The sequence below is a fragment of the Pseudactinotalea sp. Z1732 genome, from assembly GCF_049724975.1.
Taxonomy (GTDB): Bacteria; Actinomycetota; Actinomycetes; order Actinomycetales; family Beutenbergiaceae; genus CALKWS01.
In genome coordinates this window covers 1-54705 of record NZ_JBMPQC010000015.1, presented here as the reverse complement: position 1 = coordinate 54705, position 54705 = coordinate 1, and the positions used below count along the sequence as shown (strand labels likewise).

61 protein-coding genes (1 of these 61 only partly in view) are annotated in these 54705 nt (G+C 68.6%); 34 read left to right on the top strand and 27 right to left on the bottom strand.

The features are described from left to right. A protein-coding gene (locus ACPL7H_RS17690; protein ID WP_424798088.1) for a hypothetical protein crosses the window boundary here: on the bottom strand, positions 1–131 show its 5' end (the start). Its footprint begins 499 nt before the window's first position; the window shows 131 of its 630 coding nt (coding positions 1–131); its start codon is at positions 129–131; the stop codon falls past the left edge of the window. 213 nt (positions 132–344) lie between these two features. Here ACPL7H_RS17690 and ACPL7H_RS17685 point away from each other — a divergent pair, with 213 nt between their 5' ends. Genes ACPL7H_RS17685 through ACPL7H_RS17640 form a run of 10 tightly spaced genes read left to right on the top strand, consistent with a single transcriptional unit; the run spans position 345 to position 7093 of the window. Next, positions 345–1124: a hypothetical protein gene (locus ACPL7H_RS17685; protein WP_424798087.1), complete on the top strand. Its 780-nt coding sequence runs from the start codon at positions 345–347 to the stop codon at positions 1122–1124. 29 nt (positions 1125–1153) lie between these two features. Then, positions 1154–2296 (top strand): SRPBCC family protein, encoded by a 1143-nt coding sequence (locus ACPL7H_RS17680; protein ID WP_424798086.1) that lies wholly within the window; start codon positions 1154–1156, stop codon positions 2294–2296. Continuing rightward, on the top strand, positions 2293–2679 hold the full coding sequence (gene gvpJ / locus ACPL7H_RS17675) for a gas vesicle protein GvpJ (protein WP_424789199.1): 387 nt from the start codon (positions 2293–2295) through the stop codon (positions 2677–2679). The genes ACPL7H_RS17680 and gvpJ overlap by 4 nt, the downstream gene beginning before the upstream one ends. Next, complete coding sequence (locus ACPL7H_RS17670; protein ID WP_424798085.1) at positions 2676–3431, top strand: GvpL/GvpF family gas vesicle protein; 756 nt, start codon at positions 2676–2678, stop codon at positions 3429–3431. Before gvpJ ends, ACPL7H_RS17670 begins: the two co-directional genes overlap by 4 nt. Continuing rightward, positions 3428–3676, top strand: a complete 249-nt coding sequence (locus ACPL7H_RS17665) for a gas vesicle protein GvpG (protein ID WP_424791690.1) — start codon at positions 3428–3430, stop codon at positions 3674–3676. The genes ACPL7H_RS17670 and ACPL7H_RS17665 overlap by 4 nt, the downstream gene beginning before the upstream one ends. Before the next feature lies 1 nt (position 3677). After that, positions 3678–4604, top strand: a complete 927-nt coding sequence (gene gvpO / locus ACPL7H_RS17660; protein ID WP_424798084.1) for a gas vesicle protein GvpO — start codon at positions 3678–3680, stop codon at positions 4602–4604. Between the two features lie 27 nt (positions 4605–4631). Then, positions 4632–5027, top strand: coding sequence for a gas vesicle protein (locus ACPL7H_RS17655; RefSeq protein WP_424798083.1), 396 nt, complete (start codon positions 4632–4634; stop codon positions 5025–5027). 58 nt (positions 5028–5085) lie between these two features. Continuing rightward, complete coding sequence (locus tag ACPL7H_RS17650) at positions 5086–6000, top strand: gas vesicle protein (RefSeq protein WP_424798082.1); 915 nt, start codon at positions 5086–5088, stop codon at positions 5998–6000. Beyond that, positions 5997–6320, top strand: a complete 324-nt coding sequence (locus ACPL7H_RS17645) for a gas vesicle protein K (protein ID WP_424789205.1) — start codon at positions 5997–5999, stop codon at positions 6318–6320. Before ACPL7H_RS17650 ends, ACPL7H_RS17645 begins: the two co-directional genes overlap by 4 nt. Next, positions 6317–7093: a GvpL/GvpF family gas vesicle protein gene (locus ACPL7H_RS17640; protein ID WP_424798081.1), complete on the top strand. Its 777-nt coding sequence runs from the start codon at positions 6317–6319 to the stop codon at positions 7091–7093. The genes ACPL7H_RS17645 and ACPL7H_RS17640 overlap by 4 nt, the downstream gene beginning before the upstream one ends. Here the strand turns inward: ACPL7H_RS17640 and ACPL7H_RS17635 are convergent. Beyond that, positions 7040–7432, bottom strand: a complete 393-nt coding sequence (locus ACPL7H_RS17635) for an STAS domain-containing protein (protein ID WP_424789207.1) — start codon at positions 7430–7432, stop codon at positions 7040–7042. The two genes, ACPL7H_RS17640 and ACPL7H_RS17635, sit on opposite strands and share 54 nt — an antisense overlap. A gap of 357 nt (positions 7433–7789) precedes the next feature. Continuing rightward, on the bottom strand, positions 7790–8059 hold the full coding sequence (locus ACPL7H_RS17630; protein ID WP_424789208.1) for a GlsB/YeaQ/YmgE family stress response membrane protein: 270 nt from the start codon (positions 8057–8059) through the stop codon (positions 7790–7792). A 142-nt stretch (positions 8060–8201) separates the two neighbouring features. Here ACPL7H_RS17630 and ACPL7H_RS17625 point away from each other — a divergent pair, with 142 nt between their 5' ends. The 4 genes from ACPL7H_RS17625 to ACPL7H_RS17610 all read left to right on the top strand — a co-directional run bounded on the left by ACPL7H_RS17625 (position 8202) and on the right by ACPL7H_RS17610 (position 14091). Further along, positions 8202–9146 carry an ATP-grasp domain-containing protein gene (locus tag ACPL7H_RS17625; protein ID WP_424798080.1) on the top strand — a complete coding sequence of 315 codons (945 nt, stop codon included), beginning with the start codon at positions 8202–8204 and terminating at the stop codon, positions 9144–9146. Between the two features lie 4 nt (positions 9147–9150). Further along, on the top strand, positions 9151–11649 hold the full coding sequence (locus tag ACPL7H_RS17620) for a glycoside hydrolase family 95 protein (protein ID WP_424798079.1): 2499 nt from the start codon (positions 9151–9153) through the stop codon (positions 11647–11649). A gap of 51 nt (positions 11650–11700) precedes the next feature. Continuing rightward, positions 11701–13710, top strand: a complete 2010-nt coding sequence (locus ACPL7H_RS17615; RefSeq protein WP_424798078.1) for a beta-galactosidase — start codon at positions 11701–11703, stop codon at positions 13708–13710. A 195-nt stretch (positions 13711–13905) separates the two neighbouring features. After that, positions 13906–14091 carry a hypothetical protein gene (locus ACPL7H_RS17610; RefSeq protein WP_424789212.1) on the top strand — a complete coding sequence of 62 codons (186 nt, stop codon included), beginning with the start codon at positions 13906–13908 and terminating at the stop codon, positions 14089–14091. A gap of 178 nt (positions 14092–14269) precedes the next feature. Here ACPL7H_RS17610 and ACPL7H_RS17605 read toward each other — a convergent pair whose 3' ends face one another. The 9 genes from ACPL7H_RS17605 to ACPL7H_RS17565 all read right to left on the bottom strand — a co-directional run bounded on the left by ACPL7H_RS17605 (position 14270) and on the right by ACPL7H_RS17565 (position 22390). Beyond that, positions 14270–15226: an ABC transporter substrate-binding protein gene (locus ACPL7H_RS17605; RefSeq protein WP_424798077.1), complete on the bottom strand. Its 957-nt coding sequence runs from the start codon at positions 15224–15226 to the stop codon at positions 14270–14272. 40 nt (positions 15227–15266) lie between these two features. Further along, positions 15267–15989 carry an ABC transporter permease gene (locus tag ACPL7H_RS17600; RefSeq protein ID WP_424798076.1) on the bottom strand — a complete coding sequence of 241 codons (723 nt, stop codon included), beginning with the start codon at positions 15987–15989 and terminating at the stop codon, positions 15267–15269. Next, positions 15986–16642: an ABC transporter permease gene (locus ACPL7H_RS17595; protein ID WP_424789215.1), complete on the bottom strand. Its 657-nt coding sequence runs from the start codon at positions 16640–16642 to the stop codon at positions 15986–15988. The genes ACPL7H_RS17600 and ACPL7H_RS17595 overlap by 4 nt, the downstream gene beginning before the upstream one ends. Further along, positions 16639–17460, bottom strand: a complete 822-nt coding sequence (locus ACPL7H_RS17590; RefSeq protein ID WP_424798075.1) for an ABC transporter ATP-binding protein — start codon at positions 17458–17460, stop codon at positions 16639–16641. Before ACPL7H_RS17590 ends, ACPL7H_RS17595 begins: the two co-directional genes overlap by 4 nt. Before the next feature lie 376 nt (positions 17461–17836). After that, positions 17837–18718 (bottom strand): sulfite exporter TauE/SafE family protein, encoded by an 882-nt coding sequence (locus tag ACPL7H_RS17585; protein WP_424798074.1) that lies wholly within the window; start codon positions 18716–18718, stop codon positions 17837–17839. Positions 18719–18733: 15 nt separating this feature from the next. After that, positions 18734–20155: a rhodanese-like domain-containing protein gene (locus tag ACPL7H_RS17580; protein WP_424798073.1), complete on the bottom strand. Its 1422-nt coding sequence runs from the start codon at positions 20153–20155 to the stop codon at positions 18734–18736. 293 nt (positions 20156–20448) lie between these two features. Continuing rightward, positions 20449–21426 carry a M56 family metallopeptidase gene (locus ACPL7H_RS17575; protein WP_424789219.1) on the bottom strand — a complete coding sequence of 326 codons (978 nt, stop codon included), beginning with the start codon at positions 21424–21426 and terminating at the stop codon, positions 20449–20451. Then, on the bottom strand, positions 21423–21815 hold the full coding sequence (locus ACPL7H_RS17570; RefSeq protein ID WP_424789220.1) for a BlaI/MecI/CopY family transcriptional regulator: 393 nt from the start codon (positions 21813–21815) through the stop codon (positions 21423–21425). Before ACPL7H_RS17570 ends, ACPL7H_RS17575 begins: the two co-directional genes overlap by 4 nt. Continuing rightward, a complete protein-coding gene (locus ACPL7H_RS17565) occupies positions 21812–22390 on the bottom strand; it encodes a hypothetical protein (RefSeq protein ID WP_424798072.1) in 579 nt (192 codons plus the stop codon). The genes ACPL7H_RS17570 and ACPL7H_RS17565 overlap by 4 nt, the downstream gene beginning before the upstream one ends. 77 nt (positions 22391–22467) lie before the next feature. Here ACPL7H_RS17565 and ACPL7H_RS17560 point away from each other — a divergent pair, with 77 nt between their 5' ends. The 8 genes from ACPL7H_RS17560 to ACPL7H_RS17525 all read left to right on the top strand — a co-directional run bounded on the left by ACPL7H_RS17560 (position 22468) and on the right by ACPL7H_RS17525 (position 29966). Continuing rightward, positions 22468–23307, top strand: a complete 840-nt coding sequence (locus ACPL7H_RS17560) for a DsbA family protein (protein WP_424798071.1) — start codon at positions 22468–22470, stop codon at positions 23305–23307. 4 nt (positions 23308–23311) lie between these two features. Continuing rightward, positions 23312–24190 carry a cytochrome c biogenesis CcdA family protein gene (locus tag ACPL7H_RS17555; protein WP_424798070.1) on the top strand — a complete coding sequence of 293 codons (879 nt, stop codon included), beginning with the start codon at positions 23312–23314 and terminating at the stop codon, positions 24188–24190. Continuing rightward, positions 24187–25521 (top strand): hypothetical protein, encoded by a 1335-nt coding sequence (locus ACPL7H_RS17550; protein WP_424798069.1) that lies wholly within the window; start codon positions 24187–24189, stop codon positions 25519–25521. Before ACPL7H_RS17555 ends, ACPL7H_RS17550 begins: the two co-directional genes overlap by 4 nt. Before the next feature lie 93 nt (positions 25522–25614). Continuing rightward, positions 25615–26838 carry an MFS transporter gene (locus ACPL7H_RS17545; protein ID WP_424798068.1) on the top strand — a complete coding sequence of 408 codons (1224 nt, stop codon included), beginning with the start codon at positions 25615–25617 and terminating at the stop codon, positions 26836–26838. A gap of 97 nt (positions 26839–26935) precedes the next feature. Continuing rightward, positions 26936–27334, top strand: coding sequence for a GntR family transcriptional regulator (locus ACPL7H_RS17540; protein ID WP_424798067.1), 399 nt, complete (start codon positions 26936–26938; stop codon positions 27332–27334). Next, positions 27291–28046 (top strand): ABC transporter ATP-binding protein, encoded by a 756-nt coding sequence (locus ACPL7H_RS17535; RefSeq protein WP_424798066.1) that lies wholly within the window; start codon positions 27291–27293, stop codon positions 28044–28046. Before ACPL7H_RS17540 ends, ACPL7H_RS17535 begins: the two co-directional genes overlap by 44 nt. Further along, entirely contained in the window at positions 28043–28861 is an 819-nt protein-coding gene (locus ACPL7H_RS17530; protein ID WP_424798065.1) for a hypothetical protein, read from the top strand. The genes ACPL7H_RS17535 and ACPL7H_RS17530 overlap by 4 nt, the downstream gene beginning before the upstream one ends. A 175-nt stretch (positions 28862–29036) precedes the next feature. After that, on the top strand, positions 29037–29966 hold the full coding sequence (locus ACPL7H_RS17525; protein WP_424798064.1) for a VOC family protein: 930 nt from the start codon (positions 29037–29039) through the stop codon (positions 29964–29966). 13 nt (positions 29967–29979) lie between these two features. Here the strand turns inward: ACPL7H_RS17525 and ACPL7H_RS17520 are convergent, their stop codons facing one another. Continuing rightward, positions 29980–31863 (bottom strand): heavy metal translocating P-type ATPase, encoded by a 1884-nt coding sequence (locus ACPL7H_RS17520; protein WP_424798063.1) that lies wholly within the window; start codon positions 31861–31863, stop codon positions 29980–29982. Between the two features lie 67 nt (positions 31864–31930). Continuing rightward, positions 31931–32578 (bottom strand): TetR/AcrR family transcriptional regulator, encoded by a 648-nt coding sequence (locus ACPL7H_RS17515; RefSeq protein ID WP_424789231.1) that lies wholly within the window; start codon positions 32576–32578, stop codon positions 31931–31933. Positions 32579–32703: 125 nt separating this feature from the next. On the opposite strand from ACPL7H_RS17515, the gene ACPL7H_RS17510 reads away from it, so the two are divergent. Both ACPL7H_RS17510 and ACPL7H_RS17505 read left to right on the top strand, forming a co-directional pair. Continuing rightward, a complete protein-coding gene (locus ACPL7H_RS17510; RefSeq protein ID WP_424798062.1) occupies positions 32704–34338 on the top strand; it encodes an MDR family MFS transporter in 1635 nt (544 codons plus the stop codon). Between the two features lie 291 nt (positions 34339–34629). Next, positions 34630–37437: an aconitate hydratase gene (locus ACPL7H_RS17505; protein WP_424798061.1), complete on the top strand. Its 2808-nt coding sequence runs from the start codon at positions 34630–34632 to the stop codon at positions 37435–37437. Positions 37438–37512: 75 nt separating this feature from the next. Here ACPL7H_RS17505 and ACPL7H_RS17500 read toward each other — a convergent pair whose 3' ends face one another. After that, a complete protein-coding gene (locus ACPL7H_RS17500; protein WP_424798060.1) occupies positions 37513–38904 on the bottom strand; it encodes an MFS transporter in 1392 nt (463 codons plus the stop codon). A 94-nt stretch (positions 38905–38998) separates the two neighbouring features. On the opposite strand from ACPL7H_RS17500, the gene ACPL7H_RS17495 reads away from it, so the two are divergent. Next, positions 38999–39655 carry a uridine kinase family protein gene (locus ACPL7H_RS17495; RefSeq protein ID WP_424789235.1) on the top strand — a complete coding sequence of 219 codons (657 nt, stop codon included), beginning with the start codon at positions 38999–39001 and terminating at the stop codon, positions 39653–39655. Positions 39656–39671: 16 nt separating this feature from the next. On the opposite strand, the gene ACPL7H_RS17490 is transcribed toward ACPL7H_RS17495, so the two are convergent. Both ACPL7H_RS17490 and ACPL7H_RS17485 read right to left on the bottom strand, forming a co-directional pair. Beyond that, positions 39672–40382 (bottom strand): DUF899 domain-containing protein, encoded by a 711-nt coding sequence (locus ACPL7H_RS17490; protein ID WP_424798059.1) that lies wholly within the window; start codon positions 40380–40382, stop codon positions 39672–39674. Continuing rightward, positions 40379–40855 carry an SRPBCC domain-containing protein gene (locus ACPL7H_RS17485; RefSeq protein WP_424798058.1) on the bottom strand — a complete coding sequence of 159 codons (477 nt, stop codon included), beginning with the start codon at positions 40853–40855 and terminating at the stop codon, positions 40379–40381. Before ACPL7H_RS17485 ends, ACPL7H_RS17490 begins: the two co-directional genes overlap by 4 nt. Before the next feature lie 16 nt (positions 40856–40871). On the opposite strand from ACPL7H_RS17485, the gene ACPL7H_RS17480 reads away from it, so the two are divergent. Beyond that, positions 40872–41225 (top strand): ArsR/SmtB family transcription factor, encoded by a 354-nt coding sequence (locus ACPL7H_RS17480; RefSeq protein WP_424798057.1) that lies wholly within the window; start codon positions 40872–40874, stop codon positions 41223–41225. 75 nt (positions 41226–41300) lie between these two features. On the opposite strand, the gene ACPL7H_RS17475 is transcribed toward ACPL7H_RS17480, so the two are convergent. Together ACPL7H_RS17475 and ACPL7H_RS17470 are read right to left on the bottom strand one after the other, a co-directional pair. Then, positions 41301–42986, bottom strand: coding sequence for a sodium:solute symporter family protein (locus ACPL7H_RS17475; RefSeq protein ID WP_424798056.1), 1686 nt, complete (start codon positions 42984–42986; stop codon positions 41301–41303). Beyond that, a complete protein-coding gene (locus tag ACPL7H_RS17470) occupies positions 42983–43312 on the bottom strand; it encodes a DUF4212 domain-containing protein (RefSeq protein ID WP_424789240.1) in 330 nt (109 codons plus the stop codon). Before ACPL7H_RS17470 ends, ACPL7H_RS17475 begins: the two co-directional genes overlap by 4 nt. 260 nt (positions 43313–43572) lie before the next feature. Between ACPL7H_RS17470 and ACPL7H_RS17465 the strand changes: the two genes are divergently transcribed. From ACPL7H_RS17465 to ACPL7H_RS17445, 5 genes are read left to right on the top strand one after another with little or no spacing between them, the layout of a single operon-like run. Further along, positions 43573–44076 carry a hypothetical protein gene (locus ACPL7H_RS17465; RefSeq protein WP_424789241.1) on the top strand — a complete coding sequence of 168 codons (504 nt, stop codon included), beginning with the start codon at positions 43573–43575 and terminating at the stop codon, positions 44074–44076. Beyond that, positions 44073–44396 carry a hypothetical protein gene (locus ACPL7H_RS17460; RefSeq protein ID WP_424798055.1) on the top strand — a complete coding sequence of 108 codons (324 nt, stop codon included), beginning with the start codon at positions 44073–44075 and terminating at the stop codon, positions 44394–44396. Before ACPL7H_RS17465 ends, ACPL7H_RS17460 begins: the two co-directional genes overlap by 4 nt. Next, complete coding sequence (locus tag ACPL7H_RS17455; RefSeq protein WP_424798054.1) at positions 44393–46054, top strand: solute symporter family protein; 1662 nt, start codon at positions 44393–44395, stop codon at positions 46052–46054. The genes ACPL7H_RS17460 and ACPL7H_RS17455 overlap by 4 nt, the downstream gene beginning before the upstream one ends. Beyond that, on the top strand, positions 46054–47391 hold the full coding sequence (locus ACPL7H_RS17450; RefSeq protein ID WP_424798053.1) for a histidine kinase: 1338 nt from the start codon (positions 46054–46056) through the stop codon (positions 47389–47391). The genes ACPL7H_RS17455 and ACPL7H_RS17450 overlap by 1 nt, the downstream gene beginning before the upstream one ends. Before the next feature lie 56 nt (positions 47392–47447). Then, a complete protein-coding gene (locus tag ACPL7H_RS17445; protein WP_424798052.1) occupies positions 47448–48269 on the top strand; it encodes a LytR/AlgR family response regulator transcription factor in 822 nt (273 codons plus the stop codon). Here the strand turns inward: ACPL7H_RS17445 and ACPL7H_RS17440 are convergent. Then, positions 48266–48751 carry a MerR family transcriptional regulator gene (locus ACPL7H_RS17440; protein WP_424798051.1) on the bottom strand — a complete coding sequence of 162 codons (486 nt, stop codon included), beginning with the start codon at positions 48749–48751 and terminating at the stop codon, positions 48266–48268. The two genes, ACPL7H_RS17445 and ACPL7H_RS17440, sit on opposite strands and share 4 nt — an antisense overlap. A gap of 130 nt (positions 48752–48881) precedes the next feature. On the opposite strand from ACPL7H_RS17440, the gene ACPL7H_RS17435 reads away from it, so the two are divergent. The 3 genes from ACPL7H_RS17435 to ACPL7H_RS17425 all read left to right on the top strand — a co-directional run bounded on the left by ACPL7H_RS17435 (position 48882) and on the right by ACPL7H_RS17425 (position 51273). Further along, positions 48882–49832 carry an aldo/keto reductase gene (locus tag ACPL7H_RS17435; RefSeq protein WP_424798050.1) on the top strand — a complete coding sequence of 317 codons (951 nt, stop codon included), beginning with the start codon at positions 48882–48884 and terminating at the stop codon, positions 49830–49832. Next, complete coding sequence (locus ACPL7H_RS17430) at positions 49819–50697, top strand: SDR family NAD(P)-dependent oxidoreductase (RefSeq protein WP_424798049.1); 879 nt, start codon at positions 49819–49821, stop codon at positions 50695–50697. Before ACPL7H_RS17435 ends, ACPL7H_RS17430 begins: the two co-directional genes overlap by 14 nt. A gap of 360 nt (positions 50698–51057) precedes the next feature. Beyond that, a complete protein-coding gene (locus tag ACPL7H_RS17425) occupies positions 51058–51273 on the top strand; it encodes a hypothetical protein (RefSeq protein ID WP_424798048.1) in 216 nt (71 codons plus the stop codon). Between the two features lie 382 nt (positions 51274–51655). Here the strand turns inward: ACPL7H_RS17425 and ACPL7H_RS17420 are convergent, their stop codons facing one another. The 7 genes from ACPL7H_RS17420 to ACPL7H_RS17390 all read right to left on the bottom strand — a co-directional run. Continuing rightward, on the bottom strand, positions 51656–51847 hold the full coding sequence (locus tag ACPL7H_RS17420; RefSeq protein WP_424798047.1) for a hypothetical protein: 192 nt from the start codon (positions 51845–51847) through the stop codon (positions 51656–51658). Between the two features lie 123 nt (positions 51848–51970). Then, positions 51971–52231, bottom strand: coding sequence for a phage holin (locus ACPL7H_RS17415; RefSeq protein ID WP_424798046.1), 261 nt, complete (start codon positions 52229–52231; stop codon positions 51971–51973). 3 nt (positions 52232–52234) lie between these two features. Next, the gene (locus ACPL7H_RS17410) at positions 52235–53221 is read right to left on the bottom strand and encodes a hypothetical protein (RefSeq protein WP_424798045.1); all 987 of its coding nucleotides are present in this window, start codon (positions 53219–53221) and stop codon (positions 52235–52237) included. After that, positions 53218–53376, bottom strand: a complete 159-nt coding sequence (locus ACPL7H_RS17405) for a hypothetical protein (protein ID WP_424798044.1) — start codon at positions 53374–53376, stop codon at positions 53218–53220. The genes ACPL7H_RS17410 and ACPL7H_RS17405 overlap by 4 nt, the downstream gene beginning before the upstream one ends. 16 nt (positions 53377–53392) lie before the next feature. Then, on the bottom strand, positions 53393–53809 hold the full coding sequence (locus ACPL7H_RS17400) for a hypothetical protein (RefSeq protein WP_424798043.1): 417 nt from the start codon (positions 53807–53809) through the stop codon (positions 53393–53395). Continuing rightward, positions 53799–54239 carry a hypothetical protein gene (locus ACPL7H_RS17395; RefSeq protein WP_424798042.1) on the bottom strand — a complete coding sequence of 147 codons (441 nt, stop codon included), beginning with the start codon at positions 54237–54239 and terminating at the stop codon, positions 53799–53801. The genes ACPL7H_RS17400 and ACPL7H_RS17395 overlap by 11 nt, the downstream gene beginning before the upstream one ends. Beyond that, positions 54236–54705, bottom strand: a 470-nt coding sequence (locus ACPL7H_RS17390; RefSeq protein ID WP_424798041.1) for a hypothetical protein, incomplete at its 5' end; no start/stop codon positions are given. The genes ACPL7H_RS17390 and ACPL7H_RS17395, both read right to left, overlap by 4 nt.

The window sequence follows — 54705 nt, the reverse complement described above, 5'->3', positions numbered from 1 at the left end:
AGCATCTCGTAGTCAGTATCGGTATGGGCCGAGCCGATATGCTCGATGTCCTTCGATCCGCCCCGCTTGGAGTGCACGATCTGGACCGCCCGGGCCCCCGAGGCGGTCTTGACGGTGCGGATGTAGCCCATCGGCACACTCTAGAACCCCCGAATTAGTGCACCCTTTCGACCCTCGCGAACCGCATTAGCCCAGGTCACAGCCTCGCCACTCCGCACAACCCAGACCGGTGAGCCAAGTCAGGTGAGAGCTGTGCGACTCTCGTGCTACGAGACCGCACCGATGGTCATCTGGCCCACGGGGCCACGAATCCCGAAGTACCGACACACAGACTGGGGTCCGAGATGGACACATGGAAATTGGCAGCATTATTGGTCGGGGGCTACTTGCTGGGACGCCGTAAGAAGGGCTTGGTGGCCCTCGCGACGGCTGGCACCTACGCGGCGAGGAAGTTCTCCGATTCGGACGGCGAGTTCGAATTGCCGCCGGAGATCAAGGAACTGGGTGAACGCGTCACCGGCCCGCTGCTCGAGGCCGCCAAGGGTGCAGCGGTTGCCGTCGCTGCCAAGGGCGTCGACTCGCTGAACACCACGCTTCAGGACCGGACCGCGGAGATGCGACCAGGGTCTTCGGAGTCGGAGGAAAGTGAGGACGAGTCGGACCAGGAGGAGCCCGAGGAGGAGTCTGCTGAGGAGGAAGCCTCCGCTGAGGAGGAGTCCGAGGAGGAGCCTGCTGAGGAGGAAGCCTCCGCTGAGGAGGAGTCCGAGGAGGAGCCTGCTGAGGAGGAAGCCTCCGCTGAGGAGAAGCCGAAGCGCGCAGCGAGCAGCACCCGGAAGAAGACCTCCAGCAGTACCAAGAGTTCCCCGCGCTCAAGCAGTAAGTCCTCCAGCAGCGCCAAGAGTTCCTCCGGTGGTTCGAAGAGTTCCTCGGGCGGGACGAAGCGTTCCTCTGGAGGTTCGAAGAGATCCTCAGGCGGTTCGAAGAGTTCATCCGGCGGGTCGAAGGGCTCGTCCGGTGGCAGCAGGAGTTCCTCCTCTTCCCGCAGCACGAAGTCCTCGGGGAGCGGTAGTCGCGGCAGTGGCGGCGGCACCCGGTCCAAGAGCAGCAGCCGGTCCTCGTCCTGAGGTCGACCCGAGACAAGAAGGAGCGATCCATGGCCAAGGAATCATCCGAATCGGGCTCTTTGATGGACCAGTTGGGGCTGGACAAACTCAAGAGCAGCCTCGGTGAGTACGTGAGCGGCTGGGGCGAGAACCTCGTGCAGCGCGGCGTCGACAAACTCAATGACGTCGCCGAGCAGGCGTCGAACGGTGGCGGAGCGGCAGGTGAGGCGGCTAAAGAGGGCGCCGAGGAACTCGCCGAAGGCGAGTCTCCGGCCAAGGCTGCGCTGTCAGCAGCGACCACCGGCGTGAAGGAGAAGGCGAAGGACGTCTTCGGTGGCGGCGGTGGTAGCGGAGGCAGCGGAAAGATGAGATTCGCCAACTTCGTGGAGACCATCGATGTGGGAATGCCGCTGAGCGTGGTCTACAACGCCTGGACGACGTACGACAGTTGGCCGGACTTCATGAAGAAGGCCGAGCATGCCAAGTTTAATGAGGACGACGGCACCGCTGAGATGAAGGGCCAGGTCTTCTGGTCCCATCGCAGTTGGGAGGCCACGATCGTTCAGCAGGTCCCCGACGATCACATTGTGTGGCGCTCAACGGGAGAGAAGGGCCATCTGGACGGGGCGGTGTCGTTCCATCCGTTGGGTGACCGACTCACCCGGATGGTTATCGTCGTCGAGTATCACCCCCAAGGCTTCTTCGAGAAGACCGGCAACATCTGGCGGGCGGTGGGCCGGCGGCTTCGGCTGGAACTCAAGCACTTCGTCCGGCACGTGATGACCGAGGTGATCCTGGATCCGGACAGCGTCGAGGGTTGGCGCGGGGAGATCCGGGACGAGGAAATCGTGCGTACCCACGACGAGGTCGTCGAAGAAGAGCAGGCCGAGGAAGAGCAGGCCGAAGAAGAACCCGAAGACTCCTCCGAGGAGGACGCTCCCGACGACGAGGCTCCCGCTGAGGCCGAGGCCGAGGCCGAGGAGGAGCCGGTCGAGGAGGATGAGGACGAGCCCGAGGATGAGGGTGAAGCCGTCGAGGAGGATGAGGACGAGCCCGAGGATGAGGGTGAAGCCGTCGAGGAGGAGCCGGTCGAAGAGGATGAGGACGAGCCCGAGGATGAGGGCGAAGCCTCCGAGGAAGAAGAGCAGTCCGAGGAGCGTCCCCGGACACGAAGGAAGGCGAGGTCACGATGAGTACTGCTACTGCGACGAGGCGCCACGGAAGTTACATCGAACGTCCCTCTCCCAGTTCCCTGGCCGACGTCGTTGAGATCATCCTGGACAAGGGTCTGGTCATCGACGCCTACGTCCGGGTCTCCCTCGTGGGTATCGAGGTCCTGACCATTGATGCTCGGATCGTCATCGCAAGCGTGGACACCTACTTGCGCTTCGCGGAGGCCACCAATCGTCTCGACCTTGAGGCCAAGGGTGGACGAGACCTGCCGGAGTTGTTCGGAGACAGTACTGAAAGCGCCTCCGAGGGCAAGGTCAGTGGCGCGATCTCCGGCGCCAAGGATGCCCTCATGGGCGACGATGACGAAGAGGAAGAGGCCGAGGAGGAAGAAGCCGAGTCGTGACCCCTGGGCAGGCTCCCACGAGCGAACTCTACGTCTACGGCATCACGACCGCGGCCGCCCGCATCCCCGAGGAACTCACTGGGGTGGACGGAAGCGGGGTTCGTACGCTCGAGTTGGGTGCGATCGCCGCGGTGGTCTCGGATCTCGACGATGCCGAGGACTTCGGTCGGCCGGCAGACCTGCGTGCGCACGCCAGTGTGCTGGACGCCATTGCGATGGACGTGCCGGTCCTGCCCATGGCCTTCGGGACGCTCGTGCCGGAACTGGAGGCACTGGAGGAGATCCAGGATCCCGCCCGCCAGCAGGAGTACCTGCTGGGTCTGAAGCAGGTCGAGGGTGCCACCCAGTTCACCCTGCGTGCCCGATATGTGGAGGCGAGCATCCTGAACGAGGTGGTCGCCGAGAACCCGGAGATATCCCGGCTGCGGGACGCCACCCGCGGCGACTCCTCCGAGGCGACGTACTACGAGCGCATCCGCCTCGGGGAACTCATCGTCGGTCAGATGCAGGAGAAGGCCAAGCAGGACGCCGGCCGCATCTTGGAGACTATCCGTCCGCTGGCACGAGATCTGCGCATGCGAGAGACCAGCCAAGCCGAGGATGTGCTGGATGTCGCGCTCCTGGTGGCCCATGAGGCCCGGTCGACTCTCGAAGACTCTCTTGAGCAGGTGGCAGCAACGATGCACGATCGGGTGACGTTCCGCCTGGTCGGGCCCCAGGCGCCCTACGACTTCGCGGGTGAGGCCCGATGAGCCTGCTCTGGAACGTTCTGAGCCTCCCTCTGGCACCGCTTCGCGGTACCGTCTGGGTGGCTGAGCGCGTGCTCGAGCAAGCCGAGCGGCAGCACTACGACCCCGCCTCGATCCGACGGCAACTCGATGAGGTTGCCCGCGCCAGGGAGTCTGGCGAGATCGACGACGAGCAGGCGGACGCGATGGAGCAGGAACTGGTGGCCCGGCTCATCCAGTCCCGCCGACGTCCCGACAAGGAAGGTTGAGATGGCTAAGGAAACCGAGGAGAGCACGGAGACCGCGAGCAAGGGACGGGCTCGCAGTTCGGGGAGCAAATCCGGTTCGTCCCAACGTGCCAAGGGCAGCAGTGGACGCAGCCAGTCCCGGAGCTCCAAGGCCAAGTCGGGCAGTACCGGCAGTAAGTCGGGCAGTTCCGCCAGTAAGTCGGGCAGCACGCGGAGTAAGTCGGGCGGCACGCGGAGTAAGTCGGGCAGCACCGGCAGCGGCAGGAGTGCTGGGTCGAAGGCGAGCAGCAGCAAGTCCGGCAGCAGCCGTTCCCGCTCCACCAGCAGGCGTACCAAGAAGGACGACGCTGACCAGGCTCCCGAGGAGGAAGCCCAGGAGCAGGCTGAGCCCGAGGAGGAAGCCGAGCCCGAGGAAGAGCCCGAGCCCGAGGAAGAGCCCGAGCCCGAGGAGGAAGCCGAGCCCGAGGAAGAGCCCGAGCCCGAGGAGGAAGCCGAGCCCGAGGAAGAGCCCGAGCCCGAGGAGGAAGCCGAGCCCGAGGAGGAAGCCGAGCCCGAGGAAGAGCCCGAGCCCGAGGAGGAAGCCGAGCCCGAGGCGCCGGCTGAGGTAGAGGACCAGGCTGAGCCCAACGTGCGCGCAGAACCCGAAGAACCCGACGAGCAGGACGAGGAACAAACCGGGTCACCGAGCCGTGGCCTCTCGGCCGGCGGGGCTGCTCGGGAGGCGATGAGCCAACTCGGTGAGTTGACCGGCCGCGGAATCGAAGGGGTGGTCGGCGTCGAGCGGTCCGATGATGGCTGGCTGGTCACTGTGGAGGTGCTGGAGAATGAACGAATCCCCAGCACCACCGACGTTCTCGCCGAGTACGAGGTGTTCCTTTCCGGTGATGGTGAACTGCAGTCCTACCGTCGCACCCGGCGCTATCAGCGCGGACGGGCGCGGGGAGAGTGAGGCGAGGCGGTTGCAGGAGGTGGCGCGATGACTAGTGGACCAGGTGACGCGATCCAGCCGCAGCGCTCCCGGGAAGGCACGCTGGTACACGTCGTGGAGACGCTGCTGGACAAGGGGTTGGTCCTCAACGCCGACATCATGGTCTCGGTGGCCGGGGTGGAGTTGCTCGGCATTCGGATCCGCGCCGCCCTGGCCTCGTTCGAAACCGCCGCGAAGTACGGGCTGGAGTTCCCCGCCGGGACCGATACCGACACGGTCGCCTGGCGAGAAGCCATCGAGACCAAGGAGTCCTGCCCGGAGTGCGGCAAACACTCCCCGGTAGACCAGTTGCTGGAGCAGAGTTGTCCCTGGTGCGGTTGGCAGAGTGCCCAGGCGTTGGCAGGGAAGGACCAGCCGGCGGAGGTCACCGACTCAGATGACTGAGCAGGCTAGCGGTCCTCCAGGCACTGCCGTGGGGAGCGCAGCGGAGGTCACGGAGGCGATGCAACCCACCCGCGACCCGGCGGTCACGTTGCCGGACCTGCTCGAAGTGCTGCTGAACAAGGGGGTCTATCTCAACCTGGACCTGATCATCGCCGTCGCCGACGTTCCCCTGATCGGTATCAATCTGCGCGCCACGATCGCGGGTCTGGAAACGATGTTGGAGTATGGGATGATGCGCAACTGGGACGAGCGAACTCGTGCCTGGGTGCGCGCGTCGGTATCCCGGCACCTGCCGTTGGCCACCGATGAGGACGTCGTCGCCCGGATGGCAGGTGGCTATCTGGCCCAGACCGAGCACGGATCATGGCGTCCGGGCACCATCTACCTCACCACCCACCGGCTGGTGGCCTACCGGCGCGATCCCCAGGAGATTCTCTGGCAGACCCCCCTCGTTGACATCGAGCGGGTCGAGACACGGACCGAGCGGAGCATCGGCGGAGAGGAACGTGCCCGCCTCCATGTGAGCACCGCCGGGGGCGGTACGCACATCCTGTCCGCCTCGGAGCCGGAGCGTTTGCACGACCTGGTGCGCCACCACAGCAGCCCTTCCTCGGATCCCGCGCCGCGACCCGAGGAAGCACAACCTCTGGCCGAGGGGCGGATGTGGTTCCGCGAAGGTAGTGCGGGTAAGCCCCTGTGGCGCGGCGGCACCGGAAAACTCGACGCCGAGAGCGGCCTGACCTGGAAGGGCGCCCTGGACTCCCGTCCCGCGGTGCGGCTGCGCCCGAGCGAGATCAGGTCGGTGACCCTGCGCTCCGGGGACACCCCGCTGCTGGATACGATCCTGCTCGTGCGTACTGATTCCGGGAACGTCCACCTGGCCGTCGATGACAACGAACGGTGGGCGGGCCTGATCCTGCAACTACTGCGCCGGAACCAGCCCGAACAGGTAGCGGCGGGAGCGGACCGATGACGCTGAAGGTCGACGAGAAGAGCCTCAAGAACGGCGTCCTCACGCTGGTGGTCACCTTGGTGGAGATCATTCAGGAGGCACTGGAAACCCAGGCCATCCGGCGGATCGAAGGCGGTGATCTGACCGAGGAGGAACAGAACCGGCTGGGCGAGGCGCTGATGGAGTTGGACGAGGCGATGGCCGAACTCAAAGACGAGCACGGCCTGACCGGATCCGTGGCGGACCTGCGCCGTGGTCTGGATGACGTCGTCGATGAGGTGGTGGACAAACTGATCAACCCGGACCGATGGGCTGAAGAGGCAGGTCCGGACCACCGATGAGCGCAGACCTGTATGTGTACGCGATCAGTACCCCGGCCGAGGAACACCAACTGGGGACGGGAATCGATGACCACCCACTCAGGGTGATCACCGCACCGGGGGGCGTCGCCGCCGTCGTCCATGAGCACCGGGATGGCCCGTACCAAGGTGACGATGACGACGACGTGCGCCGGTGGGTGTTGAGTCACAGCGATGTCGCGGAACGGCTCGCCGAAGCCACCGGTGCCGTGTTGCCGGTGAGTTTCAACGTCATCGTGGCACACAGCGAGGAGGACCCGGCCGAGCAGCGGCTGCAGCGCTGGTTGCATGAGAACGCCGATGACCTCGCCGCTCGTCTGGCACAACTACGTGGCCGGATCGAGTTGCGCATCGAGATCTCTCTGGACGCCGCCACCGTGGCGCAGGGGCACCCGGAGACCGAGGTGATGCGCGCGGAGATCGACGGCAGACCAGCCGGGGTGCAGCGGTTGTTACGCAAACGTCTGGAGCATCACGCCAGGGACCTGGCTGATGCTCTCGCCGACGAGTTGTACCCCGATTACCGGCGCCGGCTTGCCGCCCTCGCCGATGACCTGGTGGAGAACCGCGCCAGTCGTGCCGAACCGGGGGAGGTGCCGGTTGCCGCATTCTCGGTGCTGGCGCCGGCCGAGCGGACTCAAGCGATCGGTAGTGCGCTGGCAAAGATCCGTGACGAGCAACCGGCAGCGCAGGTCCGGTTCCTAGGTCCGTGGCCCCCGTACTCCTTCGCCGACGTGCCGACCATGACGTCCTGACCGGGAGGCCGGGGAGTCGTCGACGATCTCAACCTCCGCACCGATGTGCGTCACGTCCAGCAGGAAGCGCACAAGTCCCGGCGGGTTGAGGAAGCGCACCCGGGTGCCGGCTCCGGAGAGCCGGGAAATGGCGGCGATGGTCATGGAGTCCATGAACAACACGTCCTGAGTGTCGACGTCGACCGGCAAGCCGTAGCCGAGCGCCTCCTCGACCGCGTCATTGAGCGTGGTGATGTCGCCGGCGTCGATCTCGCCGCCGAGGGCGAGTCGGGCGCAATCGTGCGACCTGGTCAGCCTGACCCAACCCTGCGCGCTCAACCGCTCGGACTCTTCGGGCATCCTGCTCCTCGACTGGTTGACGGACGCCCTTGTGGCATCAACGTCTGGCATCAAAGTTCGGGCCGCGGCCAGGGTCCACACGTTTGCCACAACTCATCAAAAGGCCTTCGGTTTACCGTGCACTTCAACAGATCGAGGTCGACAGGAGTGTGACCAATGCCCATCAAGGAGAAGAGCACCGAGAGGGTCAGGGCGACCGAACACCGCACCGGTGACCACAGCCAACCGTGCCGTGAGTGCGGCGAGCCGACGCGAAACGCGGACCGGTACCACTACGGGTGTACACCAACGGAGATCTACCTGGGTGCTCTGTTCCGCTGATCCGGTCAGGTTCGCGCCGAACTCGCCGCAGGAAGGTCAGCGTGTGGACTTGCTCCGGCCGCTGATCGCGCCCCAGATCACCAAGACGATCACCGAGCCGAGGATGGCCAGCAGCCAGGAGGAGATGGAGAAGAACTCATCCACATCGCCCAAGCCTGTGGCTGTGCCGATCCAACCACCGAGCATCGCGCCGATCACGCCGATTAACAGGCTGGCGAGCCAGCCGCCGGCGATACGGTCCTTGAGGATCGCACGAGCGATCGCGCCAGCAATAAGACCGAGCAGCAGGAATGCAATGAAACCCATGGGGACTCCTTGTTCGATCGACGGACCGGCGCCTGATGGGCCGGTGGTGGAACCGATGGTGGCATCACCGGAGGAATCGCGCATCTTGGGGCCGCGGCGGTGACCGTGGGCGTTCGCGGTGCGCGATCGGTACGGTAGGGGCGTGCCTGAATCCCGAGTTGCCCTCGTCACCTGCGCCGACCTGCCCCGTTTGCACGAGGAGGATCGACCGCTCGTGCCCGCGCTGGCCGATCGCGATGTGCACGCCGAGGCCGCCGTCTGGAACGACCCGGGCGTGGACTGGTCCACCTACGACCTGGTGTTGGTGCGCTCGGCCTGGGACTACGCAGCCCACCGCGACGACTTCGTGGCCTGGGCCCAGTCCGTGCCGAGGTTGCTGAACCCGCCGAACGTGTTGCGATGGAACACCGACAAACACTATCTGCAGCCGCTGGCCGACCACGGCCTGCCGGTGGTCGACACCCGATGGCTGGAACCGGAGCGCGAATTCACCAAGCGCGATCTGCACAATCGCTTTCCCGCTCGGGAGGAGTTCGTCATCAAGCCGGCCATCAGCGCCGGATCAATGGACACCGCCCGGTACCGCGTGCTGGCCGACGATCGACGCGCGGCCATCGAGCACGCCTCCCGGCTGCTGGCCGACGGCCGCTCGGTGATGGTGCAGCGCTACGTGCCCGAGGTCGATGTGCTCGGCGAGATCGCCCTGGTCTTCTTCCACGGCACCTACTCCCACGCCGCCCGCAAGGGCACGATCCTGGAGGGCGCCGAACGAGCCGAGGCCGGGCGCTACCTGCAGGAGGAGATGGAGCCCTACCGCGCCAGCCGGGAGGAGATCCAGGCGGGTCAGGAAGTGCTGGCCTTCGCCCGCGCACGCATTCCGGGCCGGTCCATCTCCTCGCGTCCGCTGCCGTACGCGCGAGTCGACCTGATCCCCACCCACGGCGGGGCCTCGCTGCTGATGGAACTGGAACTGGTGGAGCCGAACCTGTTCTGCTCCCTGGAGTCCGGCGCCATCGAACGCTTCGCCGACTCCATCGTTGCCGAACTGCGCATGGGGCCGGATCCGGCGAACATCGACCTGGCCTGACCACGTGGTTCGGAACCAAGACCCGAGGCCGACGTCGCATGAACTCCGCTTCACGACGCCCGCCTCCGATTGGTTGCAGGCGCTCCCGTTGGGAAACGGCCGTATCGGAGCGATGGTCTACGGGGACCCCTGGCACGAACGCCTCCGGCTCAACGACGGCACCGCCTGGTCTGGTGGGCCCGAACGTGAGTTCACCGATGACCGGCCCGATCCGCAGGTCTCCGCGCGTGCCCTGGCCCGAGCCCGGGGGGCGATCAGGGACGGCGACTGGTCCGGCGCCGAGGGCGCCTTGCGCGCGCTGCAGCACCGCAGTTCGGGCGCCTTCATGCCCTTGGCAGACCTTGACATCACGATCGGGCCGGCCAGGGTAGGTGAGCAGTCCTCGGCCCCTGGCAACCCAGCCGCCACCACCGACCGCACCGGCAGCCCCGGCGCCGTAACCGCCTACGAGCGCAGGCTCGACCTGACCACCGCGACCCACCGCACCAGTTACCGCCGTGGGGCTCACCTGATCACCGCCACCACGTTCGTCAGCGCGCCCGATCAGGTCCTCGTGTGGACCGTCACCACCGAGGACCCCGCCGGCCTCGACGTCGACCTCGCCATGACCTCCCAGTTGCGCGGTGGCCTCGTCGGAACTCCGGGCGGAGCCGATTCGGTACTCGCCCTCACCCTGCCCACGGAGGTACACCCCCCGCACGACGACACATTCCGCGCCCCGGGTGCAGGTTCCGAGGAGCCGGTGCACTACGGCGCGGACAGCCAACCGGTCGCGGTGGCCCTACGCGTCCGGCACGACGGCCTCCAGATGCCCATCCAGGGTGGGACCGGAGTGCGCGGAGCGCGCGAGGTCACCGCGCTGGTCAGCACCGGCACCGGGTTCCGCGGCTTGGGTCGCGCGCCACGCCGGGACCTCCCGCAGGCGATCACAAGTGCGGTAGCCACGCTGGACGCGGCTGAGGCGCACAACACAGCCGAACTCGGGGCCAGGCAACGAGCCGACCACCAGGAGTTGTACGGGCGGGCCGAGGTGAGGTTCGCTCACGGTTCGAGTGCGCCCAGCGACGAACGCCTTGCGGCGGTCAATGCCACGGGCCTGCCCGAGTTCGAGCGGGACCCCGCGCTGGTGGCACTGGTGTTCAACTACGGCCGGTACCTGCTCGTCTGCTCCTCCCGGCCCGGGGGGACACCGGCGAACCTGCAGGGAATCTGGAACGCCGACCTACGGCCCCCGTGGAGTTCGAACTACACCACCAACATCAACCTGCAGATGAACTACTGGATGGCCGGTCCGGCGAACCTGCTCGAGGCGGCCGAGCCGTTGTTCGACCTCGTGGAGGCGCTGGCCGATCGGGGCCGGCGGACCGCAGCCGACCTCTACGGCGCCCCCGGCTGGGTGGCCCATCACAACAGCGACATCTGGGGTTACACCTTGCCGGTCGGTCACGGCGAGCACGATCCGGCCTGGGCGTTCTGGCCGATGGCAGGCCCCTGGCTGGTTCGGCACCTGTGGGAGCAGGTGGCCTTCGGGGCCGACGACGGATTCGCCCGCCGCGCTTTCGAGGTGGGCCGGGAGGCCGCCGCCTTCTGCCTGCACTGGCTGCAGGAGATGCCCGACGGCGGCCTGGGCACCTATCCGTCCACCTCGCCGGAGAACAGGTTCCGCACGCCTGACGGCCGCGAGGGCAGCGCCGGAATCTCCTCCACCTGCGACATCGCGCTGATCGGTGACCTCCTGACCATCGTGACCGACCTGGCCGAGCGTCTCGGGATCAACGACGACGACGTGGTGGCGGCAGCTCGTAGGGCGCTGCCGCGCCTGCCGGCACCACCGATCCGGACCGACGGCCTGGTGGGGGAGTGGGCGATGGACGTGTCCTACCCCGAGCCGCTGCACCGGCACATCTCCCACCTGGTGTTCTGCTATCCGGGCACCCGACCGATCGATCGAGACCTGGCCGGGGCGGTCTCGGCGAGCCTGGACGCCCGGGGGGATGAGTCCACCGGGTGGTCCCTGGCCTGGAAGATGGCGATGCGCGCCAGGCTCGGCCAGCCCGAGGGGGTGGAGTCCTTGATCCGCCTGGCGCTGCGCAGCAAGGAGGCCGACGCCGGCGGCCAGTCGGGTGGGTTGTACGCCAACTACCTCGCCGCCCACCCGCCGTTCCAGATCGACGGCAACCTCGGCTTCACCGCCGCACTGGCCGAGGCCCTGCTGCAGAGCCACCGCGATCGGATCGACCTGCTTCCGGCACTGCCGGCCGCGCTCGGCCCGGGTCAGGCACGCGGCCTGCTCGCCCGCGGCGGCACCGTTGTGGATGTGGACTGGGAGATCGACGACGACGGCCGGGTGGCGCTGAGCCGGGCGCGACTACGGGCCACCGCTCCCGCCGGCGCGGGCAACCGGCGGGTGTGCTTCGCCGGTGCCGGGGTGAGTGTGGACGTGCCCGCCGGCGCCCCGGTCACGCTCACCCCCGCGGATTTCGTCCCGACCGTGGCGGGGTAGGCTGCGGCCCGATGCGCCACGCCCCGTCTGAGCCCATCGGAGGATCCTGCGATGACCACCACCAACTCCTGGCCCCTGGGCGTCTCCGGGCTTGCCTACGGCTGCGACTACAACCCGGAACAGTGGCCGCGGGCCACCCGGGTGGAGGACGTGGACCTGATGGTGCGGGCCGGGGTGAACCTGGTCAGCGTGGGGATCTTCTCCTGGGCGATGCTGGAGCCGCGCGAGGGTGACTACGACTGGGGCTGGCTCGATGCGGTCATGGATCGCCTGCACGAGGCCGGGATCCGGGTCTCCCTGGCCACCGCCACCGCCTCACCGCCGCCGTGGTTGACCCGCGAACACCCGCACATCCTGCCCGACCTGGCCGATGGCACGGTGCTCTACCCAGGGTCCAGGCAGGCCTATTCGGTGTCCTCGCCGGTGTTCCGCGACTACGCGCTGCGGATGACCCGGGCGATGGCCCAGCGCTACGGCAACCATCCGGCGTTGGCGGTGTGGCACGTGGACAACGAACTGGGCTGCCACGTCCCGCACGATTTCTCCGACGACGCCGCCCGGGCATTCCGCGCGTGGTTGAGCGAGCGGTACGGCACGGTGGAGGCGCTGAACGCGGCCTGGGGAACGGCGTTCTGGTCCCAGCGGTATGACTCCTTCGAGGAGATCCTGCCGCCCCGGGTGGCGCCCCACGATCCCAACCCCACCCAGCAACTCGATTTCGCCCGGTACTCCTCCGATGAACTGCTGCGTCACTACCGCGCCCTGCGTGAGGTGCTGCGCGGAATCACGCCGAATGTGCCGATCACCACGAACATGATGCTGACCAGCCGCACCAAGTGGATGGACTACTTCGGCTGGGCGCGGGACATGGACGTGATCGCCACCGATCACTACACCATCGCCGCCGACCCCGAACGGCATATCGAGGCGGCCTTCAGCGCCGATCTGAGCCGCGGCGTCGCCGGTGGGGAGCCGTGGATGCTGATGGAGCATTCCACCTCGGCGGTGAACTGGCAGGAACGCAACCGGCCCAAGGATCCGCAGGAGATGGTGCGCGACTCGTTGTGTCATGTGGCCCGCGGGGCCGACGCGATGATGTTCTTCCAGTGGCGCCAGTCCAAGGCCGGCGCGGAGAAATACCACTCGGCGATGGTGCCCCACGCCGGCACGGACTCCGACGTGTGGCGCACCACCGTGCGCCTGGGCCGGGCCCTGGCCGCCCTGGCACCGGTGCGGGGCTCGCGGGTGCGCTCCCAGGTGGCGCTGGTATTCGACTACCAGGCCTGGTGGGGTAGCGAGCTGGATTCCCACCCGACCCAGCATCTGGACTACATGGCGGAGGTGCTGCGCTACTACCGCCGCCTCTGGCTGGAGGGGGTCAGCGTGGACATCGTGCCGCCCGGAGCCGATCTGGGCGAGTACCGGGCCGTGCTGGTGCCCACCCTCTACCTGCTCGATGACGACGCCGCTGCCTCGATCGCCGACGCGGCTCGGTCCGGTGCCTCCGTGCTGGTGACGTTCTTCAGCGGCATCGCCGATCAGCACGATCACGTCCGACTGGGCGGCTACCCCGGTGCGTTCCGTGAGTTGCTCGGGGTGCGCATCGAGGAGTTCTGGCCCTTGCAGGCCGACGAGGTGCTGCGCCTGGACGACGGCACCGGCGCCGACCTGTGGAGCGAGAACACCCACCTGGCCGGGGCGCAGGCGGTCCGCACCTGGGCACAGGGACCTCTGGCCGGAAAGCCCGCGATCACCCGCAACCAGGTGGGGGCGGGTGCGGCCTGGTACGTGGGCACCCGGCCGGACGCCGACGGCGTGCGTCGCCTCGTGCGTGACGTCCTCGCCGAGGCTCGGGTCACTCCCGTGGTGGACGGGTTGCCCGAGGGTGTGGAGGCGCAGCGGCGCCACGGCGCGGACGGCGCACGCTACCTGTTCTTGCTCAACCACACCGGCGAGGATGTGCAGGTGAGCGTGACGGGCACCGAACTGCTCACCGGAACCCGCGCCGAGGGTGCCTACACACTCCCGGCTGGGGAGGTCGCCGTCGTCCGGGAAGCCTGACCCAGCTCCCCGCCCCCCACCGCCCACTTGCCCACCCCACCCCACCCCACCGCCCCCACCCGCACCCTTAGCGGTCGAGGGCGACCCCTGGGGTCGAAAGCGACGCGCCGACCGGTCGACTATGACCACGGGCGTCGTTCTCGATGAGGTGGTGGTTCGTCGCGCCCATCAGCGAGGCTCTGACACACTGGAGGGGTGCAACGCAACCGGCTCATCTCACTTGTCCTCGTGGTCATCGCGGTCATCATCGCCTGGGTGCTGGTGCAGTTCGTCTTCACCGCACTGTGGGTGCTCCTGCGCATCGTGTTGGTGGTGATTGTGGCGGTGCTGGTCTACGTGGCTGCCTCCGCCTGGCTCAACAAACGCAGCGGCGACCGCTGACACCGCGGACCCACCCCTCCCCGCGGGCGCCGCGACCACCCAATTGGTGCCGTTGAGCGGGTCCGCCGTGCGAGACCCCGCCGGAACCACCCAATTGGTGCCGTTGAGCGGGTCCGCCGTGCGAGACCCCGCCGGAACCGTCCAATTGGTGCCGTCCGGCGGGGGCCGCCCCGGGGCGTCAGTTCAGGATGCCGGAACCCTCCAGCCAATCGGCGGCGATGTCACTGGGGGAGCGCTGATCCTCGGTGGACTCCACGTTCATCGCCACCAGATCCTGGGCCGACAATGCCGCGCTGACCTGGTTGATCACCGGAGCGACCTGCTCGGCGATGTCGGCGTTCGCCAGCGGCACCACGTGTGAGGCCAGGAACAGCCCCTCCGGATCCTCCAGCGTGACCAGGTCCTCGGTCTGGATCCGCGGGTCGGCGCTATAGACGTTCCCCACGTCCACGGTGCCGGCCACCAGGTCCTGCACCGTGGTGTCACCGGTGGCGCTGAAGGACACCTCGACCCCGTAGACCTCGCTCAACCCGCTCGGGCCGTAGGGGCGCTCCTCGAGTTCGGCCGGGCCGCCCAGGGTCAGGTCCATATCCACCTCGGCCAGGTCGGCCAGGGAGGTGAGGCCGTGCTCCTCGGCGAAGTCGGCGGTCACGTTGTAGGAGTCCTGATCGGTGGCCTCGGCCTGGTCCAGTGCCACCAGGTTCTCCGGAAGCGCGGTACCGAGTTCGGCGTACACGTCCTCCGCCTCGGTGGCCTCGGTGTCCGGGTCGTAGAACTGCAGCAGGTTGCCGGTGTACTCGGGGAACAGGTCGATCTCGCCGCTCTCCAGGGCCGGCATGTACGCATCGCGCTGGCCGATGGAGAAGTTCCGCTCCACCGTGAAGCCTTCGGCCTCCAGTGCCTGGGCGTAGATCTCGGCGATGATCTCGTTGGAGTAGTAGGCCTGGGAGCCCACCATCACGGTGGTGTCGGGGCCGGGCCCGGCCGGCGCGTCGTCCTCATCGGCGTCGGGCTCGGTGACGGCGCCGTCGTCGGTGTCGGGATCCTCCAGCGGGTCGGAATCCCCGCCGCAGGCGGCCAGCGCCAGGCCTGCGATCGCGAGGGTGGCTATCGCGGTGGTGGTGCGTGGGGTCATGCTGGAATCCTTCCGGGTCGGTCAATACGGGGTTAGGGCCTCAACTCGTGGCGAGTCGTTCGGAGGGCCGTCGTTCCTTCCTTCCGTGGGTGCGTCGGGCCTGGACACCTTTCGGCGTGACCACGCGCTCGGCGATGGCGAACAATGCGTCCAAACTAACGGCCAGCACCACGATGACCAGCGCAGCGCCGAGAATTTGTTCGAAGGTGCGCAGGTTGATGCCCTGCACGATGTGGAACCCCAGCCCCCAGTTGCCCACGTAGCCCATCAGCGTCACCGTCGAGACCACCTGCAGGCTCGCCGAGCGCAACCCGCCGATGAGCAGCGGCAGACCCAAGGGCGCCTCCACCTTCAGCAGCAGTTGCCACGGTGACATCCCCACCGAGCGGGCCCCGTCGATCACCCGGCGGTCGATCGCCTCGAGCCCCGCGTAGGCACCGGCGAGGATCGAGGGGATGGCCAAGAGCACGAAGGCGGTGACCGAGGCCTCCACCTTGTACAGCACCCCGAACACGAGCACCAGAAGGAGCACCAGCCCGAAGGAGGGCACCGCCCGGGCCGCGCCGGCCAGGGCCACTGCGAATCCGCGCCCGCGGCCGGTATGCCCGATCAGCCAACCGGCCGGGATTGCGATGGCGGCCGCGATCAGCACCGACACCACGGTGTAGAGCAGGTGCGTGCTGATCGCCTCGCGCAGCGGCAGGGCTCCGGTGGCGCGCTCGGGCGCGAAGATCCAGTCGATTGCCTCCAGGAAAAGATTCATGTCGTGGCCCTTTTCGCGCTGGTGAGCGCCGTCCACGGCATCAGGAACCGGCCCGCCAGTTGCAGCAGGGCGTCGATGAGAAGCGCGATCACCACGGTGGCCACCACGCCGGCCAGGACCGAGGCCACGATCTGTCGCTGGTAACCGTTGGTGAACAGGTACCCGAGGTTGTCGATGCCGATCAGGATGCCCACCGTGGCCAGGGAGATCGTGGAGACCGCGGTCACTCTCAGCCCGGCGAGTACCACCGGACCGGCGAGGGGCAGTTCCACCTGCCAGAAGCGTTGCCAGGGGCCGTAGCCGACGGCGGTGGCCGCCTGACGCACGGAGGGCTCCACCGAGACAAGCGCATCAGCCACGAACCGGGTCATGATCGCGACCGCGTAGATGGTCAGGGCGATGATGAGATTGACCTCGGAGAGGAAACTGATGCCCAGCAGCGGCGGCAGGATCGCGAACAGGGCCAGGGACGGGATCGTGTACAGCAGGCCCACCAGGGTCAGCACCAGGCCCTGGGTGAGGCGGTAGCGGTAGGCGACCCAGCCCAACGGGATGGATAACGCCAGCCCGAGCACGATCGGCACCGCGCTCTGGCGCAGGTGCTCCACGGTAAGCCCCCCGATCAGGTCGAGGTTATCCAGGACCCAGGTCACGGGGCGCCTTCGGCCAGCACACCCTTGGTCCGCCCGTTGGCGTCCACGAGCACCGTGCCGTTCCCGGTCTCCTTCAGGTGCAGTTTGCGGGCGCCGCGATTCAACCCGATGAAGTCGGCAACGAAGTCACTGGCCGGATTCTCGATGATCTCGCTCGGGCTGCCGCACTGGGCGATGTGCGCGCCCTTCTGCAGGATCACCACCTGATCGCCGAGCCCGAAGGCTTCCTCGACGTCATGGGTGACGAACACCACCGTCTTGTGCAACTCGTTCTGCAGCCGGGCGGTCTCGGTCTGCAACTCGGCGCGCACGATCGGGTCCACCGCGCCGAAGGGTTCGTCCATGAGCAGGATGTTGGGATCGGCGGCCAGCGCTCGGGCCACCCCGACCCGCTGCTGCTGCCCGCCGGAGAGTTGGCTGGGGTACCGCTCGGCCAGGGCCCGGTCCAACCCGACCGTGTCCAGCAGCTCCATGGCGCGCTGATGGGCCCGGGCGCGGGGCGTCTTGGTGAGCCGGAGCACCGTGGCAACGTTGTCGATCACCTTCTGGTGCGGCAGCAGGCCGCCGTTCTGCAGCACGTATCCGATGCTGCGGCGCAGAGCCACCGGTTCCCGGTCGGCCACGGGCTCACCGTCGATCTCGATGACCCCGGAGGTTGGTTCGACCATCCGGTTGATCATCCGCAGCAGCGTGGTCTTCCCGCACCCGGAGGAGCCCACCAGCACCGTAGTACTGCGTGGTGGGATCACCAGGGAGAAGTCGTCCACGGCGACAGTTCCGTCGTCGTACTCCTTGCGGACTGAGCGGAACTCGATCATGCCCTAGCCTCCGTCGGGTCAGTGACCTGCCGTCACGACGGTACCGGACCGGAGAGCCGGTCGCTTCCCGCAGGCCCCCGTGTCCCGCCCGGCCGCGGCGTCCCCGGGGTCCCGGCCGGGCGGCGCCCCCGGGTCCAGCCTGGCCGGCGCCCGAGGCCGAGAGTCTCACCGAGCCCGGAAGCCCGGCACGGTCATCGGGAACGTCTGGCGAACCGGGCGAAGAATCCCGTGCTGGGTTCCCCCTCGTGGCCCGGGCAGCGCTGGTGCTGCGGGACGCCTCTCAGTACTTGGTCCACGTGCTGGCCACAACCGGCCCAGGTGGTCCTGCCGCAGCGGCGGCAGGTGGTGGGACGACACATTTCGGATGGTCCTTTCGTCAGGGGTGATGGATCGGTTCAGGGTTTCGAAGGCGTGTTGACGTCCGACGGCGGTGCGCGCCGACTGCGCGCCCGCCCAGCGCCACCACGGTCACCAGCGCCGCGGCGAGCACCACGACCGCCCCGCCCGGTGCCGGCAGCTCCAGTGCGAGGACCAGGACGCCCATGCCCAGCACGAAGAAGCCGAAGAGTCGCCGCAGCAGGCCCTCGGGGACCTTGCCGGTCAACGCCGTGCCGAGGAAGGAGCCGGCGACTGCGGCGGCCGTGACCGCGCCGACCAGTGCCCAGTCCAGGCTCACCGTGGTCAGGTACCCGCCCAGGCCGGCGAATGACTTCATGGTGATCACCAGCAACGAGGTGCCCACGGCCGCCGGCATCGCCAGCCCACCGAGCAGCACCAGCGCCGGGACCACAAGGAACCCGCCGCCGGCTCCGACCAGGCCGGTGATCGCGCCCACCACGAAGCCATCGAGGACGGCGCGCCCCGCCGCCATGTCAGTGCGCCGGGGCCGGGCTGTTCCCTTGCGGCAGATCATCGCGGCCGCGCTGGTGAGCATCATGAGCGCGAAGGCGATCATCAGCACGGTGCCGGGCAGGTACCCACCGACCAGGCCCGCACCGAACGCACCGACCATGCTCGCGCCACCGAAGACCAGGCCGGTGCGCCAGCGCACATTCCCGCGGCGGGCGTGACTGAGCATCCCGACCAGCGAGGTCACGCCGACGATGAACAGGGACGCGCTGATCGCCTCCCGGGGATCCATCCCGGCCACATAGGTCAGCAGTGGGACGGTCAGGATCGAGCCACCGCCACCGAGGAGACCGAGGCTGACCCCGACCAGCACGGCCAGGATCAGGACGACGATCAGATAAGCCTCCATCTGCCGGTGCCGGTGCTACCGGGCCCGGACCGGGGTGTCCAGCGTGTCCGTGGTCTGTGACCACGCCTGGAACCCCCCGGTGACCTCGACGACGTCGTAGCCGGCCCGGCGCAGAGCCGCCCCGGCCGCCGAACTGCGGTTGCCGCTCTGGCAGTAGGCCACGAGCGTGCCCGCGGCGGGCAGGTCGTCCAGATGCCACATCAGCCGTCCGACGGCGAGTTGATCACTCCCGGGGATGGCGGCCTCGGCGTGCTCGGTCCGGTTGCGGACATCCAGGAGGTGGACGTTGTCGCCGTCGGTCAGGTCCTCCAGGTCGTCCGGACTCACGACCGCAGGGACCGCGGTGGGCAGTCCGACCAGTTCGGTGGTGTAGCCGGCGACGTCATCGATCCCTACCCGCACCAGGTGGGCGCGGATGTCCTCGGCGACCTCGCTGTCGGGCGCCAGCAGCACCAGGGGTGCGGTCTCCCGCTCGGGGTCGAACACCCAGGCTCCGTAGGTCGCTGCCTTGTCCGGCCCAGGGATGTGCAGCGCACCGGCGACCGTCCCCCGGTGGACGTCCTCCCACGGGCGGGTGTCGGCGAAGGTGACCTGCTCCTCCTGCACGGCAGCGGCGAGGCGTCCGGTGTCCCACTCGGCGAGCGGCGCCAGGGGGCCCAGCACCTGCGGGCCCTCCTTGTTCTGACGCTTCATCCGGGCGAAGTAGGCGTGCGCATCGGGCTGGTCGGCGAGGAGTTCGCTCACGAAGCCCTGCTCGTCGTCGTTGCGCAGGTAGGAAGCCCACCAGGCGAAGAGCCGTTCGTAGCCGACGGTGGTGGCCGGCACGGCGCCGAGGGCTTTGCCGCAGGCGCTACCGGCGCCGTGGGCGGGATAGATCTGCACGTGGTCGGGAAGATCCAGGAGGAGGTTCTTCAGGCTGGCGAACAGGTCCTGGGCACCGGCGAAACGGGTGTCAACCCCGCCTGCGGCCTCATCGAGCAGGTCCGGGCGGCCCAAGTCGCCGACGAAGATGAAGTCACCGGACAGCAGGTAGCCGGGGTCGGAACTGAAGGCGCCATCGGTCACCAGGAAGGACAAGTGCTCCGGGGTGTGCCCGGGGGTGTGCCGGGCCTCGATGGTGATGTTGCCGATGGCGAAACTGTCGCGGTCGTAGAGGCGGGTGCCCTCGAAACCGTACTGCCAGTCCTGCCCTCCCTCCCCGGAGAGGTAGATCCGGGCTCCGGTTGCTGCCGCCAGTTCGCGGGTACCGGACAGGTAATCGGCGTGGATGTGGGTTTCGGTGACCGCCACGATCTGCAATCCGTGCCGATCGGCCAGGTCCAGATACTCAGTGATGTCGCGGCGGGGGTCGACGACGACCGCCTCTCCGCTGGCTTGGCAGCCGATGAGGTAACTCGCTTGGGCAAGGTCCTCGTCATAGATCCGGTCAAGACGCATGAGATTCCTCTCCTCGGGGACTGCGTTGCAGTCTCACATATACCCTGGGGGGTATGCAAGTGGAGAGATGAGACCGTCGATGTGCCCGGTGTGTCCAGAAGGCCCGACGTCGGATGTCCGCCGGCAGGCAGCGGTGGAGGCGGGTAGCGGACCGCGCGAGCAGGGACGGAGCCAGCGGGCCCGCGCGAGCGGGAACGGCGACCTGCGGTGACGTCTCCGGAGGCGAGCAGGGGCGCGGCCGGCGACGACAGCCGGCCGATCGATCGAGCGCTGGTGTCGTGCGGCCGGTGACGTCAGATGCAGCCGCTGGCCACGGCGCCCGCGTAGGGGACGCCGACGGCGCTGGTGGCCAGCAGCATGAGCATGACCTGGCTTCCGAGGAAGAGTGCCGGCCACCTTTCCGCACGCGCGGCGGGGCGAACCAGATGCCCGATGCGATGGGGCCCGGCGGCGCCCAGTGCTCCGCCGAGGTCCGCCGGCAGACTCATGGAACTCGCCGGATCACCGACCTTCAGCAGCGCGGTCGCCAGCGCACGGGTTCCCGTCCGGCGCCGGGCCGCGTCGTCGGCCGCGATCTCCAGGTAGTGGGGGATGGCTGCGGCTGCCGAGGCGATCAACGGCACCCAGCGAAGGTAGGGGATCAGTGCCCGCACGACGGCCATCACCAGGTGGTGGTGCTGGCGAAGGTGGGCCCGCTCGTGCTCGAGCACGGCGGCCAACTCCTCCTGGTCGAGCCGCTCCCGCGCGCCGGTGGAGACCACCACCCCGCCGTGCCGGGCGGCCAGGGTAAAGACCAGCGGCGCCGGGTCGGGGATGAGCAGCACCGGCTGACCCTGCAGATGTGTTCTGCTCGCCTCGTCACGTATCTCAGCGGCCACCGCTCGCGTTGCCTGCGCGTGTCGCCATGCCCGGGCGGTTGTCGCGGTGAGCAGTCCCATCGCGGCCAGAGTCGGCAGCGCCAGGAGCACGATCGCCGGCACCCAGGTGTTGATCAGAGTGGAACCGGTCCAGGGGTTGGCCGCATCCAGGCACTGGCGGCACACCTCCCCGGCGCGTCCGGGGATCGCGGGACCGGTGAACGCCCAGGCGGCCAACGGGCCCAGGGCCAGTGCGGCCAGCACCCAGGCGAGGGAGCCTGCCGCCAGGATCGCGACCGCCAGTCTCGGGACGTGTGCCAGTGCGGAACTGGCCCGGCGAAGCAGCCATGGACCGCCCAGGGCCACCGCGACCAGGGCAGCGCCGAGCACGCCGATCGTGAGCGTCGGCGTCACCGCCGGGCACCGTCGTCATCGTGCTGCAGGTACTCGCGGAGCAACTCCCGGTCCCGCTCGGGCATGGTCTGTACGAAGTGCATGATCGAGGCGGCCCGGTCACCTCCGGCGTCCAGGGCACGGCCCATCGTCAGCGCAATGTGTTGCTCGCGGCTCATCCGCGGCCGGTGCAGCACGAAGCGGCCCTGCCGCTTGGCGTCCACCATGCCCTTGCGTTCAAGGTTCGACAGCACGGTAGCGATCGTGGTGTAGGCCGGGTCCGCGGGCAACTCGGCGATGATCTCCCGGACGGTGGCAGAGCCGTTGGTCCAGAGCACATCCATCACCTGGGCCTCCAGGGTCCCCAACCGCACCGGCTCGCCGGGACGTTCGCGCGTCCCGCTGCTCACCACGACACCGTCGCCTTCGGCGCCGGCACCGCGCAGGCGACCTGCCCCCGCAGGCGCCACAGCAGCGCCACGCCGGTCAGAACCAGGGCGCCCAGCGCCAGGAAGGGTTGGATCGGAGCGAACCACGTGATGGCGCCGGTGTATCCCAGGGCGAGCAACGCGATCTTGTTACAGACCGGGCATCCGACGGCGAACCAGGCCAGCACGGTTCCGACCATGCCGAACCGGCTGTTGCGCCGTTCCTGGCGTGGGGTCAGCGAGGCGTCGGCGGGGTCGGCCCCGGCACCCTCGGCCACCCCGGCGACGCTCGGGGTGGGGCGCAGGTAGGTGGTGATGAGCATGCCGGTGAACGCTGAGGTCAGCAGCCAGACCGGATAGTTCCACCACACCGGCGGAATTTCCCGGCCGAAGATCGGGTTCGGGATCAGGACGGTCGCGATTCCGATGAGCAGCGCGACGGCGGCCGCCGAGGCCGCGGCGAAGACGAACTGCCGTGGTGTCCATAACCGCAGCCCCTGGCGGGCCATCGCGGCGGTGTGACGTAACGAACTCACGTTCTTCGAAATCCATGTCATCGGGCCAGTATGACTCATGGTTACTATGTTGCATAGTCATCGGCGGTGCGAGCAGAGAGTCAGCAGGAGGTGCAGTAGTGGTGCAACAGGATAACCCGCAATCACGTGCTTGGGTGGTGCCCGCCGTGGTGCTGGGCCTCGTTGCGCTGATGCTGGCGATGGTGTTCCTGCTGCGGGGCGGGTCCTCGGAGCAGACAGGCCCGCAGGAACCAGCCGGCACCAACGGCGCCGCGCAGACCGATCCGGGCCAGGACGGTGCGGACGAGGGCTCGGATGCCGCCGGACCCGAGGCAGGCGACGGGACCACCCAGGAACCGGGTGTACAGGGCCCACCGGCACGCGTGGAAGGTCCTGAGCAACCCGAGACCGAGGGGGTCGAGCGCCGCGACGCCGATGAACTCCTCGCTGCCGGTCCGGTCGATGCCCCGGTGGTGCTGGTGGTGTTCTCGGACTACCAGTGCCCGTTCTGCGCGCAGTGGAGCGCGGAGACGCTACCGGTGATGATGGAGTACGTCGACGCCGGGGATCTGCGGATCGAATGGCGCGATGTGAACGTCTTCGGTGAGGAATCCGAGCGTGCCGCGCGAGCCTCCTACGCGGCAGCGCTGCAGGGCGGATTCTGGGAGTACCACGAGGCCCTGTTCCCCGACGGGCAGATTCGCTCCCATCGGGAACTCTCCGAAGACGGCCTGACCGAACTCGCCGTGGAAGAGGGGCTGGACGAGGAGCAGTTCACGGCGGATCTGAACGCCCCCGAGACCGCCGAGGAGATCGACCGCAACGCGCAACTGGGCCTGGATCTGGGCGCGTACTCCACGCCGACCTTCATCCTCGACGGCCAGCCCATCATCGGCGCCCAGCCCACCGAGGTGTTCACCGACGCCGTTGAGGCCGCACTGGCCGCTGCGACGGGCTAGCACCATGGAGATCGGACTGCTGACCGCCTTCATCGGCGGAACCCTGGCGCTGCTGAGCCCGTGCGGGGCGCTGCTACTGCCGGCGTTCTTCGCCTCTACCCTCGGCTCCGGGGCGAGACTGTGGCTGCACGGTCTGCTGTTCTACGCCGGTCTGGTGCTGGTGCTGGTGCCCCTGGGAGTGGGGGCCGGGGCCATCGGGCTGCTGTTCTCCACCTACCGCGAGCCGGTGATCGCCATTGCTTCGCTCCTGCTTATCGTGCTCGGCGTGGTGCAGGTCCTGGGTCTGGGGTTCGATCCGGCCCGGATGCTGCCCGGAGCCCGCGGGCTGCAGAACCAGGCCCAGGTGCGCACCGGGATGCTCAAGACGGTGTTACTGGGCGCGGTCGGGGGTATTGCCGGATTCTGCGCCGGCCCGATCCTGGGGGCGGTGCTGACCATGGCGGCTACCCAGGATTCCCTGGTGCTCTCCGGGGCGATGCTGGCCATCTACGGGGCGGGCATGGTGGTCCCGCTGCTCGTGCTCGCCTCGGTCTGGGGCCGGTTGGGCGCCAAGGGCCGCTCCGTGCTGCGCGGGCGCACCGTCAGCGTGTTCGGCCGGCGGCTGCACACCACCTCGGTGATCACCGGCGTGCTCATGGTTGTGGTCGGTGTCGCGTTCTGGACCACCAACGGATTCGTGGGGACCCCCGCCCTGCTGCCCACCTCCACCCAGGCCTGGTTGCAGGAACGCAGCGCCGTGCTGGCCCACCCCGCGCTGGACGTGATCGCGATCGTGGTGGCCGCCGTCGTCGTTCTGCTCATCTGGGCACGCCTGCGCAAGCGCCGCCACCAGCCGATCCGGCAGGAGGCCGCGAAGGCCGCAGCGGACCAGGAGGACCGGTGAGGGCGCGGCGCCGGACGGCGCTGGCCGGTGCCGCGGCAACCCTCCTGTTCCTGGCCGGATGCTCGGCACCCGCCGACGAACAGCCGACGCCGGAGGAACAGCCGACCTCGGATGACGGGCAGGCCACATCGGAACAGGCCGAGACCGACGCGGCGGAGGACGCCGGGACGACACAGTCATCACCGGGAGTCACGGCCGGAGCGTGCGACGAGCCCGGGGACGATCTCGACCGCGCCCCCGACCTCGATCCCGAGCCCCTGGCCGAGATGGACCCGGGGGGCACCTGGCTGCCCTATCACCTGGAGGCTCGCCGGATCGTCCAGACTCCCTTCGACGTGCTGCCGGCCGAGCGCGGCGAGGTGTTCCTCGCACCGGAGGAGCGCGAGGGTGCCCTGACGTTCAGCGCGGTGGACGCCGAGGGCAGCGTGTTGTGGGCGGCCGAGCGCCCGCCCGGTTGCGCCGGCTTCACTCTGGCCGGTACCGAGGACGGTCAGGATCTGGCAGTGCTGACCGATGTGGACCCCGGCGGCGACTCCGGGGAACGTGCGAGGACCACCGCGACGGCGTATGACCTGCGCACCGGTGAGCACGCGTGGGGGCCGGTGCCGGTGGGCGGGCCGCACGTGGGCCCGGGCCTCGTCTTCGCCGCACCATGGGCCGGGCCGACCGGCGACGGCGGTGCGCGGCTGGTGCTGGACGCCGCCACCGGGGAGATCCTGGCCGACGGGGAGGAGGACGACGCCCGCGTCCTGGGGGAGTACGACGGCACCGTGCTGATGGTCGCCGGCGACCACGTGCTTGCCCTGGCCGGTGCCGCCCAGGAGGAGGTGTGGCGCTTGGATGCGACCGAGTACGGCTGGGACCCCACCGACCTGGCGCCGGCCGCCGGTACCGGTGCGGATCGCCAAGTGACCAGACTGCAGGTGGCACCGGGTGTAGCCGCGGCCATCGACCTGGAGCAGGGCCTGGTGCTGGCCGAGGACGTCACCGATGCCGTCGTCGAGGAGTCCACCGGCACCAGGGTGGTGCTGGAGGGCGAGCACGCACGCGCCTTTGACGCGAGCGGCGAAGAACTGTGGGCGTACCTGCTCACCGAACCCGCCACGATCGAGGGTGCCGGTGGAGTCATGCTCTATCTGCGCTCCGGCGACAGCGTGCGGGTACACAACGTGCTCACCGGGGAGGTGGCGGAGGCCTATGACCCGCAGGGGCAGGGCGAGATCCTGGTGCCGGCGGTGATCGCGGCGAACGGGGCCACCGTGGTGGTCGCGACCGAGGGGTACCCACTGGTGACGATCGTCGCCGACGAGGACCGGGAGCCGCAGGAGTAGCGTCGCCGCACGGTCTCGGGCCGGGCCGCGGTGTAGATTGAACCCGGTGGGTGGGCGTGTGCCTGGACGTGCCCCGGCGTGATGAGGAGTGCGGTGATCGTTTCGCTCACGAGGCGCCGGTGGGCGCTGTTCGCGCTGTTCTTCGTGCCCGGGCTCTCGCTGGCCTCCTGGGTCACCCGGACCCCGGCGATCCGGGACCTCCTGCACGCCTCGACGGCGCAGATGGGTCTGGTGCTCTTCGGGCTCTCGGTCGGATCGATGCTGGGGATCCTGTGCTCCGGGGCTCTGGTCGCCAAGTTCGGGGGACGGCCGGTGATCGCGGCCGGGATCGCCGGTGTGGCGCTGAGCATGCCCGTCATCGGTCTGGGCGCCGGTGCCGGAGCGGCCTGGGTGGTGGCGGCGGGGTTGTTCGTCTTCGGCCTGGGTCTCGGCGCTGCGGACGTGGCGATGAACGTCGAGGGTGCCGACGTGGAGCGGGCCGGGCGCCGGCCGTTCCTGCCGGCGCTGCACGGGTGTTTCAGCCTGGGCACAGTGGTCGGCGCCCTGGCCGGCATCGGCGCCACCGCCACCGGCTTCCCCGTGGTCTGGCACCTGGTGATCACCGGCGCGCTCGGTGCCGGCGTGTTCGGTGCGGCTATCCGCAGCGTATTGCCGGGCACCGGGCGCGTCCCGCTCCTGCGAGCCGATGGCTCGGCGGGGACCGCCGCGCCGCCACCGATCTGGAAGGACACCCGCCTGGTCCTCATCGGGGTCATCGTGCTAGCGATGGCGCTGACCGAAGGAACCGCCAACGACTGGTTGCCGTTGATCATGGTGGACGGGCACGGATTCGGCGAAGCGTGGGGTTCGGCGATATTCGCCGTGTTCGCCGCCTCGATGACCCTTGGTCGCTTCGCCGGAGGGCCGGTGATCGCCAGGCTCGGCCGGGCGCTGGTGTTGGGTATCAGTGCGGGCTTCGCGCTCCTGGGTCTGGTGGTGGTGGCCTTCGTGGACAGTCAATTCACCGCGGTGGCCGCCGTCGTCCTCTGGGGGCTCGGCGCCTCGCTGGGCTTTCCGGTGGCCTTGTCCGCGGCAGGTGATTCCGGGCCGAACCCGGCGGTGCGGGTGTCCCTGGTGGCCACCATCGGCTACATCGCGTTCCTGGTGGGCCCGCCGCTACTGGGCTTCGTCGGCGAGCAGGTGGGCCTGCGTCACGCACTGGTGATCCCGATGATCGTGGTGCTGGTGGCGATGTTCCTGTCCCCGGCGGTGAAGAACCGGCCGGTGGTGGAACGCCAGGGGCTCGCGGACGAACCGGTGGCGCCGACTCGGCTTTGACGCCCACCGAGGGTGCGGACCGACGACGTTGACACGCTCGCGGTGCATGTGTCACTGTATTAGTAACCTAATACAGACATACATGTGAGGCGAGTCAGTGGAGTTCGACACATCCGCACCGATCTGGGTGCAACTCGTCTCCGAGTTCGCCCGGTCGATCGTGGTCGGCGAGTGGGCGCCGGGGAGCAAGGTCCCCGGGGTGCGGGAGCTGGCCGCCGGACTCGGGGTGAATCCCAACACCGCCCAGCGCGCTCTGGCCGAGCTCGAGCGGCAGGGCCTGTGCCGGTCCGAGCGTACCGCCGGCAGGTTCGTCACCGAGGACGCGTCGCGAATCAATCGGGTGCGGGCCGAGCTCACCCGGGACGCGGCTGACGACTTCATCCGCCGGGCCCAGGGACTGCGCATGCCACCCGACCAAGCACAACAACTCATCGAGGAGAGGTGGACGGCCCATGTCGACCACGATCAGAACCGAACCGGCACCGGGGGAGCCTGAGATGACCCACGCCCGCGCCACATCGGCGATCCGTGCCCGCGGTCTGTCCGTGCGTTACGGCCAGACCACCGCCCTGGACGACTTCGACCTCGACCTTGCCCCGGGGCAGATCGTCGGGCTGCTGGGCGAGAACGGCTGCGGCAAGACCACGCTGCTGAAGGTCCTGGCCGGAGTGCTCAGCGACTACTCCGGTGAGGTCACCATCGCCGGGCACCGGCCGGGCCCGGAGTCCAAGGCGCTCGTCTCCTTTCTTCCCGACGCCAGTTTTCTCCCCGACGGCGCCAAGGTCTCGTACTGCCTGGACCTTTACGCGGACTTCTTCGCCGACTTCGACCGGGAGCGAGCGGCAGACCTCATCGGATTCTTCGGGCTGCGCGACGGCATGCGGCTGAAGGAGATGTCCAAGGGTATGCGCGAGAAGGTGCAGATCGCCCTGGCGATGTCACGCGATGCCCGGGTCTTCCTGCTCGACGAGCCGATCGCCGGTGTGGACCCGGCGGCGCGGCAGGTGATTCTCGACGGCATCCTGCGCAACCTCTCCGCCGATTCCCTGCTGGTCATCACCACGCACCTCATCCATGACCTGGAGTCCATTCTCGACTCGGTGGTGATGATGCGGCACGGTCGGGTCGTCCTGCAGGGCGAGGCGGACGATCTGCGCGGCGAGCACTCCGCGAGCTTGGATCACATCTTCAAGGAGACCTACCGATGATGCTGCTCAAACACGAATGGCTGCGCACCCGCACCCTGGTGGAGACCGTGGCCGGAATGGCCGCGCTCCTCACCCTGCTCGGTACCGTGCTCACCGCGACGGCTTGGCCCGTGCTGAGCCCACTCGGCATGTTGCTGGGTGGTGTCGCCATCACCGTGCTCGTCCCTGGCCTGCAATTGGCACTCACGGCCGATTACTACCGGTCCAGTTACAGCCGTACCGGGTACTTCACCCATTCCCTGCCGATCGGCGGCGGGAGGATCTATGCCGCCAAGGCCACCTGGGCGGTGCTGGTGACCCTCGCTGGGCTCGGACTCACCCTGGTCCTGTTCGGAGTGTTCTGGGTGGGCGTGGGCCCCGCCGTCGGGATGGACCGCAACCCGTTCACCGCAGCGGGCATGCTCTGGGACCGGCTCAGCGCGGTGAGTTCGAGCGGCATGCTCGCCGGCGGGGCGCTACTGCTGCTGGCGATGTACCTGATCTGGCCGATCCACTACTTCTTCGCCGTCTCGCGAGGCAGCGAGCGGCCGCTGAACCGGTGGGGACTCGGCGGGCCGGTCCTGGTGTTCGTCGTGCTGTACACGGTCACCCAATTGGCGGGCATCATCGGGATGATCGCCATTCCGTTCGGGATCGGCCTTCAGAACGGAGCGCTGGGAGTGGTGTCCTACAGCATCATCGCCGAGATGCGGCTCGGGTCCGCAAGTACCGAGGACGTGATGCCGCTGGGCTTCATCCCGGCGATCCTCCTGGTGACCCTGTTCTGCGCATGGCGCACGGTGCGGTCCTGGAACCACAAGGTCTCGCTGGCCTGAGAGCCAGCGCGAAGCCGGCAGCGAGAAGCCGGGACGGGCCCGTCGGTCGGAGGGATCGGCGGGCCCGTCTGTGTGGCGTGCACCTCCTGCCGGGTAGTTGTACTTTCAACTATCCACCACTACACTGGTGATTGCACGTTCAACTACTTTGCCCAGTCGAGAAGGAGGCGCACCGATGACCGAGGTCGCCAGTTCGTCAGCGGTGAGCGAGAAGACCCTCGCCGCGCAGACCGCCATGGACGCCGTCACCCTGCACGTGGGGGATCTTGACCTGATGTCGTCCTACTACTCCGAGGCGCTGGCCATGGAGCCGATCGAGGAGCGGTCCCGGGCGGCCGGTGTGCACCGGGTGCTGGGGCGCGGAGAGGTGCCCCTGGTCCGGTTGATCTCCACGCCCGGCCTTCCTGCGGTGGACCCGCGGCAAGCCGGACTGTTCCACACCGCCTTCCTGTTCGAGGACAAGGCCAGCCTGGCGGCCACGGTGTATCGGGCGGCCCAGGATCCCCGCAGTCGGTTCGTCGGCTCCAGCGACCACCTGGTCAGCGAGGCCTTCTACTTCACCGACCCGGAGGGCAACGGCATCGAACTCTATGTCGATCGGGACCGCTCCGAGTGGACTTTCCGCGACGGCCAACTGCAGATGGCGTCCAACTTCCTCGACCCGAACGCCTACCTGCGCGCACACCTCGATGAGGACGTTCTGGCAGCCGGAGCGCGCCGTGCCGGCACGGTCGGACACGTGCACCTGCAGGTGGGCGACATCACTTCCGCGCGGAAGTTCTACGTGGATCTCCTCGGGTTCGAAACTACGGTCGAGACCTACCCAGGGGCCCTGTTCGCCGCTGCCGGCGGCTATCACCACCACGTGGCGATGAACACCTGGAACAGCGGCGAGGCGGGCCCCCGCGCGGCCACCCTGGGCTTGGGCGACGTGGCGATCACTGTGCCCCGACGGGAGGATCTGGACGCACTCGTGGCCCGGTTGTCGGCTCAGCAGGTCCAGCACCAGGACACCGGGCGCTCGCTGGTAGTCAAGGATCCGTGGGGTACTCAGGTGACGGTCGCCTTGCCCGGCACGAGCACCGAGGAACTGCTCAGTCGCTGACCGTCACGCTCGCTCAGCGCGCCGGGGCCAGGGCTCGCGGGTGTCCGGTGACCTTGGCGGTCTGGATCTCGCGGTGGATCCGCAGCGCACGGAGGGCACTGAGGATCGCGACCAGGTCCACCACCTCCTGCAGCAGGGCACCCACGACAGCGGGCAGGTACCCGAACGCCGCTACCAGCATCAGGCCGACCGAGATGATGATGCCCAACCAGATGGACTGCAGCGCGATCCTGACGGTGCGCCGGCCCACGTGGATCACATCTGCCACCCGGCCGATGTCCTCGGAGGTGATCACCGCAGAGGCGGACTCGCTCGCGGCCGTGGCCCCACGTGCCGCCATCGCGATCCCGACGTCGGCCACCGCCAGTACCGGCGCGTCGTTGATACCGTCACCCACCATCAGCGCCGGCCTCGGCTGCAGTTGCTGCACCACCTCGATCTTGGTTCCCGGGGTGGTTTCGGCGTAGACGTCCTCGATCCCGGCCTGTGCCGCGATCGACTTCGCGGTGGCTGCCACGTCGCCGGTGACCATGGCGATCGTGCGCACGCCCTGGTCCTTGAGGCGCTGCACGGTCTCGGCGGCGTTGTCCTTCAGCGGGTCGGAGAGCACGATCACCCCGGCCAGCCGCGTGCCGGTGGAGACGTAGACGGCGGTCTCACCCGGGCGAAGCTCGGTCCGCTGCACCGGGCCGGTGACCTCCTCGATGAAAGTCGGCTTGCCCACGCGCACGCTCGTGCCGTCGGCGAGCGTGGCCTGCACGCCGTTGGTGGCGATCTCCTCGGCGGCGGTGACGTCGGGCAACGGCAACCCGTCGGCCCGGGCGTGGGCGACGATGGGGTCGGCGAACACGTGCACCGAGTACTGCTCGACGGCACCCGCCGCCCGCAGCGTCTCGGTCGCCGACTCCTCGCCCGGCCTGATGTCCACCACGATGGGCTTGCCCTTGGTCAGGGTGCCGGTCTTGTCCAGGGCGGCCGAACGGACCCGGGCCAGGGTCTCCAACGCGCCGCCCTCCTTGACGATCACGTTCAGCCTGGCCGCCGAACTCATCCCGCCCATGAAGGCCACCGGCGTGGCGATCAGCAGGGGACACGGAGTGGCCACCACGAGCACCTCGGCGAACCGGGTCGCGTCTCCGCTGATGTACCAGGCCAGTCCGGCGATGGTCAGTGACAGGATCGTGAAGGGCACCGCGTACCGGTCGGCCAGGCGCACCATCGGCGCCCGGGACTCGACCGCCTCGGTGACCAGACGCACGATCGAGGCGTAGTGGGAGTCCGCGGCGACCTTGTCCGCACGCAGGGTGAACGCCTCGGTGGTATTGACCGTCCCGGACAGGATCGAGTCGTCCCCGGCGTAGGTGACCGGGATCGGCTCGCCCGTCACCGAGGACTCATCGATCACCGCTCGCTTGGAGACCAGGGTGCCGTCCACCGGCACCACCTCACCCGAGCGCACCACCAGTAGGTCCCCGACAGCGACCTCGTCCACGGCGATGCGTTCGACCTCCGAGGTGCCCGGGCCGATCCGCTGCGCGAAGGACGGGGCCCGGTTGACCAACAGGTCCAGTTCACGACTGGCGCGGTGCGCGGCGTAGTTCTCCAGCGCCTCCCCGCCGGTGAGCATGAGCGCGATGATGAGGCCCGCGATGTACTCACCGACCATCAAGGTGGCGACCATGGCCACCACGGCCAGGATGTCCAGGCCCCAGTGCCCGGCCATCAGATCGCGGAACATGTCCCAGGCGGTGACGGCGATGACGATACCGATGACCCCGATCGCCAGCACAGCCACCGCGGTGGGCTGCCCGGTCGCGGTGAGGACCAGCGCCACGATGATGGCGACGAACGCCACGATGGCCAACGGCTGCGTACGAATGAATCGAAGCGCCCTCATGGCGGCACCATATCGCCAGGGGTTCAGTGATGAGTGGGCCCGATGTCCCAGAACGCGGTCCGTCACATCAGTCGGGGCTGGGCAGGCCCGCCATGACGGCGTCGAACGCTGCTGCGGTGAGCGCGGTCAACGACCCGGCGAACCCGGCAGCCGCGTGCTTGTGCAGGACCGTTCGCAGCGTGGTCAGGGACACGTTCACGACCAGGGACGGATAGGTTTCGGAATCCGGGTCCATTCCCGTGCGAGCGGCGACGGCGCGGGTCAGTTCCCGCCCGATCACCGCTGAGGACCCCACCAGTGCGGGTAGGAGTTCCGGATTGTCATCGACCGCCTGCATACGCAACTGCCACCGGTGCTGATCCTGCGCGATCGCCTCGGCGTACCCCACGAACACCTGCTTCAGTGACTCCAGCGGCGGCTCGGTCGCGGGGCGCGCCCGCAGGATCGCGGCCAGGGCGGGTGCCAGTTCCGGATCGGTCCCGACCAGGACGTCCTCCTTGCTCGTGAAGTAGTTGAACAGCGTCCGCTGCGAAACCCCCGCCTCAGCAGCGATCTGCTCGGTCGTGACCGCGTGCAGGCCGCGCTCGGCCACCAGGGACAGGCCGGCCATCTGGAGTGCCCGCCACGTGGTGCGCTTCTTCCGCTCCCGCAATCGAACGCCGTCGTCACCGGCAGCGTGCGGCTGGACCGGGACGGAGGCTCGCTTGGTGGACATCACCGCGTAGCGTACCGGAAGACTGGTTCAGTAACTGCAAAGTTGCAGTTACTGCACTATTGCCTCTACGCTCGATCGCGTCCTGGGGCCGTGTGCGCACCCAGGGATCAAGGAGCACCTCACGCATGACTGGTTCAGTCAGCCCCGCACCGACGTGGGGACTGAGTCGCGCATCCAGGATGGTGTTCATCGGTCTGCTGCTGGGCATGCTGGTGGCCTCGATCAGCCAGACGATCGTCTCTCCGGCGATGCCGATCATCGTGGCCGACCTCGGCGGCATCGATCACTACAGCTGGCTGGCGACGGCGGCGATGCTGGTGTCCGCAGTCGTGGTGCCGATCGTGGGGAAGCTGTCCGACCTGTACGGCCGGCGCGCGTTCTACCTGGCCGGCCTGAGCATCTTCCTGCTCGGCTCGATCCTGGCCGGACTGGCCCCGAGTTTCTGGTGGCTGGTCGCGGCTCGCGGGGTCCAGGGCCTGGGGATGGGCGCGTTGATGACGCTGTCCCAGACCATCATCGGCGACATCATCCCCCCACGTCAGCGCGGCAAGTACCAGGGGTTCATGGGCGCGGTGTTCGGCGTGACCTCGATCGCCGGTCCGTTGCTCGGTGGCTGGATCACCGACCACTGGGGCTGGCGATGGTTGTTCTACGCCGCGCTGCCGGTGGGTGTGGTGGCACTGGTCTTCATCACCAAGTACCTGCATGTGCCGCACGTGCAACGCAGGGCCAAGATCGACGTGGCCGGCATCGTGACGCTGGCCGCCGCACTGGTGTCGATCCTGCTCGCCACCTCCTGGGGCGGCACCACCTACGCGTGGGGTTCACCGCAGGTGCTGGGCCTGTTCGCGCTGGGCATGGTACTGCTCGCCGCCTTCATCCTGATCGAACTGCGGGCCGAGGAACCGGTGCTCCCGTTGCGTCTGTTCCGCAACTCGATCCTGACCTTCTCCAACATCGCCAGCCTGATGATCGCGATGAGCATGTTCGGCGCGATCTTCTATATCCCGGTCTACGCCCAGGGAGTCCTCGGTGTCAGCGCCACCGTGTCCGGAGCGATCATGATCCCGATGAGTCTGGCGATGATCGTGGTGGGCATCGTGATCGGGTTCCTCATCACGAGGACCGGGAGGTACAAGGTCTTCATCGTCGGGGGCACCCTGACGATGCTGGCCGGGTTCGGTCTGCTGCTGCGGATGGACTACGGCTCCTCCGAACTGCAGCTGACCGTGGCGATGGTGGTGCTGGGCGCCGGACTGGGCGGATCGATGCAGCCGTTCACGATCATCGTGCAGAACGCGGTGAGTCAGCGTGACCTCGGCGTGGCCACCGCGACGATCCAGTTCTTCCGTAACACCGGGGGAACGGTTGGGACGGCGGTGCTGGGGACCATCATGACCTCCAGGATGGTCACCACGATTCCGCACCACCTGCCAGAGGGGGTCGAGGAGGTGCTTCCGGCCGAAGGCCTGGGTGCGGACTCGGTTCTCGATCCGACCTTGCTGGCCGAGTTGCCCGAGGCCATGGCCGAGGCGGTGCGCCGAGGGATGGCCGATGCGCTGCACACGGTCTTCCTCGCGGCCGTGCCACTGGTGCTGCTGGCGGTGATCGCCTCCATGCTGGTCAAGTCGATCCCGCTGCGCACCACCCTGCACGATCCTGCAGACGCGCGCGGTTCGATCGCCGTGCACGCGAGGGTGGGTGTCGACGCACCGGAACGCACGGGACGAGACGCGGGCGGAACCGGATCTGACCGGTAGGGTCCGCACGACCGGTCCGGGTGCTGCTGATCCTCCCCGGGAGCCTGGCCCGGGACGTCCTCCCGACCTGGAGGACCAGGACCCGGCCCGGCCCTGCCCGGCGGGTGTGGTCGCTCATCCCGGTCGTGGTCGCCGCCGCCGGGGTCATCCCTTCAATCCGAGGCCGGGACCTGGTGCGCCGCTCGCCGAAGGGTTGTACCGTGCGAAGCACAGGTGCGTCTGGGATCTGCGGCGCCACGAGCCACGTCGATGGTCTCAGCGGCACGCCAACTGCGTTCGAAGGAGCATGCTGTGGCCGCGAAGACTGCAAATAGTTTCGGTGCGCGCGACCAGTTGCGCGTCGGTGAGGTCCAGTACCAGATCCACCGACTCGACGCGGTGGAAGGAGCAGAGCGCCTGCCCTACAGCCTGAAAGTGCTACTGGAGAACCTCCTCCGCAACGAGGACGGGCGGGTGGTCACTGCCGAACAGGTCCAGGCCATGTTGGCCTGGGACCCACAGGCGGGCGCGCAGGACAGCGCCGAGATCCAGTTCACCCCGGCCCGGGTGTTGATGCAGGACTTCACGGGGGTGCCGTGCGTGGTCGACCTGGTCGCGATGCGCGATGCCATGACCGCTGCCGGAGGTGACCCTGCCAAGATCAACCCGCTGATCCCCACAGACCTGGTGATCGATCACTCGGTGATCGCCGACGTGTTCGGCTCTTCCGATGCCTTCCGGATCAACACCGACCTGGAGTTCGAGCGCAACCACGAACGCTACGGACTGCTGCGCTGGGGCCAGAGCGCCTTCGATGACTTCTCGGTGGTGCCGCCGGGGACGGGTATCTGCCACCAGGTGAACCTGGAGTACCTGGCTCAGGTGGTCTTCACCTCCGAACGTGACGGGCGGCCGGTGGCCTACCCCGACTCGCTGGTCGGCACCGACTCCCACACCCCGATGATCAACGGTCTGGGTGTCCTGGGCTGGGGTGTGGGCGGGATCGAGGCCGAGGCCGCCATGCTCGGCCAGCCGCTGTCGATGCTGATCCCGCGGGTCGTGGGCCTGAAACTGACCGGCGAGTTACCGGAGGGCACCACCGCCACCGACCTGGTTCTCACCGTGGCCCAACTGCTGCGTAGCACCGGGGTGGTGGGCAAGTTCGTGGACTTCTTCGGCCCCGGGGTCGGCAGCGTCCCGTTGGCGACGCGCGCCACCCTGGGCAACATGAGCCCGGAGTACGGCTCGACCGTGACGATCTTCCCGGTCGATGCCGAGACCCTGGACTACCTGCGCCTGACCGGCCGCTCGGCCGAGCAGGTCGCCCTGGTGGAGGCCTACGCCAAGGAGCAGGGCCTGTGGCACGACCCGGATCATGTGCCCGACTACAGCCAGGTGGTCGAACTTGACCTGGGGACGGTCGAACCATCGCTGGCCGGTCCCAGCCGTCCCCAGGACCGGATCCCGCTCAAGGCCGCCCAGGGCACGATCCGCGGATTGCTCGCCGGATGGGAGCACGACGACGCCGTCCAGGGCGGGTTGGACGACGCCTCGGCCGGGTCCTTCCCGGCCAGTGATCCGATCGCGGTCAGCACCCTGACCGAGCGTGACGATCCGCCGCGGACCGGTACCGCGAAGTCACCGTCGTCCTGGCCCTCGGACCCGGTGGAGATCATGTTGGACGATTCCCCGGCGCACCTGGACCACGGGGACGTGGTGATCGCCGCGATCACCTCCTGCACCAACACGTCCAACCCCTCGGTGATGCTGGGCGCCGGACTACTGGCGAAGAAGGCGGTGGAGCAGGGCCTGCAGTCCAAGCCGTGGGTGAAGACCTCCTTGGCTCCCGGTTCTCGCATTGTCACGGACTACTACGAGCGCACCGGACTGACCTCCTACCTCGACCAGCTCGGATTCAACCTCGTGGGGTATGGCTGCACCACCTGTATCGGGAACTCCGGCCCGCTGATCCCCGAGGTGAGCGAAGCCGTCACCGGTCACGACCTCACGGTGGCCTCGGTGCTGTCCGGCAACCGCAACTTCGAAGGCCGCATCCACGGCGAGACGAAGATGAACTTCCTGACCTCACCGCCCCTGGTGATCGCCTACGCCCTGGCCGGCACCATGCACACCGACCTGTTGCGCGAACCGCTCGGGCAGAACGCCGAGGGCCAGGACGTCTACCTGCGCGACATCTGGCCGACCGCCCAGGAGGTCAAGGAGGCCGTCGATGCCGGGGTCGAGGCGCAGATGTTCACCGACGGGTACTCCGATGTGTTCACCGGCGATGAGAACTGGCAGAACATGGGCATATCGGAGTCCGAGACGTTCGACTGGGACGACGAGTCCACCTATGTGCGCCGGCCCCCCTACTTCGATGACATGCCGGGCGAGCCGCAGCCGATGAGTGACATCACCGGTGCCAGGGTGCTGGCCTACCTGGGGGACTCGGTCACCACCGACCACATCTCCCCGGCGGGGGCGATCCGGCCCGACTCCCCGGCCGGGAGGTACCTGAAGGACCACGGTGTGAAGGTGAAGGACTTCAACTCCTACGGTTCGAGGCGCGGGAACCACGAGGTGATGATCCGTGGCACGTTCGCCAACGTGCGCCTGCGGAACAAACTCGTGCCCGAGGTCGAGGGTGGTTACACCCGGCACCTGCCCGACGGGGAGCCGGAGAGCATCTTCGACGCCGCGCAGAAGTACGTTGCCGACGGCACCCCGTTGGTGATCCTGGCCGGCGCCGATTACGGCTCGGGCTCCTCCCGTGACTGGGCCGCCAAGGGCACCATGCTCATGGGTGTCAGGGCGGTGCTGGCCGCCTCCTTCGAACGCATACACCGGTCCAACCTCATCGGCATGGGCGTGCTGCCGCTGCAGTTCCCCGAAGGGGAGTCCGCCGAGGATCTCGGGCTGAGTGGTGAGGAGACCTACTCGATCACCGGCCTGGAGGGGGTGGACTCGGTCCCGGAGACGGTCACGGTGGGTATCACCGACGACGACGGGCAGACCCGGGAGGTGCAGGCACGGGTGCGCATCGACACCCCGGCCGAGGCGGCCTACTTCCGCCACGGCGGGATCCTGCCCTACGTGCTGCGTCAGCTGCTCGAGGACTGAGGCGGGCGCGTCTCCCGGAAGGCGCGCAAGGGACCCGCCCGATCTGCGCGACCTGATCAGGTCCGTCACCGAGTTCTACGCCGCCGCCCCGGCCGTCTGAGCACGGCTACCGGGGATGAAAAGCGCCGAGATCAGCGCACCCAGGACCAGGAAGCCCGCACACCACCACATGGCCGCGGTGTAGCCGGCGCTGAAGACCTCCGGGATCGCGTAGTCGTCCCCGGAGAGGCCGACGATCGCCGGCAGCGCCGCCACCGCCAGCAGGCTGCCCGCCCGGGCGACGGCGTTGTTCACCCCGCTGGCGATCCCCACCTGGTGCCGCGGCACCGCGGCCATCACCGTGGCCGTGAGCGGGGTGACCATCAGGGTGATCCCGGCGCCGAAGAGGGCGACACCGGGCAGCACCTGCGTGGCGTACGGAGCCTCGGCTCCGATGGTGGCCAGGAGTAGCACGCCGACCGCGGCCAGGGCGGGTCCGGCGCTCATCAGGAACCGGGCACCGGTGCGCGCCATCAGCGCGCCCACCCGGGGCGAGAACAGCAACATCAGCACCGTGAACGGCACCGTGGCCAGGCCGGCCTGCAGCGGGCTGTACCCGCTGACCACCTGCAGTTGCAGCACCAGGAAGAACATCAGTGCGCCCAGGGCTCCGTAGCTCACGAACGTCATCACGTTGGCCGCGGAGAAGGCTCGGATGGTGAAGACGCCCAGCGGAAGCATCGGATGGGGAGTGTGATGCTCGACGACGACGAAGCTCACCAGGGCGGTCAGCCCCACCAGGGCGGGCAGCCACTCGCCCTGGATCAGCGCGTAGGTGATGCCGCCCAGACCGATAAGGGCCAGGGCGGCGCCGGTGACATCGAATCGCGACCGTTGATCACGGGCGATGCCGGGGGACTTGGGGACGTACCGCCACGCGATCAGGACCACGAGGGCTGCCAGGGGCAGGTTGATGAAGAATACCCATCGCCAGGACAGGATCTCGATCAGCCACCCCCCGAGCAGGGGGCCGATCGCGCTGGAGATACCGGACCAGGCCGCCCAGACCCCGATCGCCCGCGGCCGGTCCGTTTCGGTGATCGTGGCCTGGATGATCGCCAGGCTGCTCGGGGTGAGCAGGGCAGCGGCCACCCCTTGCAGGACCCGCGCGGCGATGAGTTGATCGATGCTGATCGCGAGGCCACACGCGAGCGAGGTGATGGCGAAGCCGGCGGTCCCGATAAGGAAGATGCGCCGCAGGCCGAGCCGGTCCCCGAGTGAACCACCCACGAGCACGAGCCCGGCGAGGGTGAGCATGTAGCCGTTGACCACCCACTGCAGGTTCGCCAGCGTGGCATCCAGGTCCAGCCCGATGGGGCGCAGGGCGACGTTGACCACGGTGCCATCCAGCAGCGCGATCGCCGAGGCGAGCGTCGCCGTCAGCACCACCCACCGGCCCTGGGCGGAGCCGAGCGCGACGCCAGTCACGGACCTATCGTCTCACTGCGCCCGATCGGGGCTTGTGTGCATCTCTGGCTCCCGGGTGATGCGCGGGACGTCCTCGGCACGGGATGATGGGCCGATGTGGCCGGTTGAGAGCGCGCGCGGGGCAGTCCCGGAGGAGCCGGGCGCCGTGCTGGTGGATCGGCTGTGGCGTCTCAGCGCCGCCGACGGGGCGCCGCGGTTCGTGGGGATCGATGGCCGCAGCGGCGCCGGCAAGTCCACGCTCGCCGAGGTCGTCGCGACCGGTCTGGACGCGGACGAGTCCGGCGCCGTGCTGGTGATCGACGGAGATGACTTCTACGCCGGGGGAAGCGCGCTCACCTGGGATCGGCGGACCGTTGCCGAGCAGGCCGAGCGCGTGATCGACTGGCGGCGCCAACGCCAGGTGCTCGAGGCGCTGCGTGAGCACGGGAGTGCCACCTGGCACCCGTTCGACTGGGACGCCACGGACTGGGACGGGGAGCCGCCGCCGTTCTCGAGGGTGCCGGTGCACGCCCGGGTGGCGGCGGTGGTGATCCTGGAGGGTGCCTACAGTTGCCGGCCCGAACTGCGTGACCTTCTGGACCTGGCCGTCCTGCTACGGGTCCCTGATGAGGTACGGATCCGGCGACTGCGTGCGCGCGACGGTGAGGATGAGCATGCCGACTGGAGCGCGCGCTGGGCGGGAGCGGAGGACTACTACTTCACCCACGTGATGCCGCCGGGAAACTTCGATCTGGTGCTGCATTCGGGATAGTGCGCCGGTCACCGCCTTAATCACTCGGCCCGTGGCAATTCCCCTCCGGTGGTGCCTCCGCGTAGGCATCGGCCAGGCGCATCCAGGAGTAGGTCGGATCCTGAGGGGTACCGGGTGGTGAGTTCTCCCATTCCTCCTGGCGGCCCAGGGGGGTCAGGTCGAGCAGGTCCAGGACCATCATGAACGGTTCCTCTCCACGCGCGTGGGTGGACCAGGAGTGGAACACCTGCGAGCCCCTACGCAGGAAGACGCTGATCGCCTGGTGCTCCTCGCCGTCGACCGTGGCGCCGAACTCGGTGTTGAAGGCGTCGCCGATCGTGGAGTACCACGGTAGGTCCCAGCCCATCCGGTCCCGGAAGGTGAGCAACCGGGGGAGCGGGGCCCGGGAGGTCAGGACGAAGGAGGTGCGCCGGGCGTGCAGGTGGGAGAGCGGTCCGACGCGCTCGGCCATCATCGAGCACCCGTCGCAGCCCTGGGTCCAGTCCGGAGCGAACATGAAGTGCTGCACGATGAGCTGGTCGCGGCCCTGGAACAACTCGAGCAGGGTGACCCTGCCCTCGGGCCCTTCGAAGGCGTAGTCGGATCGGACCCGCACGATCGGCATCCGCCGGCGGGCGGCGCTGATCGCATCCTTCATCCGGGTCAGTGCCTTCTCCTGTTGCAGCAGCACGCCCCGGGCGTCCTCCCAGGTGGCTCGGTCCACCACCTGCGGGCCGGTGTGCCTCATCGGTAGAAGCCCTCGCGCAGGTTGATCCCGTGCTCCATCCATGCTTTGAGCGCATTCAGCATGCTGGTCCATCCCTCGCAATTGTCGAAGGCCGCCCGGGCGCCGGCCCGGGTGGGTTGCCAGGAGGACTCGGTGATGGTGACCAGGGTGCGCGTCCCGTCGTCGATCGGTTCGAACTCGAACGTGGTCCGGCTGGTGCCGTCCTGGCCGGTCGTGGCCTCGCCGCTCCACTCGATCACGATGCGACGAGGTGGGTCGGCCTCGAGAACGCGGACGCCGAAGGCGCCGGGGAAGTCGGCGAAGTCCCACGTCACCTCCACTCCGGCCGAGAGTCGGCCCTGGGCGCCGCCGGTGGTGAAGTACCGGGAGAGCTGTTCCGGGTCCGCCACGGCTTCGTAGACCTGCTCGCGGGGGCGCCCGATCCGGCCGGAAACGGTGAAGGAGATCTCGGTCAGCGCATCATCGGTAGACATGTTGTAAGTTAACAACATGTTTGACGGTGGCGGCAAGGGGCCCGATCCGGAACCCGACGACGACCGGGTCTTCAAGGCGCTCGCCTCCCCGGTTCGCCGGCGGATGCTCGATGCGCTCAGGGTGTCCTCGCACACCACCGGGTCGTTGTGCGCTGTCCTGCCGGAACTGGACCGCACCACGGTGTTGCAGCATCTGCGGGTGCTGGAGCGTGCCGAGTTGGTGACCGGGCGCAAGGTGGGCCGGGAGCGGCACCTGGCGCTGGCGCCGTTGCCGATCAAGCGCATACACGACCGCTGGATCAGCGATTACACCCGCGCTGCTGTCTCGTTGCTGGCCGAACTCGACGCCGACGGTGCGGTGAAGGAGTGATCGTTGCCCTGAACCGATGAGCCGGCACGGCGCGCCCCGATGGGCGACCGGGGCGGGCCGCGTGCAGGCCGACTCTCAGGCGTCGGCCTTCTCGGCGTCCGTGTCCACCGTGGCAGAGGGGTAGCGGATGGACTCCACCATTTCCTGCACCTCCGGTGACGGGGGTCGCGTCAGCGATGAGACCACCGCTGTCACGACGAGGTTGACCACGGCACCGATTGCGCCGATGCCTTCCGGGGAGATACCGAAGATGTGCTCGTTCGCGCTGAGGCCGAAGACCTCCAGTGTGTAGAGCATGTACCCGCCGGTGAACAGCAGACCGGTGAGCATGCCCGCGGCCGCGCCGGTGGCATTGGCCTTCTTCCAGAAGATGCCCAGGATGAGGATAGGGAAGAAGGTGGAGGCAGCCAGCCCGAAGGCGAAGGCCACCACCTGGGCCACGAACGCCGGCGGGTTCAGCCCGCCGAAGATCGCCACCACCACGGCTCCGACCATCGCGACCCGGCCCACGAGCATCTGCTTCTTCTCCGAGGCGCGCTCCTTGGAGATCATCCGGAAGTAGATGTCGTGGGAGGTGGCCGAGGAGATCACGAGGAGCAGTCCGGCAGCCGTCGACAGCGCCGCGGCCATGCCGCCGGCCGCCATCAGCCCGATGATCGGCGCGGGAAGCCCGCCGATCTCGGGGGATGCCAGGACCAGGATGTCGTTGGAGATGATCAGGTCCGCACCCGAGGCCGGTGAGTTCGAGATGGTCTGGATCACGCCGTCGCTGTTCAGCGTCACGTAGCCGGCATCGGCCCAGGGTGCGATCCAGTCCGGCAGGCCCTCCGCCGTGGAACCCTGGGCGTCCCGCAGCAGGTTCAACTTGGTGAAGGCACCGACCGCTGGGGCGGTCAGGTAGAGCAGCGAGATGAAGAACAGTGCCCAGAAGGCGGAGTAGCGCGCCCCGCGCACCGTCTTGGTGGTGTAGAAGCGGATGATCACGTGCGGCAGGCCGGCGGTCCCGAGCATCAGCGAGGCGACCACCAGGAAGACGTCGAGCTGGCCGCCGTCACGCCCGGCGAACGCCTCGGTGAAGCGGTCCAGGCCGAACTCCAACCGCAACGCATCCAACTCGGCCAGGATCGTGCCGTAGGAGATCTGCGGGATCGGAATGTTCGTCATCTGCTGGGCCACGGCCACGGCCGGGATCAGGTAGGCGGTGATGAGCACGACGTACTGCGCCACCTGGGTGTAGGTGATGCCCTTCATCCCGCCCAGCACGGCGTAGAAGAAGATGACCGCCGCGGCCACCACCACGGCCCATTGCGAACTCAGCCCGAGGAATCGGGCGAACACCACCCCGCCACCGGTCATCTGGCCGACCACGTAGGTGAAGGAGATGACGATGGCGGCGACGGCCGCCACCCAACGCACCGTGTCGTTGTACCGGTCACCGACGAACTCCGGCACGGTGAACTTGCCCCACTTGCGCAGGTACGGGGCCAGCAGCATGGCCAGCAGAACATAGCCGCCGGTCCAGCCCATGAGGTAGACCGAGCCGTCCGATCCCAGGAAGGCGAGCATGCCGGCCATGCCGATGAAACTCGCCGCGGACATCCAGTCCGCGGCGACGGCAGCCCCGTTGGCGATGGTCGGCACGCCCCGGGAGGCGACGTAGAACTCCTTCGTCTCCTTCACCCGGGAGCGCCAGGCGATCGTGATGTAGATCCCGAAAGTCAGCAGCAGGAAGAAGGCGGTCCAGGCCTGCATGTCGTTCATAGCCGGTCACCGTTCCCGTTCCGTTCGGAGACGCCGAACTCATCGTCGATCCGGTCCATCCGCAAGGCGTAGATACCGATGATGATCAGGAAGGTGATGATGGAACCCTGCTGGGCGAACCAGAGGCCGAGCGGGAAACCGGCGATGACGATGTTGTTCAGGGGCTCGATCAGCAGGATGCCGAAGCCGAAAGAGACGGTGAACCAGATCGCCAGCAGCACGATCATCAGTCGCAGGTTCTTCTTCCAGTAGCGGCGCCGCCAGTCGTTCCTGTCGGCTGGTGGCGGCGCATCCCCACCGGGCTTGTCGCGTGTCACCTCGGACATGAGGCTCCCTTCATTGGTCCGCGAGGGCGTGGCCCCAACCAACTGCACGACGTGCCGGCACACAACGCAGACCCGGTGCCTATTTCGCCGGCGGTGGCTGGGCGTGCCCGGACGGTGGGGTGGGGCCGATCAGCGGTTCCCGGCCCTGTGGTCAGCCGCTCGTGGGCCCATGCCGACCACTCGTGGCGCCGGGGGCGCCGCCCGTGGGGCGAACGGCCACAACCCTCGCCGGTGATCGGCCGCACTCCTAGGATGGGCCCATGAGTACAACGGCGTCCCAGGACACCACACGACCCGGACTCGCCGGGGTCGCTGCCCGCCTCCGCGCCGGCAAAGCCACTGGATGGGGGGTGTTCCACCCGGGTAGCTGGGGGATGGCTACCGGTGGCCTGATGCTCATCGTGGCGGCCTTCCTGCCGTGGGTCTACGTGACCCTGACCCAGCAGATCACCGGGGAGTCCTTCGCGCTGCGTGGTACCGACGGCCCCGGTGTGGCGACCCTGGCACTGGGCTTCCTCGCCTTCGCCGGCGCCTTCGTGCCGAGACGCAGACTCGCGATCGGCCACGCCGCGGTGCCGGGGGTGCTGGTGGCGATCATCGTGCTGCTGCAGGCCTGGAACATCGTGGCAGGCTCGATGCAGACCGCCTGGGGCTCCTTCCTGCCAGGCATGGGGGTGGTGCTCGCCGGGGGCGGGGCCGTCGTGCTCATCAAGGCCGCGTGGACGATGCTGCGGCACTGGAAGGAAGCGCCCCGCACGAGGTGAGCGGCGATCCCGAAGTCCAGGACACCCCTGCCGAGGTCGACGCCGCGTTCCGGACGCTGCGCCGGATCGCGGTGACCTATTTCGTGGTCTTTCTCGCGGTGCTCGGCGCTTTCCCGGTGCTGACGATGACGCTGGAGTGGTGGACCCGGTCCCGGCTGCTCGGAGGGCTGAGCCCGGCGTTCCTGGTGGCCGCCGTCGGGCTCTACATCGTGTTCGCCGTGATCGGGATCGCGGCCGCCACGCTGAGTTCCTCGGTCGAGTCCCGCATGCTCGGTGGGACCTCCTCCGAGAGCCATGACACCGGAGCGGAGGAGGGTTGAGCCTGACGGCGGTCGTCACCCTGACGGCCGTGGTCGTGGTGGTGCTGGGCGTATCGGTGGCCACCCGGCCGCGCAACTCCTCCACCGTTGACTTCTACCTGGCCGGCCAACGGGTCGGTGTGGTGACCAACTCCTGGGCCATCTGCGGCGACTACCTGTCCGCCGCCTCGTTCCTCGGGGTCGCTGCTGCGGTGTATGCCTCCGGTCTCGACGGCGCCTGGTACGCCGTGGGGTTCGCGGCGGGCTTCGTTCCGGTGCTGCTGTTCGTGGCAGCGCCGCTGCGGCGGTTCGGGGAGTTCTCCCTGGCGGACTTCCTGGGCCGCCGGCTGCAGTCGCACCGGGTGCGACTCAGCGCGGTCGGCGTCGTCCAACTGGTCATCCTGTGCTATCTGATCCCGCAGTCGCTGGGCAGCGGTATCACCTGGGAACTGCTCGTGGGCCACGGGATCCTCGGTCTGTCGCCCTACGTCACCGGGGTGTTGCTGTCCACCGCGGTGATCGCCGTCATCGTCGCCTTCGGAGGTATGCGCGGCACCACGTGGAACCAGGCCGTGCAGTTCCTGCTGCTCTTCGCAGCCCTGTTGTGGCTGGCGGTGACGGTCAGCGTGGACGGGTTCCACTACGGCAACGCCGACCCGCTGAACTTCTCCCACGCGACAGGGGCGGGCGTCGCCGATCCCGAGGTGGGCCTGCGTGGCGGGCGTGTGGGGCAGGTGGCGCTGGTGGTCACCCTGGCGATGGGTACCGCGGGTCTGCCGCACGTGATGAACCGGTACTTCACGTCCCCCACCGGTCGTGCGGCGCGCACGACCACGCTGTGGGTCCTGGTGCTGGTCGGAGCCTTCTACGCGATGGCCGTGCTGCTGGGTACCGCTGCCCGCGACATCATCCCCTCCGCGGCCACCGAACACTCCTGGTTGGCCGACCTCACCGTGGAGGGGGTGCTGCGGGTACCCGAGCACGCCCTGCCGGTACTGGGACGCCTCTATGGCGGTCAGTCCGGGCTCGGCTTCGTCGCCGCAGCCGCGCTGATCGCGGCGATGTCCACGGTGGCCGGGTTGCTGCTGGCCTCCGCGGCGACGTGGGGCCACGACGTCTACGAGCGCTACATCAACCCGCGCGCGACCCAGAAGCAGGCTGTGCGGGCCGGACGTCTGACCACGTTGCTGGGCGCAGGACTGGCCGCGGGGCTGGCCATCGCCCTGCGCACCGACGATTTCGCCCCGACCTCCCCCTCGCTCGTGGCCACCATGGTGACCTGGGCGTTCGCGATCGCCGGTTCCGCGCTCACCCCGGTGGTGGTGCTGTCGATCTGGTGGCGCGGTATCACCGCCGCCGCTGCCACTGCTGGGATGTTCACCGGTGGTGGTCTGGCGATCACGATGGTGCTGTCCGCGGAGTTCATGGACCCCTCGGCGTTGCGTGATCTGATGTCCGCGCCCACGCTGGTGGCCGCCCCGATTGCCATTGCGGTGACGGTGCTGGTCTCGCTGCGCACGCCCCGGCCGCAGGGAACCGATGCCGCCTGGCTGACCATGCACGGCACCGCCGCGGACCGGCAGGCCGAGCGCCTGGCGAGCATGATGGTGGGCCGGGGGCGGGAGCGCACCGGTGTGCGCGGGCGTGTTGGTCGGCGTAACCGGGGAGGGCAGGGCTGATGCGGGGGAGCGTGACCCTGGCCGCCGTGGTGGTGGGCATCTGGTCGTTGCTGTACGTCGTCACCCAGTTGGTGGTGGATCCCCCGCTGACGGTGCTGCCCACGGTCGGTGCCGGTGTCGCGATCACGGTGGCCGTGGTGCTGGGCTACCCCTCGGTGCTGCGCGGGCCGCGGGACCGTGGCCGGGTACGCGGGGGTGGGCGTCAGGGCGATTCCGAGCGCGGGTTCCGGGACCTGGCCGCGGCCGGGCGAACCCTGCCGTTGCGTGCCGGACTCACCCAGGATGCCGCGCGGCGTACCTGCGAACTGCTGCGCCCGATGCTCTCTGGGGATGCGGTCTCCATCACCGACACCGAGGACATCCTGGCCTACGTGGGTCCTGGCCAGGACCACCACGTGGCCGGCTCCGCCATGCAGACCTCCGCGGCGCCGCGCACGGTGCGCCAGGGCCGTACCCAACTGGTGCGGGACCGGGCCGGGGTGGGTTGCCGCAAACCGGACTGTGAGGTGGTCTCCGCCGTCATCGCCCCGCTACGGATCGGCCAGCGCGTGGTGGGCACCCTGGGGGTGTACCAGGCGCGGGCGGAGATCCCGCCCAAGGGCCTGGTGGAGGACATGGCCAACATGCTCTCCCTGCACCTGGAACTGGCCGAACTGGACCGGGAGCGTCGGCTGGCCACCGATGCGCGCCTGGACGCGCTGCGCGCCCAGATCAACCCGCATTTCCTGTTCAACATCCTGAACACGATCGCCTCCAAGGCACGCACCCGCCCAGAGGAGGCCCGCGAACTCGTGCTACGGCTGAGCGAGTTCTTCCGGTACGCGGTGCGCCAGGAGGGCCACTTCGCCGAGTTCGCCCAGGAGTACTTCTTCGTGCGCACCTACCTGTCCCTGGAGCAGGCGCGCTTCGGTGAGCGCCTGGATGTGCGCTACGACATCGACCCGCAGGTGCTCACCTCGCGGGTGCCGGTGCTGACCATCCAGCCGCTGGTGGAGAACGCGGTCAAGCACGGCATCGCCGGTAAGAAGGAGGGCGGCACCGTCAGGCTGCGGGCCCGGGTCGATCCGTTGACCCGCACCGTGTCGATCCGGGTGAGCGACAACGGCGAGGGCATCGACGCCGCAGTGCTGGCCACCCTGACCGAGCAGCACAACCAACGGGCCGAGGACCTCGCCTCCCCGGCCGATCGGGACACGCTGCCCGGGGCCCACGCCGGCGTGGGTCTGCGCAACATCTCCGAGCGTCTGCACGCCCTCTTCGGCGACCGGTACGACCTGCAGATCTCCACACCCAGGTCCGGGGGGACCGTGGTGGACCTGACCGTCCCGATGCGGTAGCCATGGGCACGTCGGTCCACCCTTCGCCGGCCCGACCCAGCCCTATGCTGGGTCGGATGCAGCCCCGCGCACTGATCGTCGATGACGAAGCCCCGGCCCGGGAAGAGTTGCGCTACCTCCTCCAGGAGATCGGCGAGGTGATCGAGGGGTCCCCGGTGCAGGTGGTGGGGGAGGCCACCAACGGTGAGGAGGCGCTCGTGCTGCTGCGGTCCCTGGAGTACGACCTGGTGCTGTTGGACATCCGGATGCCCGGGCTGAACGGCCTCGAGGTTGCCGCTGCCCTGGGCGAGATGGAGCACCGCCCGCAGGTCATCTTCACCACCGCCTACCCCGACCACGCCGTCGACGCCTTCGACCTGGCCGCCGCGGACTACCTGGTCAAACCCTTCGACGCCGACCGGCTGCGGCGAGCGGTGGAGCGAGCGTTGTCGGTGGCACCGGAGCGCAACGGGAATGACGACGGCGCAACGGCCGAGCCGCAGCGGCACCGGGAGGGGGAGGCCGCCCGGGCGCCGAGCCGGGAGGGACCGCCACCCGTGACGCCGGACCTGGTGCGGATCCCCGTGCAGAAGGACGGTCGTACGGTGCTGGTGAGCGGGGATGCGATCGTTTACGCCGCCGCCTCCCGCGGATACTCCTCGCTCAAGCTGGTCGAGGAGAGCGTGCTGGTGTCCTTCTCCCTCAATGAACTCGAGCGCCGGCTGCAGGGGCACTTCGTGCGGGTGCACCGGTCCTACCTGGTGAATCTTCGCTATGTGCGCGAGCTGGTGCCGGACTTCCGGGGGAGCCTGGTGCTGTTGATGAACGATCGCCAGCGCAGCCGGGTGGAGGTCTCGCGCCGACAAGTGCGCGAGCTGCGCCAGCGGCTGGGGATCTAGGCCCCTTCGGTACCGGTCCTCTCCCCGGCCCGCAGGTCATCGAGTGGTGGCAGTAGGTCCGTCACGGCGGGCCACCGGGCAGGTGGCTCCGGGATCTCCCGGCCCTGCTCCGCCGCGGTGTAGGCGGAGATCTTCCAGTCGATCACGCCGAGGTCGCCCTGAAGCTGGGAGATCTGGTCCACCACTCGGGCGCGGTGGGCGCGGAGGATCTCGATGCGCCCGGCCCGGTCGGTGTCGGTGCGTACCAGGGCGACGAAGTCCCGTACCTGGCTCACCGGCATCCCGGTGCGGCGCAGGCGGATCACCACATCCAACAGTCCCAGGGAGGCGGCGTCGAAGGCCCGGTGGCCCGCCGCGGTGCGGGGTAGGTCGCCGAGCAGACCGCTGCGATCGTAGAAGCGCAACGTCTCCACCGGTATCCCGGTGCGATGGGCCACCTCGCCGATCGACTCGCGCTCCAGGGGGGCGTGCATCTCACTCATGCACTCATGGTGCTACCTGGAGTGCACTCCAGGTCAAGGTTTTCCTCGAGCGGGGTTCGGGCCGGTCAGGATGGATAAGTAAGAGAGGTGCTTGACCTTGAGTGCGCTCCAGGTTGCACAGTTATCCGCCATGGACACCACCACGATGAACTCTCCACTGGTATTCGGGGCGATGTTGTTGGGCGCCCGAATCGATCAGGAGCAGTCCTTCGCACTGCTGGATCGTTTCGTGGAGCGTGGCGGGCAATGGGTCGATACCGCGAACTGCTACACCTTCTGGTTCAGCGACTCCGGTGCCGGCGGGGCCAGTGAGGAGATGCTGGGCCGTTGGCTGAGCGCGCGCCCGGGCCTGCGGGACCAGATCCGCCTGTCCACGAAGGTGGGCGCCGAACCGCTGTGGCCCGGTTCGTGGCCGCAGCAGCGTGAAGGCCTATCCCGGCGCGCGATCCTGCAGGGGCTGGAGACGAGCCTGCAGCGGATGGGGGTGGCGGAGGTGGACATGTTCTGGCTCCACCAGGAGGACCGCAGCACCCCGATGGCAGAGACCGTCGAGGCTCTCGGCGAGCTGACCTCGTCCGGGAAGGTGAGGCGGGTGGGGGCCTCGAACCATCCGGCCTGGCGGGTGGAGCAGGCTCGTGGCCTGGCCCGTGCCGGCGGCACGATGCCGATCGACGCGCTGCAACTCCTGGCCACGTACCTGCACGTGCGGCCGGGTCTGCGAACGCCCGGGGTGGAACACGCCTTCGGTGTGCTGAACGCCGAGCAGCGGGACCTCGCGCGCACGAACGGGCTGGAGATCTGGGCGTACAGTCCGTTGATGTCGGGCAGTTATGACAACCCCGACAAGCCTGTGCACGAGGCATTCGAGCACATCGGCAACACCCGGCGCCTGCAGGCCCTGGATGTGGTCGCCGGCCAGACCGGTGCTACCCGCAGCCAGGTGGTCCTGGCCTGGCTGCTGGCGCAGGGAATCCGCCCGGTGGTCGGGGTGAGCACCACCGCGCAACTCGATCTGGCCATGGAGGCCGGACACCTGGACCTGGACGCCGAGCAGGTGCGCCTACTCGATGAGACAGGCTGATGCCTCGCAGGAGGTTCAGTACTGCCAGCCTGGACGGTCGGGAATAATGGGCCGGGCACGAGCAGCAGGGGAGGACGCGATGACAGTGTCAGGCCTGAAGGGGAAGGTAGCGCTGGTCCACGGCGCAGCTGGATCGGTGGGAAGCGCAGTGGCCCGGGCCTTCGCTGCCTCCGGTGCGTCGGTCCACCTCACCGGGCGCACCGCAGCGAAGGTAGCCGCGGTTGCTGAATCCATCGCAGCCACCGGCGGACGAGCGCGCGCTCATGGTTTGGACGTCACGGATTCGGATTCCGTTGAGCGCCTCACCCGAGACGTTGTCGCTGTCGACGGTCGGATCGATGTTCTCTACAACGCGGTGACGTACGAGGAGGCGCAGGGAACGCCGCTGCACGCTCTCGACGTCGGCGCCCTGGAGCGCACCCTGGTCACGCTCGCCAGGGCACACATGAACACGGTGCGCTGCGTCGCCCCGACCATGATCGACCGTGGATCCGGAGTGATCCAGACCATGGTGGGGCACGGGCCGCCATTCCCCCTGATGGGCTCGACGGCGATCGCGTGGCACACAGTGGAGAGCCTGTACCGCCAGTTCGCCGTCGAACTGGGGGAGTTCGGCATCCGCGTGCAATGGTTCCGCACGGGCGGATTCCGGGAGTCCATCCTGCAGGCGCGCGACTACGGCAGTAGTTACACCGACGAGGCCGAGGCCTCCGAGGTGCTCACCGAACTCGAGAGCGGAACCATGCTGGGCCGTCTCCCGTCGGTCGAGGAGGCGGGTGCCTTCGCGGTCTTCGCGGCCGGCGAATCCGGCGCGTCCCTCACCTCGGCGGCGATCAACCTGACCGCGGGGGCGTTCTCGGACTGAGGATGGCGAACGGCGCCGCCGGGTTGTGACGCCGTCATGCGCCGCTGGTCTGGGGTCTACCTCAGGCGCCGTTCCGGGTATCGCACAACGTCTCGGGGCCCTCGGTGTGCAGACCCTGGACACGTTCTCCGCTGAGGCCGGTGCTACCGGCAACTCACTGCCCTTGACCTTGAGCGCGCTCCAGATTGCACAGTTGTTCGTCATAGGCATCACAACGGTGATCCGGCGCTGATTCTCGGCGAGATCCCGGGTCGATTAAGAGCAAGAGAGACGATCCGAGCGCCATTCCCATCCACAGATGCTCCTCCACCGCGTGGAGGTGAGGAGGAGCGACCCAAGAACTCACGATGAGGAGTCCCGATGGCCATCAGCCAGTTGCACCTGATCCCCCGTCGGGTCGCGTACTCGGCAGGGCATTCGCTCATTCACTGGGCGAAGAGTCCTCCTGCTGGAATCGGCCGCGACTCGACCCTCGCGCGGGAGGCCGCGTTCCGGCGGCACCGCGCCCGAGGCGACGTCGAGTTGGAGCAGCAGAAGGCACTCGACCTGAACTCTTTCGCGTGGCTGCGCCTCTGAGGATGGTCTGGGCGGGACACGCCCCACCATGGCTCCGGCCCTGATCAGGGTGGTGGGCCACGCGCAGAGGCCTGGAATGGTGCGCAATGCTCGCGGGCGAACGCTGAGACGCAGCGAGCCCCGGCGCCGAAACGCTGGGGCTCGCATTGGGGTGAGTGACGGGACTTGAACCCGCGACTGCAACCCATGCGCCTATGCCGTTTTAGGCAGGATATCAAGCCAACCGCCGGACAGGCCACAGGGTGCCAGACAGCACGACACGCCGGGATGTCGTTACCAAGGTAACGGCCAGCGGGCACAAGAAAGCGCCCCACCCGAGCGGCCCGTTGATGGGCTACTCGAGTGGGGGCGTTGTCGTTCGTGGGTGCGTCTAATCTGAAAGTTATGCCTGAGCGGCGGCCCTGTTCGTGGTCACAACTTTCGGGGCGTGCGCCGGTACCAGTCCGTGGGTGAGTGCCACAACCTCGGGCTCGTGGCCGGTCCTGGCTGCGATGTCGAGGCACAGCGTCCACACCAGGTCGAGTAACTGGTCGCGGCTGCGCTCACAGCCGGTCAGTGGGTGCATCAGTCCCACCAGCAGCACTCTGACGCCGCGAGCCGTGCACCGGGGCCGGTGTACTCATACCCGCACTCAGGGCAGGCGACGTGCTCGGGCCGGTCGTCTACCTGGATGCGGGGGTGGGCCAGGTGTCGCATGTCACCGGGTGCGCATCCGGGCTTCGTGCACGCCTTTGGCGACGGCGACCTCAGCCTGTAGCGGCTCCACGGTCTTGTGGGGCCGGTAGGCGGTGGCGGTGCCCAGCCCGAGTAGCGCGGCGACCAGGGCGCCCCACAGTGCGATCTCGGACTCACTGAGCAGCCCATACCCGCCAGCCACTGCCAGGGCGGCCAAGGCGACGGGGTAGAGCCAGTCGCGGACGCGGGCGGGGATCAGGGGGGTGTCGGTGGCCTTGGGCATGGGTCAGTCCTCCTCGGGTGCGGCGGTCAGGGTGATACGCAGGTCGGCGAGCGCTTCGGCCACGCCCTTGTCGGCGGCCTCACGCACGGCTGCGATGATCTGGGCGGGGTCGGCTCCTTGGTTGGCTGCCAGGGATGCCACGGCGGCGCGCAGGGAGGCGAGTTCACCGTGCAGCGCGGTGAGTTCGCTGGACATGGCGTGCACGCTCCGCGCCATGCGGTTCTGCCGGGCGGCGTGATTCTCGGCGGGCAGGGTGACACCGCCGCCGGTGGTGGGTGCCAAGTCGAAGCGGTGCACGGCGGCACCGGCGCGGGCGTCGAGTGCTTCACCGACGACGCGGCGTAGGTCTGCTTCGGTGGCCATGGTGAACCAATCTTTCTGTGAGGTGGTGGTGTTCTTGGTGCGGCCGAGGACGGCTGCAATGCGGGTGCGCCCGGTGGCGGCGGTGTAGCCGAGGCGATCCACTTTGCGGGTGGTCCAGGTGGAGTGCTCCAGGTGCGCGCTGGTGGGCAGGTTGAACACGTCCAGGAGCGCGGCGTTGCAGGTCGCCATCCACCCGTGGTAGTCGTCCTGCTGCCAGTCCGAGGCCCGCAGACCACCCTCGTACTCGGTGCCCCAGAAGTACGGGCGCCCGTTGTCGCGGGGGATGCGGCGACCGGCGAGGGTGATGGGCCCGCCAGCGCCGGAGTGGTTGGCCCAGCCCATGGTGATGATCCGGTAGACCTTGTCCCAGCCGCCGTAGCCGTTGGCGAGCGGGCCGGGGATGCCGGGGCGACCGTTGCGCACGAGGTTGTAGAACGGGGTGGTGCCGTGGGAGCGGCTGCTGACGATGTGGTGGGACATCACCCCGGCCCTGGTGGCCATGGGGGTCAGCCACCCAGAGCGGGATGCGCCTTGGCGTAGTTGGATGATGCAGTTCACGCCGTAGTCGCGCATCGCGGTCTGGATGACGCGGGCGGCGGTGAGTGCGGGGTCCCAGGGGTTGCTCACTGTTCCACCCAGTCGGTCAGGTCGGCACCGGCGGTCTCGCTGGCGGCGATGGTTGCGGGGTCGGGGTTCGCTGCCTCTTCGGCTAGCAGTTCCTCACCGTCGCGCCACACCTGCGGCGGTTCGTCCAGTTCGGGCAGGTCGATGGGTTCGGTCATGGTGGGCTCCTTGTGGTCAGGTGAGGTCTGCTGCCACGTCGGTCGGTGGCGTGGGCGGTGGGACCCCCGGCAGGTGCATGCCTGCCCATGCCAGCACGTCCCGCAGGTAGCGGACCGTGGACCGGTGGCGGACCTCGAAGGCTTCGCGCTCTTGCCGGCGCTCCCGCCGCTCCTTTGCGAGTTCGGCCTCCAGGTGGGTCACGCGGCTCTCAACGGCCTCCAAGCGCTTCTCCATGCGGTCCACCAGGCCCTCGTACTGGTGCAGGCGGAGGCGGTCACGGTCCACCTCGTTCTCGGCGGCCTTGGCGCGCCGCTCCACGCGGGTGGCGCGGTCGGTTTGTTTGGTGGACAGCCACACACCAAGGAAAGTCAGGGTCCCGGCGAGGATCGTCGCCAGCGCACCCCACACGGGGCCGGGGATATCACGCAGCATCGGCGACACCTCCCGGCGTTGGGTGCTCGACCGCTCTCACCGTCCCGTCGTCCGGCCCAGCCAGGATGATCAACAAGACCGCGAACCCCGCGTACTCCAGGGCTTGCGCCCACCCGGTGGGGGTCCCGGCCGCGCCTTCGGACATCACCCACACCACCCACCCGGCCGCGAGGGACGCGCCCCGGAAAGCGACCACCCCGACCAGGGCGGCGTATCCCAGCCGGTAGCGGCGGGTGAACGCGGCGGTGGCGGCGATGGCAGCGGCGACCACCCATTTGCCGACCTCGACCACCGGCGGCAGGTGCGTGTGGACGACACCCTCCACCGGCACGGTCGGTAGCCGCAGCCACGTAAGGGCGCCCAGGGTGAGCGCGATCCACGCGAAAACGACGAGCACCTGGCCGCGTTTCTCGAGGGGGCAGCCGGTCATTCGGGCATCCGGATCCACGACCCGGAGACCAGCAGGTCATCGGTGGTGGTGCGGGAGTGGGAGGAGTTCGCCAGACGCAGACCACCACCGGAGAGGACCTGGTAGGTCTGCGTGGTGCCACCGTTGGAGCCGATGGCGGCGCCTGCGGTGGTGGGGCGGTGCGCGGTGGGGATGGTGGCGATCGTCTGCGCAAGCGCACCCGCGGAGAAGGACACTCCCCGGATGGTGGCGCGGAAGATGAACGTGGCGGTGCCGTCAGGGCCGGTGTCGCGGACCAACTCGGCCGAGACAATGGTGGACCCGCCCGCCGGCGCCAACGCTGCCGGGCCGGTGAACACCTCCCTCGTGGTGGTCTCCGGGGTGCCCGCCAGCCTCGCCACCGGCCGCTGCGCGGTGCTGATGCTGACACCGGACGCGTTGGTGTCAGAAGCCCCGGCGGTGACCTGTGCGCGGCCGATCTCGGTCG

What these genes read in the sequence shown, in the direction of transcription:
- ACPL7H_RS17685 (WP_424798087.1), top strand. Translation starts at nt 345, where the DNA reads ATGGACACATGGAAATTGGCAGCATTATTGGTCGGGGGCTACTTGCTG.
- ACPL7H_RS17680 (WP_424798086.1), top strand. Translation starts at nt 1,154, where the DNA reads ATGGCCAAGGAATCATCCGAATCGGGCTCTTTGATGGACCAGTTGGGG.
- gvpJ (WP_424789199.1), top strand. Translation starts at nt 2,293, where the DNA reads ATGAGTACTGCTACTGCGACGAGGCGCCACGGAAGTTACATCGAACGT.
- ACPL7H_RS17665 (WP_424791690.1), top strand. Translation starts at nt 3,428, where the DNA reads ATGAGCCTGCTCTGGAACGTTCTGAGCCTCCCTCTGGCACCGCTTCGC.
- gvpO (WP_424798084.1), top strand. Translation starts at nt 3,678, where the DNA reads ATGGCTAAGGAAACCGAGGAGAGCACGGAGACCGCGAGCAAGGGACGG.
- ACPL7H_RS17655 (WP_424798083.1), top strand. Translation starts at nt 4,632, where the DNA reads ATGACTAGTGGACCAGGTGACGCGATCCAGCCGCAGCGCTCCCGGGAA.
- ACPL7H_RS17650 (WP_424798082.1), top strand. Translation starts at nt 5,086, where the DNA reads ATGCAACCCACCCGCGACCCGGCGGTCACGTTGCCGGACCTGCTCGAA.
- ACPL7H_RS17645 (WP_424789205.1), top strand. Translation starts at nt 5,997, where the DNA reads ATGACGCTGAAGGTCGACGAGAAGAGCCTCAAGAACGGCGTCCTCACG.
- ACPL7H_RS17640 (WP_424798081.1), top strand. Translation starts at nt 6,317, where the DNA reads ATGAGCGCAGACCTGTATGTGTACGCGATCAGTACCCCGGCCGAGGAA.
- ACPL7H_RS17635 (WP_424789207.1), bottom strand. Translation starts at nt 7,432, where the DNA reads ATGCCCGAAGAGTCCGAGCGGTTGAGCGCGCAGGGTTGGGTCAGGCTG.
- ACPL7H_RS17630 (WP_424789208.1), bottom strand. Translation starts at nt 8,059, where the DNA reads ATGGGTTTCATTGCATTCCTGCTGCTCGGTCTTATTGCTGGCGCGATC.
- ACPL7H_RS17615 (WP_424798078.1), top strand. Translation starts at nt 11,701, where the DNA reads ATGACCACCACCAACTCCTGGCCCCTGGGCGTCTCCGGGCTTGCCTAC.
- ACPL7H_RS17605 (WP_424798077.1), bottom strand. Translation starts at nt 15,226, where the DNA reads ATGACCCCACGCACCACCACCGCGATAGCCACCCTCGCGATCGCAGGC.
- ACPL7H_RS17600 (WP_424798076.1), bottom strand. Translation starts at nt 15,989, where the DNA reads ATGAATCTTTTCCTGGAGGCAATCGACTGGATCTTCGCGCCCGAGCGC.
- ACPL7H_RS17590 (WP_424798075.1), bottom strand. Translation starts at nt 17,460, where the DNA reads ATGATCGAGTTCCGCTCAGTCCGCAAGGAGTACGACGACGGAACTGTC.
- ACPL7H_RS17585 (WP_424798074.1), bottom strand. Translation starts at nt 18,718, where the DNA reads ATGGAGGCTTATCTGATCGTCGTCCTGATCCTGGCCGTGCTGGTCGGG.
- ACPL7H_RS17580 (WP_424798073.1), bottom strand. Translation starts at nt 20,155, where the DNA reads ATGCGTCTTGACCGGATCTATGACGAGGACCTTGCCCAAGCGAGTTAC.
- ACPL7H_RS17565 (WP_424798072.1), bottom strand. Translation starts at nt 22,390, where the DNA reads ATGACATGGATTTCGAAGAACGTGAGTTCGTTACGTCACACCGCCGCG.
- ACPL7H_RS17555 (WP_424798070.1), top strand. Translation starts at nt 23,312, where the DNA reads ATGGAGATCGGACTGCTGACCGCCTTCATCGGCGGAACCCTGGCGCTG.
- ACPL7H_RS17535 (WP_424798066.1), top strand. Translation starts at nt 27,291, where the DNA reads ATGTCGACCACGATCAGAACCGAACCGGCACCGGGGGAGCCTGAGATG.
- ACPL7H_RS17530 (WP_424798065.1), top strand. Translation starts at nt 28,043, where the DNA reads ATGATGCTGCTCAAACACGAATGGCTGCGCACCCGCACCCTGGTGGAG.
- ACPL7H_RS17525 (WP_424798064.1), top strand. Translation starts at nt 29,037, where the DNA reads ATGACCGAGGTCGCCAGTTCGTCAGCGGTGAGCGAGAAGACCCTCGCC.
- ACPL7H_RS17520 (WP_424798063.1), bottom strand. Translation starts at nt 31,863, where the DNA reads ATGAGGGCGCTTCGATTCATTCGTACGCAGCCGTTGGCCATCGTGGCG.
- ACPL7H_RS17515 (WP_424789231.1), bottom strand. Translation starts at nt 32,578, where the DNA reads ATGTCCACCAAGCGAGCCTCCGTCCCGGTCCAGCCGCACGCTGCCGGT.
- ACPL7H_RS17510 (WP_424798062.1), top strand. Translation starts at nt 32,704, where the DNA reads ATGACTGGTTCAGTCAGCCCCGCACCGACGTGGGGACTGAGTCGCGCA.
- ACPL7H_RS17495 (WP_424789235.1), top strand. Translation starts at nt 38,999, where the DNA reads ATGTGGCCGGTTGAGAGCGCGCGCGGGGCAGTCCCGGAGGAGCCGGGC.
- ACPL7H_RS17490 (WP_424798059.1), bottom strand. Translation starts at nt 40,382, where the DNA reads ATGAGGCACACCGGCCCGCAGGTGGTGGACCGAGCCACCTGGGAGGAC.
- ACPL7H_RS17485 (WP_424798058.1), bottom strand. Translation starts at nt 40,855, where the DNA reads ATGTCTACCGATGATGCGCTGACCGAGATCTCCTTCACCGTTTCCGGC.
- ACPL7H_RS17480 (WP_424798057.1), top strand. Translation starts at nt 40,872, where the DNA reads ATGTTTGACGGTGGCGGCAAGGGGCCCGATCCGGAACCCGACGACGAC.
- ACPL7H_RS17475 (WP_424798056.1), bottom strand. Translation starts at nt 42,986, where the DNA reads ATGAACGACATGCAGGCCTGGACCGCCTTCTTCCTGCTGCTGACTTTC.
- ACPL7H_RS17470 (WP_424789240.1), bottom strand. Translation starts at nt 43,312, where the DNA reads ATGTCCGAGGTGACACGCGACAAGCCCGGTGGGGATGCGCCGCCACCA.
- ACPL7H_RS17465 (WP_424789241.1), top strand. Translation starts at nt 43,573, where the DNA reads ATGAGTACAACGGCGTCCCAGGACACCACACGACCCGGACTCGCCGGG.
- ACPL7H_RS17450 (WP_424798053.1), top strand. Translation starts at nt 46,054, where the DNA reads ATGCGGGGGAGCGTGACCCTGGCCGCCGTGGTGGTGGGCATCTGGTCG.
- ACPL7H_RS17445 (WP_424798052.1), top strand. Translation starts at nt 47,448, where the DNA reads ATGCAGCCCCGCGCACTGATCGTCGATGACGAAGCCCCGGCCCGGGAA.
- ACPL7H_RS17440 (WP_424798051.1), bottom strand. Translation starts at nt 48,751, where the DNA reads ATGAGTGAGATGCACGCCCCCCTGGAGCGCGAGTCGATCGGCGAGGTG.
- ACPL7H_RS17435 (WP_424798050.1), top strand. Translation starts at nt 48,882, where the DNA reads ATGGACACCACCACGATGAACTCTCCACTGGTATTCGGGGCGATGTTG.
- ACPL7H_RS17430 (WP_424798049.1), top strand. Translation starts at nt 49,819, where the DNA reads ATGAGACAGGCTGATGCCTCGCAGGAGGTTCAGTACTGCCAGCCTGGA.
- ACPL7H_RS17425 (WP_424798048.1), top strand. Translation starts at nt 51,058, where the DNA reads ATGGCCATCAGCCAGTTGCACCTGATCCCCCGTCGGGTCGCGTACTCG.
- ACPL7H_RS17415 (WP_424798046.1), bottom strand. Translation starts at nt 52,231, where the DNA reads ATGCCCAAGGCCACCGACACCCCCCTGATCCCCGCCCGCGTCCGCGAC.
- ACPL7H_RS17405 (WP_424798044.1), bottom strand. Translation starts at nt 53,376, where the DNA reads ATGACCGAACCCATCGACCTGCCCGAACTGGACGAACCGCCGCAGGTG.
- ACPL7H_RS17400 (WP_424798043.1), bottom strand. Translation starts at nt 53,809, where the DNA reads ATGCTGCGTGATATCCCCGGCCCCGTGTGGGGTGCGCTGGCGACGATC.
- ACPL7H_RS17395 (WP_424798042.1), bottom strand. Translation starts at nt 54,239, where the DNA reads ATGACCGGCTGCCCCCTCGAGAAACGCGGCCAGGTGCTCGTCGTTTTC.